At 34.5% G+C, this 57,671-nt stretch carries 47 protein-coding genes and 2 tRNA genes (2 of these 49 running past the window's edge); 26 read left to right on the top strand and 23 right to left on the bottom strand.

Annotation, left to right across the window (positions count from 1 at the left end):
* Positions 1-707, bottom strand: partial view of an Mrp/NBP35 family ATP-binding protein gene (locus FLACHUCJ7_RS03635; protein WP_180907946.1) — the 5' portion only. It extends 424 nt beyond the left edge of the window; 707 of the gene's 1,131 nt are visible here — the first part of the coding sequence; its start codon is at positions 705-707; its stop codon lies beyond the left edge, outside the window.
* Positions 708-1,382: 675 nt separating this feature from the next.
* Between FLACHUCJ7_RS03635 and FLACHUCJ7_RS03630 the strand changes: the two genes are divergently transcribed.
* Positions 1,383-2,645, top strand: a complete 1,263-nt coding sequence (locus FLACHUCJ7_RS03630; RefSeq protein ID WP_230408783.1) for a L,D-transpeptidase family protein — start codon at positions 1,383-1,385, stop codon at positions 2,643-2,645.
* Between the two features lie 14 nt (positions 2,646-2,659).
* Here FLACHUCJ7_RS03630 and FLACHUCJ7_RS03625 read toward each other — a convergent pair whose 3' ends face one another.
* From FLACHUCJ7_RS03625 to FLACHUCJ7_RS03605, 5 genes are all read right to left on the bottom strand, one after another.
* Complete coding sequence (locus FLACHUCJ7_RS03625; RefSeq protein ID WP_180907944.1) at positions 2,660-2,986, bottom strand: MGMT family protein; 327 nt, start codon at positions 2,984-2,986, stop codon at positions 2,660-2,662.
* Between the two features lie 141 nt (positions 2,987-3,127).
* Positions 3,128-3,763 carry a LysE family transporter gene (locus tag FLACHUCJ7_RS03620; RefSeq protein WP_078227009.1) on the bottom strand — a complete coding sequence of 212 codons (636 nt, stop codon included), beginning with the start codon at positions 3,761-3,763 and terminating at the stop codon, positions 3,128-3,130.
* Positions 3,764-3,802: 39 nt separating this feature from the next.
* The gene (trmB, locus tag FLACHUCJ7_RS03615) at positions 3,803-4,480 is read right to left on the bottom strand and encodes a tRNA (guanosine(46)-N7)-methyltransferase TrmB (RefSeq protein WP_078227010.1); all 678 of its coding nucleotides are present in this window, start codon (positions 4,478-4,480) and stop codon (positions 3,803-3,805) included.
* 123 nt (positions 4,481-4,603) lie between these two features.
* Entirely contained in the window at positions 4,604-5,983 is a 1,380-nt protein-coding gene (locus FLACHUCJ7_RS03610; protein ID WP_078227011.1) for an ammonium transporter, read from the bottom strand.
* A 262-nt stretch (positions 5,984-6,245) separates the two neighbouring features.
* Positions 6,246-6,737 carry a nuclear transport factor 2 family protein gene (locus FLACHUCJ7_RS03605; RefSeq protein ID WP_180907943.1) on the bottom strand — a complete coding sequence of 164 codons (492 nt, stop codon included), beginning with the start codon at positions 6,735-6,737 and terminating at the stop codon, positions 6,246-6,248.
* A 415-nt stretch (positions 6,738-7,152) separates the two neighbouring features.
* On the opposite strand from FLACHUCJ7_RS03605, the gene FLACHUCJ7_RS03600 reads away from it, so the two are divergent.
* Positions 7,153-7,836 (top strand): hypothetical protein, encoded by a 684-nt coding sequence (locus FLACHUCJ7_RS03600; RefSeq protein WP_180907942.1) that lies wholly within the window; start codon positions 7,153-7,155, stop codon positions 7,834-7,836.
* A gap of 134 nt (positions 7,837-7,970) precedes the next feature.
* On the opposite strand, the gene FLACHUCJ7_RS03595 is transcribed toward FLACHUCJ7_RS03600, so the two are convergent.
* The 8 genes from FLACHUCJ7_RS03595 to FLACHUCJ7_RS03560 form a co-directional block, all read right to left on the bottom strand.
* Positions 7,971-8,285 carry an HPF/RaiA family ribosome-associated protein gene (locus FLACHUCJ7_RS03595; protein WP_031454156.1) on the bottom strand — a complete coding sequence of 105 codons (315 nt, stop codon included), beginning with the start codon at positions 8,283-8,285 and terminating at the stop codon, positions 7,971-7,973.
* A gap of 114 nt (positions 8,286-8,399) precedes the next feature.
* Entirely contained in the window at positions 8,400-9,185 is a 786-nt protein-coding gene (locus tag FLACHUCJ7_RS03590; RefSeq protein WP_180907941.1) for an HNH endonuclease, read from the bottom strand.
* A 3-nt stretch (positions 9,186-9,188) separates the two neighbouring features.
* Positions 9,189-10,889: a response regulator receiver domain gene (locus tag FLACHUCJ7_RS03585; RefSeq protein WP_180907940.1), complete on the bottom strand. Its 1,701-nt coding sequence runs from the start codon at positions 10,887-10,889 to the stop codon at positions 9,189-9,191.
* A gap of 4 nt (positions 10,890-10,893) precedes the next feature.
* Entirely contained in the window at positions 10,894-13,770 is a 2,877-nt protein-coding gene (locus FLACHUCJ7_RS03580; RefSeq protein ID WP_180907939.1) for an ATP-binding protein, read from the bottom strand.
* A complete protein-coding gene (locus tag FLACHUCJ7_RS03575) occupies positions 13,763-14,830 on the bottom strand; it encodes a DNA cytosine methyltransferase (RefSeq protein ID WP_180907938.1) in 1,068 nt (355 codons plus the stop codon). Before FLACHUCJ7_RS03575 ends, FLACHUCJ7_RS03580 begins: the two co-directional genes overlap by 8 nt.
* Positions 14,820-15,032 (bottom strand): helix-turn-helix domain-containing protein, encoded by a 213-nt coding sequence (locus tag FLACHUCJ7_RS03570; RefSeq protein WP_180907937.1) that lies wholly within the window; start codon positions 15,030-15,032, stop codon positions 14,820-14,822. The genes FLACHUCJ7_RS03575 and FLACHUCJ7_RS03570 overlap by 11 nt, the downstream gene beginning before the upstream one ends.
* Before the next feature lie 327 nt (positions 15,033-15,359).
* A complete protein-coding gene (locus tag FLACHUCJ7_RS03565) occupies positions 15,360-15,758 on the bottom strand; it encodes a helix-turn-helix domain-containing protein (RefSeq protein ID WP_180907936.1) in 399 nt (132 codons plus the stop codon).
* Positions 15,759-16,553: 795 nt separating this feature from the next.
* Entirely contained in the window at positions 16,554-19,007 is a 2,454-nt protein-coding gene (locus tag FLACHUCJ7_RS03560; RefSeq protein ID WP_180907935.1) for an AsmA family protein, read from the bottom strand.
* 252 nt (positions 19,008-19,259) lie between these two features.
* Between FLACHUCJ7_RS03560 and trxA the strand changes: the two genes are divergently transcribed.
* Positions 19,260-19,583, top strand: a complete 324-nt coding sequence (trxA, locus tag FLACHUCJ7_RS03555) for a thioredoxin (protein ID WP_379780299.1) — start codon at positions 19,260-19,262, stop codon at positions 19,581-19,583.
* A 51-nt stretch (positions 19,584-19,634) separates the two neighbouring features.
* On the opposite strand, the gene FLACHUCJ7_RS03550 is transcribed toward trxA, so the two are convergent.
* On the bottom strand, positions 19,635-21,716 hold the full coding sequence (locus FLACHUCJ7_RS03550; RefSeq protein ID WP_180907934.1) for a tetratricopeptide repeat-containing sensor histidine kinase: 2,082 nt from the start codon (positions 21,714-21,716) through the stop codon (positions 19,635-19,637).
* Positions 21,717-22,421 carry a LytR/AlgR family response regulator transcription factor gene (locus tag FLACHUCJ7_RS03545; RefSeq protein WP_180907933.1) on the bottom strand — a complete coding sequence of 235 codons (705 nt, stop codon included), beginning with the start codon at positions 22,419-22,421 and terminating at the stop codon, positions 21,717-21,719.
* Between the two features lie 202 nt (positions 22,422-22,623).
* On the opposite strand from FLACHUCJ7_RS03545, the gene FLACHUCJ7_RS03540 reads away from it, so the two are divergent.
* The 6 genes from FLACHUCJ7_RS03540 (at position 22,624) to FLACHUCJ7_RS03515 (ending at position 28,371) form a co-directional block, all read left to right on the top strand.
* Complete coding sequence (locus tag FLACHUCJ7_RS03540; RefSeq protein WP_180907932.1) at positions 22,624-23,202, top strand: DUF4082 domain-containing protein; 579 nt, start codon at positions 22,624-22,626, stop codon at positions 23,200-23,202.
* Positions 23,203-23,371: 169 nt separating this feature from the next.
* Entirely contained in the window at positions 23,372-25,945 is a 2,574-nt protein-coding gene (locus FLACHUCJ7_RS03535; protein ID WP_180907931.1) for a M1 family aminopeptidase, read from the top strand.
* A complete protein-coding gene (locus FLACHUCJ7_RS03530; RefSeq protein WP_180907930.1) occupies positions 25,942-26,868 on the top strand; it encodes a DUF58 domain-containing protein in 927 nt (308 codons plus the stop codon). Before FLACHUCJ7_RS03535 ends, FLACHUCJ7_RS03530 begins: the two co-directional genes overlap by 4 nt.
* Before the next feature lie 86 nt (positions 26,869-26,954).
* Positions 26,955-27,028 (top strand) — tRNA-Asp (locus FLACHUCJ7_RS03525).
* A 292-nt stretch (positions 27,029-27,320) separates the two neighbouring features.
* A tRNA-Asp gene (locus FLACHUCJ7_RS03520) sits at positions 27,321-27,394 on the top strand.
* Positions 27,395-27,711: 317 nt separating this feature from the next.
* The gene (locus tag FLACHUCJ7_RS03515; RefSeq protein WP_180907929.1) at positions 27,712-28,371 is read left to right on the top strand and encodes an HAD family hydrolase; all 660 of its coding nucleotides are present in this window, start codon (positions 27,712-27,714) and stop codon (positions 28,369-28,371) included.
* A gap of 227 nt (positions 28,372-28,598) precedes the next feature.
* Here FLACHUCJ7_RS03515 and FLACHUCJ7_RS03510 read toward each other — a convergent pair whose 3' ends face one another.
* Positions 28,599-28,961: a YcxB family protein gene (locus FLACHUCJ7_RS03510; protein ID WP_180907928.1), complete on the bottom strand. Its 363-nt coding sequence runs from the start codon at positions 28,959-28,961 to the stop codon at positions 28,599-28,601.
* Positions 28,962-29,184: 223 nt separating this feature from the next.
* On the opposite strand from FLACHUCJ7_RS03510, the gene FLACHUCJ7_RS03505 reads away from it, so the two are divergent.
* From FLACHUCJ7_RS03505 to FLACHUCJ7_RS03480, 6 genes are all read left to right on the top strand, one after another.
* Positions 29,185-29,451: a hypothetical protein gene (locus FLACHUCJ7_RS03505; RefSeq protein WP_180907927.1), complete on the top strand. Its 267-nt coding sequence runs from the start codon at positions 29,185-29,187 to the stop codon at positions 29,449-29,451.
* Positions 29,452-29,607: 156 nt separating this feature from the next.
* Positions 29,608-30,444 (top strand): alpha/beta fold hydrolase, encoded by an 837-nt coding sequence (locus tag FLACHUCJ7_RS03500; protein WP_180907926.1) that lies wholly within the window; start codon positions 29,608-29,610, stop codon positions 30,442-30,444.
* 1 nt (position 30,445) lies between these two features.
* Complete coding sequence (locus FLACHUCJ7_RS03495) at positions 30,446-30,940, top strand: RNA polymerase sigma factor (protein ID WP_078227023.1); 495 nt, start codon at positions 30,446-30,448, stop codon at positions 30,938-30,940.
* A complete protein-coding gene (locus FLACHUCJ7_RS03490) occupies positions 30,927-31,496 on the top strand; it encodes a hypothetical protein (RefSeq protein WP_078227024.1) in 570 nt (189 codons plus the stop codon). The genes FLACHUCJ7_RS03495 and FLACHUCJ7_RS03490 overlap by 14 nt, the downstream gene beginning before the upstream one ends.
* A gap of 313 nt (positions 31,497-31,809) precedes the next feature.
* Entirely contained in the window at positions 31,810-33,306 is a 1,497-nt protein-coding gene (locus FLACHUCJ7_RS03485; protein WP_180907925.1) for an MFS transporter, read from the top strand.
* 11 nt (positions 33,307-33,317) lie between these two features.
* A complete protein-coding gene (locus FLACHUCJ7_RS03480) occupies positions 33,318-33,542 on the top strand; it encodes a DUF6814 family protein (protein WP_031454172.1) in 225 nt (74 codons plus the stop codon).
* A gap of 75 nt (positions 33,543-33,617) precedes the next feature.
* Here the strand turns inward: FLACHUCJ7_RS03480 and FLACHUCJ7_RS03475 are convergent, their stop codons facing one another.
* The 4 genes from FLACHUCJ7_RS03475 to FLACHUCJ7_RS03460 form a co-directional block, all read right to left on the bottom strand.
* Positions 33,618-36,491, bottom strand: coding sequence for an alpha-amylase family glycosyl hydrolase (locus tag FLACHUCJ7_RS03475; protein ID WP_180907924.1), 2,874 nt, complete (start codon positions 36,489-36,491; stop codon positions 33,618-33,620).
* A gap of 79 nt (positions 36,492-36,570) precedes the next feature.
* Complete coding sequence (locus FLACHUCJ7_RS03470) at positions 36,571-37,380, bottom strand: SusE domain-containing protein (protein ID WP_180907923.1); 810 nt, start codon at positions 37,378-37,380, stop codon at positions 36,571-36,573.
* Between the two features lie 11 nt (positions 37,381-37,391).
* Positions 37,392-38,960: a RagB/SusD family nutrient uptake outer membrane protein gene (locus FLACHUCJ7_RS03465; RefSeq protein WP_180907922.1), complete on the bottom strand. Its 1,569-nt coding sequence runs from the start codon at positions 38,958-38,960 to the stop codon at positions 37,392-37,394.
* Positions 38,961-38,975: 15 nt separating this feature from the next.
* Positions 38,976-42,038, bottom strand: a complete 3,063-nt coding sequence (locus FLACHUCJ7_RS03460) for a SusC/RagA family TonB-linked outer membrane protein (RefSeq protein WP_180907921.1) — start codon at positions 42,036-42,038, stop codon at positions 38,976-38,978.
* A 237-nt stretch (positions 42,039-42,275) separates the two neighbouring features.
* On the opposite strand from FLACHUCJ7_RS03460, the gene FLACHUCJ7_RS03455 reads away from it, so the two are divergent.
* The 11 genes from FLACHUCJ7_RS03455 to FLACHUCJ7_RS03405 all read left to right on the top strand — a co-directional run bounded on the left by FLACHUCJ7_RS03455 (position 42,276) and on the right by FLACHUCJ7_RS03405 (position 56,432).
* Complete coding sequence (locus tag FLACHUCJ7_RS03455; RefSeq protein WP_180907920.1) at positions 42,276-43,304, top strand: LacI family DNA-binding transcriptional regulator; 1,029 nt, start codon at positions 42,276-42,278, stop codon at positions 43,302-43,304.
* Between the two features lie 279 nt (positions 43,305-43,583).
* Positions 43,584-44,939: an MFS transporter gene (locus tag FLACHUCJ7_RS03450; protein ID WP_180907919.1), complete on the top strand. Its 1,356-nt coding sequence runs from the start codon at positions 43,584-43,586 to the stop codon at positions 44,937-44,939.
* Between the two features lie 18 nt (positions 44,940-44,957).
* Positions 44,958-45,623: a beta-phosphoglucomutase gene (gene pgmB, locus FLACHUCJ7_RS03445; RefSeq protein ID WP_078227032.1), complete on the top strand. Its 666-nt coding sequence runs from the start codon at positions 44,958-44,960 to the stop codon at positions 45,621-45,623.
* A gap of 77 nt (positions 45,624-45,700) precedes the next feature.
* Complete coding sequence (locus tag FLACHUCJ7_RS03440; protein WP_180907918.1) at positions 45,701-48,007, top strand: glycoside hydrolase family 65 protein; 2,307 nt, start codon at positions 45,701-45,703, stop codon at positions 48,005-48,007.
* A 115-nt stretch (positions 48,008-48,122) separates the two neighbouring features.
* Complete coding sequence (locus tag FLACHUCJ7_RS03435; RefSeq protein ID WP_180907917.1) at positions 48,123-50,237, top strand: glycoside hydrolase family 97 protein; 2,115 nt, start codon at positions 48,123-48,125, stop codon at positions 50,235-50,237.
* 74 nt (positions 50,238-50,311) lie between these two features.
* Positions 50,312-50,857 carry a hypothetical protein gene (locus FLACHUCJ7_RS03430; protein WP_078227035.1) on the top strand — a complete coding sequence of 182 codons (546 nt, stop codon included), beginning with the start codon at positions 50,312-50,314 and terminating at the stop codon, positions 50,855-50,857.
* A 28-nt stretch (positions 50,858-50,885) separates the two neighbouring features.
* Positions 50,886-52,763, top strand: coding sequence for a glycoside hydrolase family 13 protein (locus tag FLACHUCJ7_RS03425; RefSeq protein WP_180907916.1), 1,878 nt, complete (start codon positions 50,886-50,888; stop codon positions 52,761-52,763).
* A 271-nt stretch (positions 52,764-53,034) separates the two neighbouring features.
* Positions 53,035-53,718: a glycerophosphodiester phosphodiesterase gene (locus FLACHUCJ7_RS03420; protein WP_078227037.1), complete on the top strand. Its 684-nt coding sequence runs from the start codon at positions 53,035-53,037 to the stop codon at positions 53,716-53,718.
* Entirely contained in the window at positions 53,715-54,923 is a 1,209-nt protein-coding gene (locus FLACHUCJ7_RS03415) for a BaiN/RdsA family NAD(P)/FAD-dependent oxidoreductase (protein ID WP_180907915.1), read from the top strand. Before FLACHUCJ7_RS03420 ends, FLACHUCJ7_RS03415 begins: the two co-directional genes overlap by 4 nt.
* A gap of 6 nt (positions 54,924-54,929) precedes the next feature.
* On the top strand, positions 54,930-55,577 hold the full coding sequence (locus FLACHUCJ7_RS03410) for an HAD family hydrolase (protein WP_180907914.1): 648 nt from the start codon (positions 54,930-54,932) through the stop codon (positions 55,575-55,577).
* A gap of 123 nt (positions 55,578-55,700) precedes the next feature.
* Positions 55,701-56,432 carry a hypothetical protein gene (locus tag FLACHUCJ7_RS03405; RefSeq protein WP_078227040.1) on the top strand — a complete coding sequence of 244 codons (732 nt, stop codon included), beginning with the start codon at positions 55,701-55,703 and terminating at the stop codon, positions 56,430-56,432.
* Here the strand turns inward: FLACHUCJ7_RS03405 and FLACHUCJ7_RS03400 are convergent.
* Entirely contained in the window at positions 56,416-57,396 is a 981-nt protein-coding gene (locus tag FLACHUCJ7_RS03400) for a tetratricopeptide repeat protein (RefSeq protein WP_180907913.1), read from the bottom strand. The genes FLACHUCJ7_RS03405 and FLACHUCJ7_RS03400 overlap by 17 nt on opposite strands.
* Before the next feature lie 41 nt (positions 57,397-57,437).
* Positions 57,438-57,671 carry the 3' end of a TspO/MBR family protein gene (locus tag FLACHUCJ7_RS03395; protein ID WP_180907912.1) on the bottom strand. Its footprint extends 243 nt past the window's final position, so the window shows 234 of its 477 coding nt (coding positions 244-477); its start codon lies beyond the right edge, outside the window — the gene reads right to left on this strand; the stop codon is at positions 57,438-57,440.

The raw sequence follows: 57,671 nt of genomic DNA, 5'->3' as shown, positions 1-57,671 counted from the left end.
CCGGTGATTGGCAATGACTGCATAATTGAAAGGTGAATATCTCCCGTTCCAGGAGGCAGGTCAATAAGCATAAAGTCTAATTCACCCCAATCAGCGTCAAAAATCATTTGATTCAGGGCTTTTGCCGCCATTGGCCCTCTCCATATTACAGCCTGACTAGGTGCTGTAAAAAATCCTATAGAAAGTATTTTGATTTCATAACTTTCAACGGGCTTCATTTTAGATTTTCCGTCAACAGTAATCGAAATTGGTTTTTCATTTTCAACATCAAACATAATTGGCATTGATGGTCCATAAATATCGGCATCAAGAACACCAACTGCAAATCCCATCTTTGCCAGTGTTACAGCTAAATTTGCTGTCACTGTAGATTTTCCGACACCCCCTTTTCCTGAAGCAACAGCAATAATATTTTTGATTCCCGGAATGGCACGGCCTTTAATTTCGTTTTTCTCAGGAGTTTCTACCTTAATGTTTACTTTAACTTTTGCTTCTGGCGATACCAATTCATGAATTGTTTTTTTGATATCATCTTCAGCTCTTTTTTTAATATGCATGGCTGGCGTATTAAGCACTAGGTCAACTACCACTTCATCACCAAAGGTAATTACATTGGCAACAGCGCCGCTTTCGACCATATTTTTTCCTTCTCCGGCTATAGTTATCGTTTCTAAAGCTTTAAGAATTTCTTTTCTATCTAATTTCATTTTGATATTGTATTTTTCTAATGATTGAAACTAATTTAAAAGTGATATTTATTTAAACCAATTTCAGATTGCAAAGATAACGGATTATGTTCGGATTTTTGCTGTTTTGAATTGTATTTGTTGATGGTCTGATTGAGTAAATAAATCAAAACAGAAACCGAAAAAATAGTTTTAGGGGTTTCAAAAAGTGATTAGGGCTAATTATTGGTTTTTAAATACCAACTTTTTGAATCTGATATCTCTTTTAAAAAAATAGTAAGTCAAAAGCATGAAAAAAACTATGCTAAATATTGTTTACATAATTGTTGGTAATAAAGATACATTTTGGCGATAACGTTTTCCTAATAGTTATCAGAAACAGTATGATTCTTATAATGTATAAACTCAAATTGAAACAGATTTAACCAAACCAGAATCTCTCGTATTCTAGCTGTAATAAAATTCTGTATTCGTGCAATTTAATGGAAGTCAGTCACTTAATGTGAATTTTAATAAATGTATGTTTTATTCTATAAAACAATTTTTATCGCATTGAAGTAAATTTGAAGAACCCTAAATTTTTGATTTACAATATTTTAATAAATATGGTGAAGATTCATGTTGAAGGTTTCTGATTGTGTTTTTCGCTTTATTTTTTAAATAAGTTTAATGTTAAATATTTAAAAAATGAACATCATGCGACATTTAAATAAATTCCTCCTAATTATAACGATAGTTTTTTTGTTCTCTTCATTTGGCTTTAAGAATGAAAAAGAAAAATCTTTAAATGATAAATTATTTTTAAAAGAAAATAATTTTGAAAATTTTATTGACAGCACTTCAGTCTTGTCATCGGCCTTTAATTTTCAAAATAGAAATCGGGATTCTATCGCAAATATAACCAGAACTTCAGGTCAGGTTTACCTATTATCCAGACAGTATGACAGACTTGAAATAGCTTTGGAAAAATATCGAAAAATTGAAAGAAAAAAACTTTGGAAAAAAATTGATATTGACAGTGCAACTTTTAAAGATTTAAAACCTTTTGATAGCGGCGTTGCAGTAAAGCAAATTCGTGAGCGTTTATTTATAGATGGTGATTTAAAAAAAGATTCGAAAAGCACTATTTATAATGAAGAACTTATGGCCGGGGTTTTAAATTATAAAAAAAGATATGGTCTTGCTCTAAATTATAAATTGACGCTGGATCATATCAAACAAATGAACGAGCCAATATCAGAAAGAATCAAAACGATACAGCTAAACATGGAACGTTGTCGTTTAATTCCCGAAAATCTGATAAATGCAAGTGATTATATTATGGTAAACATTCCATCTTACCGATTGCTTTATGTTAAAAACGGACATAATGAATTTACATCTGATGTTTTTGTTGGGACTAAATGGTCTGAAACGGAAATTTTCAGCAGTACAATGGACAAAGTGGTATTTAGCCCATATTGGAATGTTCCGCAGAGTATCATTGATAACGAATTAAAGCTTAACATGGCTTCGAATAAAAAATATCTGGAAGAGCATAATATGGAATGGAATGGAGGGAAGGTAAGACAAAAACCGGGTCCTAAAAATTCTTTGGGACTGGTGAAATTTTTGTTTCCAAATCCATTTGATATTTACATGCACGATACTCCGGCCAAAAGTTTATTTCAGTTCGAACAGCGTACTTTTAGTCATGGATGTATCAATATTAAAGAAGCTAAGAAATTGGCGCATGTAATTTTAAAAGACGATGCCGACTGGCCATCAGAAAAAATAGATCTTGCGATGAATGGTGAAATTGAAACAACCTGTATATTGAAAAATAAAATTCCGATTTATATAGGTTATTTTACTGCATGGGTAAGTGAGGATACAGGTGAAGTCAATTTTTTTTCGGATGTGTATGAAAAAGACAAAGAAAAAGAAGTTGATGGATCCAAAAATGTGGTGATGGAGTAAGTGTCTGGAATTGGTTATAACGTCATTTCGGGCTGCCAAAAATGTTTTTCAAAATTTATAATTTGATTATTGACTACTTCAATGCCTTCGCTCTCTAGAAGCTGCTGCATTAAGTTGGTTCCGTCAAAATGATGTTTTCCTGTTAAGAGTCCTTTTCTGTTAACAACGCGATGTGCGGGAATATCTTCCATGTTATGGCAAGCATTCATTGCCCAGCCAACCATTCGGGCTGATCGTGCAGTTCCTAATGATTTTGCAATAGCACCATAGGAAGTTACTTTTCCGTACGGAATCTGTCGCGCGATTGTGTAGACTTTTTCAAAAAAATTATCTTCAGCCATAGAGTTTGAATTTTGCTACAGATTAGAAGATCAAAGAGATTAATTAATAATTCTCTGTTACTATGCGGAAACTGCGCAAATCACTTTTTTTGCCCCATTTCTCAAAATCAGTTTAATCTTCTAATCTGAGGTTTAATATTTTTAACTAAAGTAATAGTTCAAAATATTAAAAAGTGTCACAAGAGCAATTAAACCGGTGATGCTTCCAATAATCGTATTCATATTGCGCATCATATAATCTGTCTTCTTTTCTATTCTTCCAAAGAAAGCGATATAACTGTATAAAACGGCAAAAGAGCCTAAAACAGAACCTAATACAAAAGTAAAAATAATGTTGTTTTCGAACACAAAAAGATGGTAAGAAGCTAAAGTAACACTTACCAGTACATAATACGGAATTGGGAAAAAATTCAATCCGGAAAGGAGCATTCCTAAAAAGAAGCGGCTTTCTTTACTCTTCTTTTTGATTTTTGATTTTTTGGTTTTGGGTCCTTTTGCTATAAATAAAAAATAAATGGTTAAAACTGAAAAGATACCAAAACCAACTTCTCTCAGTAATGCCACGACATCCGGTCTGCTATTAATAACCTGAGCAAATAAAACCGCTACGGAAACCTGAAAAAAAATGACTAAAACGGCACCAATAACAAACCATAAGGCATTTTTTTTTCCTTCTTTCAAATTTATTTTAGCTGCAGTCATGTTGATTAGTCCCGGAGGAATAATCCCAATAAATGCGGCAATAAAACCTGAAATTAATGGAGTGAGTAATGCCATTCAGTTATTTAATGGTTGAAAAATGATTTTAAAATTAAATTAGTCTTTAATTTTAAAACGAATATACGTAATTGCCTTATTAATTTCTAAATATTGTTTTTCGTAAAAGGTCTGAATTGAAGTTACAACTTCAGGACTTCCTTCATTTTTATATACGTTATGATTGGCGTATAAAACTTCGTGTCCTTCTCCATGCAATAATCCTAAAGTATAACCATGCATGAATTCGCTGTCGGTTTTCAGGTTGACAACACCGTCTTTTTTAAGGATTTTTTTATACAATTTCAAAAACTCAGAATTGGTCATTCTGTGTTTGGTTCTTTTGTATTTGATCTGCGGATCCGGAAAAGTAATCCAGATTTCATCTACTTCATTTTCAGCAAAAATATGGTTGATTAACTCGATCTGAGTTCGTACAAAAGCCACATTATGAAGACCGTCGTCAACAGCAGTTTTGGCGCCTCTCCAGAAACGGGCACCTTTGATGTCAATTCCGATAAAATTTTTGTCCGGGTATTTTTCTGCCAGTCCAACAGAATATTCGCCTTTTCCACATCCTAATTCTAAAACTAATGGATTGTCATTTTTAAAGAAATCGGTATTCCATTTTCCTCTTAACGGAAATGAATCGCTTACAACTTCTTCTCTGGTTGGCTGGAAAACGTTTTCAAATGTTTCGTTTTCCCTGAATCTTTTTAGTTTATTTTTACTTCCCACTTTTTACAAAAATTTTCCGCAAAATTAAGGAATATAAACGAATGGACGAGGTGTAATTGAAGTTTAAATTTTAGCCGCAGTATTTTCAGGTTTTAATCTGAGAAAGCTGCGGCTTATTTTTGGTTAGTAATGTGGTTCGGTTATATGTGATGATTTTGGATCCAGTGTTTCATCGTGCTGAGACAAATCCAGACCAATGTGTTCTGACTCTTCTGAAACTCTTAACGGAATAATGAAATTTGTTACTTTGAATAAGAAATAAGCTCCGAAGAAAGTAAATATTGAAACCAATACTAACGCCATCATGTGATGTCCAAAAACGCTCCATCCACCGTGAAGCAAACTTGCATCTTCGCCATGAGCGAATATGGCAGTAAGGATCATTCCCATAATTCCGCCAACACCATGACAGGCAAAAACGTCCAAAGTATCGTCGAATCTTTTCGAAAAACTGCAGTTTACAGCTGTGTTTGAAACCAAGGCTGTAATGAATCCGAAAAACATACTTTCGGGAACCGAGACAAAACCTGCGGCAGGAGTAATGGCAACTAAGCCAACAACAGCTCCAATACAGGCACCGAGAGCAGAAACTTTTCTTCCGTTCATTCGGTCAAAGAAAATCCACGTTAACATGGCTGCAGCCGATGAGGTTGTGGTAGTAGCAAAAGCCATGGCAGCAGTTCCGTTCGCAGCAAGTGCAGAACCAGCGTTGAATCCGAACCATCCAAACCATAACATTCCGGTTCCTAATAATACAAACGGAATATTGGTTGGAATATGCTGACTATTTTTTCTTTTTCCTAAAACGATAACCCCGGCCAAAGCGGCAAATCCGGAACTCATGTGTACTACGGTTCCTCCGGCGAAATCTTTTACACCAAAATAGCTTCCTAAAACACCGGTTGGGTACCAAACGGCATGACATAAAGGAGCGTATATAAAAATGGTAAATAAGCTGATGAAAATTAAATAGGAGATAAAACGAACACGTTCTGCAAATGATCCTGTAATAATCGCAGGGCAGATAATTGCAAATTTCATCTGAAACAAAGCAAAAAGCATAAACGGAATCGTATTAGCCAATTGTTTGTGAGGCAAAACGCCCACATAATCCATAAAGGCAAAAGTAGTTGGATTTCCGAAAAAACTGTAAAAATGATCACCTGAACCAAAACCAACAGGCTCTCCAAACGCAAGGCTAAAAGCGACTACAGCCCATAAAAGCGTAACAACTCCTAAGCAAATAAAACTTTGTAACATCGTTGAAATCACGTTTTTCTTGCCCACCATTCCGCCGTAAAAGAAAGATAATCCCGGAGTCATGATTAAAACCAGACAAGAGGATGTGAGCATCCAGGCAACATCTGCCGGAACAATATGTTCAGTAGTACCAAACTCAGACAATACATAATCATTTTCTGTAACCGTTGGCCAAAATGCCCCCGTGATACAAACAATACTTATCATAATAAAGGAGATGATCCAGCGTTTTTCTATTTTCATTTTTCAAATACTTTATTTAACCCTATTTTTTTTGGGGGCAAAGTTAAAAAAAAATAAATATTTTAAATTTAAGGTCTGACAAAATAGAGGCTTGGTTTTTATTTTAGTAAATTTTATAAAATTCAGCTTCTTTTTTTGAGAGTATCTTATTTTGTGCTTCTAAATTTACGCTATTATTGTCAAATATATTATAATAGAATTGACATCCTGAGTTCTAAAGTGCCCGAAAGCTGATGATTGCAAACAGAATGACAGATATTGCTTATTTTTTTTGAAGTTTGGCAATCAAAATATCTTCGATGGGCCCTTTTATTTTTACTACTGAATCCACTTCATCATTCGGAATCGTCATGGATAAAACGTAATGTTGAATCTTCCATTCTTTTCCTACTTTGACCAAAACTCCTGAACCACGGCAAATTTTCATTTGTGTATTTAACAGCTCATCAAACCAGGCTATTTTTCCGCTTTTGTCAAAAAAGATATGACGTTCCAAAGCCTTAAAATTCCAGGTTGTTCCTTTATCGAAATAGGGTTTCGCCCAGGCTTTAAAATCAGGTTTAATCCAGTTTTCGGTAGCGTCTGTTCCAATGTAAATCGCGTCTTCGGTCATGGCATTAAAATAAGCGTCGAATTTTACATCGGCCGCTGCTTTGTGCCAGGCGTCAAGTGTTTGATTGATTTTGTCTTTTTCGGCATTTTGGGCATTTGCAAAAACAGTAATAAATAAAAGTAATAGGATGGTCTTTTTCATGTATAAAGTATTTAAGTTTAAAGGTATTATTTTTTACCATATAAGTGATATAAGTTCATTTTAGTATTGTGTCTAGTATTGTGAAATTTAAATTTTACTGCTTGTTATTGAGTTCATAAAAGTTTATTCTAACACATAGAAAAACATAGTTTTATGTAGTAAAAAGAGTTGAATAAAGAAATACATTTCTTTACACATAGCTATGTGTTTTCAAATTAGTGAAACGCCTTTTTTCAGCGCTCCGAGACTATGTTTCTATGTGTTAAATAATTACAAAGCGATGAGATTTGTTCATTTTGATTTTCTTATATGTCTTTCAAAGGCTATTAACAAAGTAACTCAAAACTTAAATTATCTTATATCACTTATATGGTGGAAAAAATTTATATTTGAGTGCTCTTAAAATACCTCAATCATGAATTCAAAAATCTACATAAGTTCGATCATTATTGCCTCTTTAGCTTTTATTTCCTGCAAAAAAGAATTAGAAGTTCAGGAAAACACTTCAACATCTGAACTGATCCGATTAGGACTTGCAAAAGACACTTCTAAAACAGCAGCTCCGGTGGCACAGGCTCCGGCTACAAACCCGAATACGGTTTTAGGAGAAACAAAAGGACTGAATCCTGCTCATGGACAGCCGGGACATCGTTGTGATATTGCCGTTGGAGCGCCATTGAATTCGGCACCAACGCAACAAGGACAAACTGTAACTACACAATCTGCACAAACGGTTCAGGTAAATCCGGGTCAGCCAAAAGTGGTAACTACGACAGCCGTTGCACAGCCTGTAAAAGTAGCCAAAGGAATGAATCCGTCACATGGACAGCCGGGGCATAGATGTGATATTCCGGTTGGATCACCTTTAAATTCTCCGGTTACAAAACCCGCTACTACAACCACTACAGCTGCTGCTCCACAAAGCGGAACAGTCGAAAAATCTTTTACGGTAACACCACCAGCAAACAATGCCGTTCCTGCTTTGTTAAGTACCGAAACTGCAAAACCCGTAGCGACAAAAGAAGGAACAAACCCGGTACACGGACAGCCGGGACACCGATGCGATATTGCCGTGGGAGCGCCATTGCCGAAATCTTAAATTAGTCGAAAGTCGAAGGTCAAAAGTCGAAAGCAAAAACCATATAAGTGATATAAGTTCAGATAAGCATTAAGAGCTTAAATTAAAATGAACTTATATCACTTATATGGTTTAAAAAAGTGGAATTCTATATTTTAATGTGCTTTCATTTTTTCGAAAGTAGTAGTCAGTGATTTTTTGGCTTTTGCCAAAGCACCGCTAAACGCTTTTTCAAGAGTGTCTGCGTGTTCTGTAACAGTAAGCGGCTGTAAATTGGCGATACGGACTTCAAGAACGCATTTTTTATCGTTTAAGCCGAATTTCTCTCCATTTTCATCTCCAAAATGTACTTCTATGCGGGTAATTTTATCTTCAAAACGTGCTAACCCTTTTTCTAATTCTTCAGAAAAATAGTTTTCTAATCTTGCGTGTCCTTCAATGTTTTTGTCGGTATTGATTTGAATTTTCATAACGGTTTGTATTAATGATTGTTTCTCAAAGCTATTTTTTTTTAGATGAAAAGGCAAGTGAGTTAAGGAAAGATTATGAAAAATTTTGAGGATTTTTAAAACAATAAATTCGTTCTAAAATATTATTTGCTTGTTAAAAATTGTATCTAAATGATATTCGAGAAATTCTTTTCGTGGTAAATATTTTTGGGCTACAATAATTTTTTGATTTTCAATTGGGGTAAAATATTTGCTGTAAAACTCGGTTTCCCTTTTGTTTCTAATTTTATCAGAAAATATTATTTCGTGATTTGTCTTGATTCCAATTATTCCTTTGTCAAAAGCTTTATCGTAAAGCGCAGAAAAACAAATTCCATTTTCAGGATTTAATCTATGTTCCTCATTTTTGGACCATGGCATTATATGACTTGCTAATAAAAGTTCAGGAATATTAATTCCTGTAATAGCACATTTTGTATCGTAGTTTGCCAGAACCATTTGCCTGAAGACTGATTGATTGACTCTGGTTTTTACTTCCCGAATGATATTTTCTCCTTTTAAATCTTTTAAATTGAAAAGAATATCTCTGTACTTGTTTTCTATTGTTGTATTTTCTTTTTCGGCTAATATTTGTTCACTTTGAAATACTAATTCTTCTTGATTGTTGAAGAATTCATCCCAAATGGGTTGAACAGTTTTTATACCGCCAATCATACCTTTGATTCCTCTTGCTTGCAAAGCAGGATCGACACTGGCAAAATTCACTAAACGTAAAGCAACGGAATTTGAACTTCTACCAATTAAATTGGCTAGATGAATGATGTCTTTATTTGTACTATGCATTTTCCCGAAAGGAACTTTTAAGTATAAATTAAAGGCAAGAATTAATTCTTCCTTTGTCCAGAGGTTACGAGTTGCCATAATTTACGAAATATGGGGTAAATCTACCCCAACTCTATAACCATAACCAAAAGAGTTGTTTGCAATTCTTTGAGTATAATTTTCCTTTAAAATTGTTAGATGTTCTAATTCATGCATATTGTTAGCGTATAATATTTTCAACGAATCAATATTGTTTTCATCAGTTGGAATATAAGATGTAAAAGGTTTACATTTCCACTCAATTGCAATGTTTTTACTATTACAATTAATAAAAGAATAAAATCCTTGTTCAGCTTTTTCTAATGAAGATTTATTACTAACTTCTGTTCCAACCGTAAAGTAAAATTGATTTTCAATTTTGTTTGTGTTTAAACAATCACAAAGTGGTGTTATGCATAAAAAGTAATTTTCTCCAGATTTAAAGATGTCTCCAAAAGTTATTTTTTTATTTTTTCTGTTTTCAATATTTACACAAGAAACCATATTAGCAAATTGGCTTAGTTTATCAGGTAAATCAACATCAACTTTAATTTCTTTTAATAATTCTTCTAATAGAAATGTTGATCTTAGATCCAAATCTAAATTATATTGAGTTAATTCATTCATCCAAGATTGAATTACAAAGTTCACAAACGATGATTTTTCAAAGACTTTATCTTTTCCATTAATTTTAACATAATTATTGGCATGATATAAAAATGCTCGTTCATCAATCATATTAAATTTTGTCCCAATTGAAGAGAAATCTTCCCTTAATTTATCCTTTAATTCTAATGTAATTAAGTTAATAATACTGTGTGGGTTTGTATATATTGCTTCGCTAAATACATTAAAAAGATTTTCTGGCTCAACTCCATCATTATTTCCGCTTTTATGTAAAACGAGGATTATCACCCCATTAATTAGGAAGCAATCTTTATCGATCCCAATTCTTTTATTGCTGATTTTTTTAGAATCATCTTTTAGATTTATAGAAAAAATTAGATTTGCTATAATAAGCATTGATTCAATTATATCTTCATTAGCAGAAAATTGTTCCTTAGTAGTTCGTATAATTTTATTTGATAGTTTTTTTAAGTCAGTTAATTCAAGAAACTCTGCTAAACGTTTAATTATTTCATTAGATATCTCTTCTCTTTTATTAAAAAATTTAAAAAACTCAAAAAATAATTGTTTGTTTTCTTCAAAGAAAATTTCAACTTCATCATATCTCTTAGATAACCTTGATATTTTATCTTTAAACAAACTTATAAAATCATCAAAATTAGTTGAATTATAAAAGTTATAATTTTCACACAAGACTTGAGATACAGAATTTAAATCTTCAGTGTTAGTATAAATAACTACAAACGGGATATTCTTTTTTGAAATTATATCATTTAAAATTAGAAGTGTGTTTTTATACTTTTCTGCACTATCATCTAATTCCCAATCCAATATCAATAAGTCCTTATTATGAATCATATAATCGTTTTGTCGCCACTCATCGAAATTTTTAAACTGGTAAATATCTAAATCACAATGACCCTCTTTACGAAAAGAGTAATATAATTTCTTTGGATCATTACTATTTACTCCTTCTACAAAATCTGAATAAGGAGCTAGATAGTTATCATCAATACATATAGCATTTCTTATAGAATCTTTTATTATTTCTTTTGCAACATCTTCAAACGACTTTTTTTCTTGAATTGGTTGATGTATTTCTAGAGTCGTCTCTATAGGTGTTTTTTGCTCATCCATTCTACTAGTTCTTTTTGATTTTAGATATGACAAAACATGCTCCTTTAAGCTTGTTATAATCTTTTTCATTAGTTGCTTTAATGTCATATCCTATTGCATTTAAATTTTTCTTCGCTAAATATAAACCTATACCTCTACCATCTCTTTTTCTAGTATAAAAGAGGTTAAAAATATCTTCAATCTGAGTCTCATCAATTCTTTCACCAGAATTCATTATTCTAATTTCATCATTAATTAAGTCAATTCTAATTTTTCTTTCACTTGATGGAATCAACCAATAATTAGCATTATTAATAATATTTAGAAAAGTTGGTTTAATAATTGAATCATAAGAGAAAAACTCATATTCTCTAAAAGCATCATTTACGTCAAAATCTATTTTATATTTTTTAAATTCATTTTCAAAAAAGTCGTCAATATATTTTTCAATTTGACTTCCTAGGATAACCTCTCTTGTTCTTCTTGACGTTTTATATAATGGTTTTAATAGTTTATAATTTCCTTCAAGATGTTGGAATGCATTTTTTAATTGATTAAAACTATATTCTATACCCTTATTTTTCTTCGAGTAGGCTTCTATTTCATTAACAGAATCTTGCATTTGAGAATACATAACATTAAATTGATGGTCAATAATTTCTATTGCCATTCCCAACTGTGCTAACTCTTCATAATCCTCTACTTTTTCTTCCAGTTTTTCATTTTGTTCCTGATACCAACCTCTTAAAAAATCATCGTCTACATCAATTTGTAAATTGGAAATATGTTTAGTAAAACCTTCAAATGAATTTTCAATATCTTTTTTATGCTCTTCAATAATATTCTCTAAAGCAATAATTTTTGTTGATATTTGGTTCTTTTCATCTGAATCTAATAGTTTATAAGATTCAGATTGCTTAATAAAAGATTCAACTTGAACTTTTTTCTCTTCGCCTAACTGTTTTTCAATTCTATTAAAGGAATCTTTTGATATATCTTTGAAACCAGAAAATTGCTTGTCTAAATATTTAATATGAGATCTATATTTTTCGTTATATTCTAATTTTAGATTTTCAACATTAATTCTTTCACGAGTTTTATCAATTATAGATTGACAATTTTGAACCTTACTATCAGCTGCGTAATATTTATTTTGATAATCTAAATATTCTTGTTCTTGTCTGGTTGTTATTTTTATTCCTTTTGGTTTTTGAATTTTAATTGCTCTTAATTCATTCTTTTTTGAGTCAAGATTTTCAAGTATTCTATTATAGTTGTTATAATTAATCTCTAATTGGTTAACTTCATTTGAGAGTTTGCCCTCAATTTCTTCAATTTCTTTTTCTAAAGCATCAACTTTACTACTATTATCTTTTAGGTTTTCTAGAAAAGCTTTTTTTGTTTTTGAATTTTTCTTTTTTGCTGCGTCTGCTTGTTTTTGATATTTAGCGTTTATCTCTCCAAGTTGATTTTCTCTGTAAGTGTCAAATTTATCGTCTTTACCAGAACGCATATATCGCTTTGCAATATCAATAAAGAATTCAATTAAATCATCCTTAAACTCTCTAAAAGCCTTGTTTTGTATAAATCCTTCTCTCCCTGCTTTATCAACAAGATTTGGGTTTTTTTCTCTAGTTAAATCTATATAGCCTATAAATCTTCTGTGACTAAAAAAATAGGTACCAGCATGTGCACTTCTTCTTTTCTCAAATTCTAAGAAATCATGTTCAGTTCTTCCATATGGTAATACTCTAAAATCATCTCGATAAATATATAAACCACCAAAAGCCTCGAGTTTACCATTAATAATTCCATACTGTTCCTGATTTAGAGTTGAACTCTTCAGCTCACCTTCTAATGAACCCCATTGAATTGAAAAAGGACCATAGGGAGTTTTTCCAGGTGGTCTATTGGGTTTAAAAGTATATTTCTCTCTTATATTAAAAACTTTAATTTCCCCAGAAAAGAAACCATTTTCATCAAATTCACCATTCAACCAATGGTCGGCATTTTGCATTTCTTCAGAAGTAAAGAAATCATCAATAATATTATACTTTCCTGAAGCGTCATAAATTAAAAAACTTGTTGTAAAATCTTTGCTTTTATTTTTCAAATCATTATGCAATCCACTCAATGAAGCTCTCAAATAATTAAAAGAATTGTCTTTTTTTAGAGAGACTCTATCTTTTTCTGAAAGTTCTAACAATTGTTCATGAGGAGTAAATATTATAAAGAAAGTTCCATGGTATTCACTTTTACAGAATTTTTCAATTATTTCTTCATCAATGAATTTTGGAATTTCAAATGATTTCCAATCTTGTAAAATTATGTTTCTATAATTTTGTTGTTCTTTCCATTTTTTTTCATCTAAATTCAATTCAAATTCTAAATTCGCACTTGTAATTTTGTTTTTGAAATCATTTTGTGATTCAAATGAAAACATTGGTATATTTAAATCTTCAAGAAAAAAGTCATAATTATCTAAAACTCTCCAATCCATCAATAACGCATTTGCCTTTTCTCCTTTTTTCTTTGAAATCATTAACATTTGAGAACCCAAATAAGATACAGAAAGGCGTCCTATTCCTTTTTCTCCCATTGGAGTCCTGCGATTTAAATCAAATACAGGTTGAATTTTTTCGTTTCTGGCTTTTGAATCAGTTCCTAAAACAAACCATTTATCTAGAATATCTTTTTCTGACATACCAAAACCATCATCACTTAAAACAAAAATTGGTTTTTTATTGTCTTTATATGAATCTAGATATAATTTACATTCTAAGTTTTTAGCATAGGCATCATATCCGTTTTTCCATAGTTCAGAAATAGCTGTAGGTAAATCAGCTATTTGACCTTTACCCAATAATTCTACCGCTCTAGCTTTAGCTCTGAAATTAGCCATTAATGTGATTTTTTATAATTGCTTCCCCAATGCATTTTGCATATTCAGGCGGAACGGCATTACCTATTAATCTAGCAATAGATGATGTACTTGTTCCGTGAAATTTATAATCTTTTGGAAATGATTGTAATGTTGCTCCCTCACGTAAAGATAAAGCTCTATCTTCTTCAGGATGTGCAAAACGTCCGTTAGATATACTTAAGAATTTTGTTGTTATAGTTGGAGAAGGTCTATCCCACCATAGACGACCGAAAGTATCTTTAAACCAATTATCTTTTCCCACAAAGCAAGGTAGCTGTAATTCTGAGTCATTAGCAAAACCTAGTCTGTTACCCCCATCTTTTTGAATTTTTTTTAATCTTCTTTTATTTATTTCAGAGATGGCAGGGACTGTATGGATGAATTCTGTGTTATCTTTGTTACCATCATTGATTTTAGGAAAACCATTAGGTTCTCCTATAACATCTCGAACAGTAACTTTTTTTCCTTCTTTTTTAATTGGATTTAACTTTTCTGAAGTAACTCTATTGGCTATTAAAGTGAATCTTTTTCGACTTTGAGGAACGCCATAATCAGCAACATTATGAACTTCAAAATGAACTTTATAATGATTTTCTTCTAGCCATACTATAAAATCTTCAAGGCCACTTTCTTTTTTCTTTCTTAAAACTCCTGGAACATTTTCTACAACTACATAACCTGGATTTAAATGTTTTACAAATCTTGCAAATTCAATTAATAGATTTGCCGACTTTGTTGATTTATCTCTGTTAGTATTAATTATACTCCAAAATTGACATGGACTACATCCAATTAATATTAAATCGTCGTCGTTTTTATTAAGATTTAATTTGATTTCAAGTTCTTCTTCCTTTAAATCAAAAACGTCTGCTTGAATAAACTGTGCGCCAGTTATATTGTCTTCATAGGTTTTTTTACAATTGGGTTCGAAGTCAATTCCTGCTAAAACATTTATACCTGCTTCAAGCATTCCATAGCTCATTCCCCCACCGCCACAAAAAAAGTCTACAGCTTTTAAAGTGTTAGTTTTATTCTCCATAATTAAATAATTCTTGAATATTTACTTCGAGTGCTTTTGAAAGTTTTTCGATAATTAGTAGTGAAACATTTCTTTTACCTTTTTCGATGTCAGAAATGTATGTTCTGTCGATGTTGGCAATATTTGCCAGATACTCAATTGAGTATTCTCTTTTTTCTCTTAAGGCTTTAATTTTATTGCCAAATTTTTCTTTCAATTCCATCAATGGATAAATATAAGTATGTGAGGACGATTGTCCTGTTGACAATTGTCCTCATGAAATAATAGTTTTCAACTTGATATTAACTACTGTTTCGAGTTTATTCCATAAAAAAACGCCAATCATTTCTGACTGGCGTTAAATATTATTTTTAGATCTTTTTATTTAAAACAAAATCCCTAGCCCTTTGGTACCCTTCACAAAGGAGCACCTACTTAAATTAGAATTCAAATCTAAAGGCAACACTTTTAAAAAAGAAAAGCCACTTCATGAGTGGCTTTTCTATAAATGATTATCTCGCATTTAGAAAATTTTCTAAATATGAATTATTTATTGATTAATTTTTTCAAGTTTTTGCATCATCTCATCCTTCTCTTTCAACATACGCTCGTACAATGCAATTTTTTCATCATATAATTGTACAATTTTATCAATTGGATTAAATGAACAGTTGTAATTTAACGAAGAAGCATTGTCATGATAGGTGTTTCCAATAATATTGAACACAGTTTCATCACTATAGTTCTTAATAGCTTCAGAAGTAACACCCAAAGCTTCCGCAATAGCATTCAGTTTTTCTTCATCAACAATCTCACTTCCTTCAATATTAGAAACAGACTGCTGGCTAACACCAATAGCAGCTGCAAGTGCTTCTTGTTTCATTCCTCTAAGCTCTCTGATGCGGCTTATATTTCTTCCAATATGTTTGGGTTTTGTGGCTGTGCTCATAGCTCAAAGGTATTTAAAATTCTTTATTTTTTTCTGTTTAGGTAAAGAACAAGTTTACTTTTATGAGATACAATTCCCGTTAGTTCGGGATGGTACAATCTATTGCTTACTTGCTGGTATATGAATCAAAAATACAATTTTTAGGATAAATACTAACTAAAAAAGTAAAATTATGAAAACTTCAACCGGCAAACTTCTGTAGGATAAAAATATCCAGACTTAAAAAAAAACAGCTGTATAGTAAGTTTAGGATTAAAAATTATATTTGTATAGCTATAACAGGATTTATTTAATAACCTGTATAGTTATTTTAGGACGACACATAGTTATTTTAGGACGACACATATAGTTATTTTAGGACGACACACATGTATAGATAGAGCATAGATAAAGCATGGATAAAGCATGGATAGTGCATGAAACTGGTTTCTTAAAAATGCGAGTAAAAGGTAGTTTGCTAACAAACAATTTTTTTAGTCAAAATTGTGTACGATTTAATAATTCCGGCTCCGCAAAAGAGTACTTTAGGAAATAAATTTCTAAAATTCCCTTATAAAAACAAGCGCCCTAGCCCTGATCGAAGCGGCATCCTTTTGTGGCGGTGTTCGCCATAAAAGATACATCGGAGAGCAGGAAATAGCTCCTTAAAATTGAAATTCCAAAATATAAACTCCAAATTCCAATCTCTTCTATAAACTATTGTGCAAATCTTTGTCGAGTTTCTTGCGGGGATTCCTCGTTCCTCGGAATGACAAACTGGGCTTTTTCTAAATGACAAGATTGTGTGTGAAATTATTATTTATCCTTCTTCCTCCATTTAATTTTCATTTTTCCGGCATCGTCTACAGCGAGTAAATGCAGGACGATTCCGCGTTGGCGAACGGCATCACGCTCGGCTTTGGTGGCGAGTTTGGCATCGTCTTTTGAGTTTCGGAGTGGGACGGTGAGGGCCAAATTGGTGCCGCGGCCAAAGGAATAAACGCCCTGGGCATCGAGGTTGAGAACGCTGGAACTAATGGTGAGTTTATTGACGTCGACCTGCTCGCCACGAAGTTTGAAATTGCCGGACAAATCGCTGAAGGTGATGTTCTCGACATCGCGAAACGGAAAGGCAAATTTCCCGATTTTCATAATAGGCTCAAAGTTTCGTAAAGCGCCCTGACTGACCTTGAAAACCAGATTTCCGTGTGCCGAATTGGGAATCAATTCGCCGTTGCTGTTGATTAAACCGGTTACATTGGCGTTGCTGGTGAGTTTTCCGCGGATGTTATTTGGCGTAAAAGACTTGATTCCGAAGTTGCTGAACGACTTTAAAAAGCTCGTGATATCAACCTGATTGACCTGCGCGTTTGAAGCGAAATTGTAGTTTTTGCCATTTGGAGAAACGGTGGAGCTAAAATTGATGCTTCCGCCACAAGTCTGCAGTGAACCGTTTTTGATGACAAGCCGGGAATCGATCATCTGAATTCGGGCTTTGGTGTTGGTTGCGGTCAGTTTGTTATAGGTGATTTTATCGGCTTTGATGCTGATGTCTACAATGCATTTTTCGATCGCAGTCCGCAACTGATTTGACATGGAACGTTTTTTGGCAGTGACTTTCTTTTTTTGGGAAGAGGCCAGAACGCCCAGAAATTGCCTGATGTCCAGACTTGGGCAATAAATGTTCCAGTTTACGACCATTTTTTCTGGTGCGTCATAATATAAATTCAGGAAATTATCGATTCTTCCGTCGATAAAAATCGTGTTTTTTTGGTGTTTGTAGGCGATTTTTTTAATGAGCAGTGCTTCTTGTGTAAACTCAAGCTGTACGTTGATTTTTTCGGTATGAACGTTTTTCGGAATAAAATGAAAAGAGGCATTCTGGACGTTTACGTTTCCAATAAAACGAGGTTTGGTGATGTACAAATCGACAATATCAAACTGAAATCTTAGGTTGGCGGAGGCGTGACCATCGGTAAAATTAATCCATTTTTCGGTGTTTTCTTCGTTAAGGTTTTCGATGTCAAAATCAGATTTTACGATTCCGGTTGCCAGTGGTTTGTCCAGATTATTAATCGATAATTGCGGAATTGTGAGCGGAACGTTTTTGTATTTTCCTGAAAAGCGCGTTAAAATGATGGCCGAATTGGCATCGCTAAAACCTGCTGCTGGTTTAAAATTATTGGTAAAAATGCCTTTAAAACCGCAATCGGTAATTAAGCCGTCGGGAATGCTGAGTTCGTTGTTTTTGACTTCGGCCTGAACAACAATTTTCGGATCGCCTTCGGCATTAAAATCGCCTTTGATGTCGCAATTCACGTCGATTTCCTTTTTTAAATTAAATCGGTTGAGCTTGGAACTGATGTTTGCCGAAAGTACATTGGAAGCATTTTTCCATAAAATACTAGTGTTGATATTGATTCCGAAAAGCGCATTGCCTTTGGCTAAATTGAAAAAAGCAACAATGTCAAAAGCATCTTTTCCGATTTTGAGATTCTCGGTTTTCACATCTATTTTTTCTTTTTCGGCAGCATAGGAAACGGCAAAAGTGCCCTGAAGCAATTTTTGTTTGGCGAAACTTCCGTGAACGGTATTAAAAGCGAGACTTTTGATATTGGTTTTCAGGAAAACACGGGTTTGCCAGTCTGCGTCATCGTATTTTACTTTCGATTTTAAACTGGCGATATCGAAATCAAATAATTTATGTCCGATGCGATTGTCCAATACAAAATGAACGTCGTTGAGGTCGACCTGATCGATTGTGGTTCCGGTTTCTGATGTCGCTTCGGGTGTTTTTTTCTTTTTGGGTTTAAAAATATTGGCGTTCGAATAGCCGTTTTCGGCTTTATAGACATAAATCTGTGCGTCGTTGATCAGGATTTTATGAATGTTGATTTCTTTCTGAAGCAAACTCCAAACGTTCAAACGGACTTCGATTTCGTTGGCTTTTAGTAACGTATGTTTATGGGTATTCCATTGATTGTCTTTTAATTCGACATCTTTTAGGGCGAGAGTGAAATTCGGGAAACCGGTTAAAAACTTATATTGAAAATCGCCAATATGAAATTTTCCGTTGATGTTCTCATTGATTTTAGTGTTGATTTTGGCTATGATTTCAGCTTTATTCCGATTGAAATAAAAGGATAATGCTCCGGATGCAATTACAACAAGCGCAATACATCCTAAAATAAAGAAGCCAAAACGTTTGGCGTACTTTTTAAAACGGACCGACTGCAAAAAGGTTTTTATTTGATGTAACGTTTTTTTCATCAGAAACGGTTTTGGAATATTAAAGATACGTTAAATAAAAGAGGTTATTTACAATTAAATTTGATGTTTTCTAGAAAATACTATGCTTTAAATAAGAGGTTTACTGTTAATATAAATATTGACAATACATTTATAATCAAAACTAATTTGCGAATGACGTTGGAATGATATAAAATTTCTAAATTTGTAGTAAGTTTTAAACCCATTAAAAATTGTTACCTTTAATATAGTTGAAGAAGTAACTTAAATAAAATTATTATGGCATTAGCAATAACAGATGCTACTTTTGACGAAGTAGTTTTGAAATCAGATAAACCTGTAATGGTAGATTTTTGGGCAGCATGGTGTGGTCCTTGTAGAATGGTTGGTCCAATCATTGATGAATTAAGCAACGAATACGAAGGTAAAGTTGTTGTTGGAAAAGTTGATGTTGATGCAAACCAGGAATTCGCTGCAAAATATGGGGTGCGTAACATTCCAACCGTTTTGGTTTTTCACAACGGTGAAGTAGTAGGAAAACAAGTAGGAGTTGCTCCGAAACAAACCTACGCAGATAGTTTAGATGCTTTGTTGTAATCGTAAGATTATGATTTATATAAAGAAGGTCTGACGAAAGTCGGGCCTTTTTTATTGGAATAAAATCGTAAAAGTAGTTCCGAATCCCGGTTTAGAGCTGACTTCGATTTTACAGTTAATAGCTGTTCCCAGATCTCTGATTAAATGTAATCCCAGACCAGACTTGATTCCGATGACTTCTGAATCATCATAAAGAGCTTTGAATTTTTCCAGATTTTCTCCCGGGCCGTTATCTGTTATCGAAAGATACGTTTGATTGTTTTCCTGCCAGGCTTTCCAGATTATTTTTCCGTTTTTGTTTTTATCCAGTGCTTTTACAGCATTTCCGGTGAGATTTCGGATAATGGCTTTCAGATAATTTTCATCGGTATTTAAAATAATGTTTTCGGAATTTTCAAATGAAATTTCGATATTTTCTATGGCTGAAAAATGCTTCTTTGTATCTTCGAATATAAGTTCGACTGGAATATTTTTAAAATGCGGTTTAAAATTTTCCATCTGGCCTTTGCTCCAAAGCAAAATATCTTCCATGGAGGATAGTAAATTTTCGGCTCCGGAAATTATTTTCGCCTGCATTCGTAAAGCAGTTTCTTCGTCAATGAGTTCCGGATTTTCTTTTTGAAGATGTAAAAAGTGAATCAGATTTGAAATCGGGCTTCGTAAATCATGGTTTAGAATTCCGAAGAATCTCGCTTTGATTTTATTGGCTTCATCGAGTTCCTGATTTAGGAGCTGTAATTTTTGATTTGTTTTTTTACGGTTTTGATTTTGTCTGAACAATAGTATTCCGATTATAAAAACCAATACAAGTCCCGAAATCAAATAGAAACGCTGTTTTCTGGCATCGTTAATCTGAATGTTTTTGATGGTATTCTGAGCCGAAAGGTTTTTTATTTCCTGCCCCTTAGTTTTATTCTGATATCGTGCTTCGGCATTGGCAATATTTTGTTTAGCCGACTCTCGCATCATCTCGTCATTGTATTTGGAGTAGATTTCTTTATAATAAAAAGCCTCTTTCCAAAGTCCGAGAGCTGCATAGCTTTGAGACAGTTTCTGATTGATGATAACAAAGAATTCCTTGTCGTAGTTTAATGCATCCTTTGATGCTTCCTTAAGTGTTTTAATAGCATTTTTATAATCTCCCTTTTCATATAAAACCCTGCCCATTATGGTGTTTGCCTCCATAAGAATTTCTTCGTCTGTTGACTTTTGTCCAAATAAAACAGCTTTTTTGGCATAATAATGAGCTTTGTAAATCTGTCCTTCATCTGCGTAATATTTAGACATGCTTTGGTTTGCAAAACTTAAGTTAAGAAACAGGGAATCTTTTGCTGAGGGGTAGGTGTAAATTAATTTATAATATTTTTTAATGCTGTCCGGCTGTTTTTTGGCAGCGTAACACTGTAATAAATAATTGCACGAAAAAGCACTTACGTAGGGAGATGTTTTAATGTAAGGTTTTGATTCGTTTAAATACTCAATGGCTTTATCAAATTGTTTCATTTTAACATAAGCACTCGCTATTTGGCAATAGGAGACACCTATGTTTTCTGTATTTGGGATGTTTTTATCCAGCCGTTTTTTATAGTTTATGGCTTTTAGTTGATAGCCTATGAAATTTTCATATTCAGAAGTATTCAAATAGTATTCGCCCAGACTTCCGTAAAGAACCGCGCGTACATAATTACTTTTCGTGGTGTCAAGTACTTTTTTAATGGTTTCAATTAATGCTTTGCCTTTTCTGTTTTCGTTTAAAGAGTAATAGATATAATTAAGCCGCATTAAAGAAGAAGTCTGATTTTCGATATGACGGACTTTTTGGGCATATTTCAGAGCATTTTCATAATTGACCAACGCTTTTTTATATTGGTTGTTACTGAATTCATAAGCAATTCCCTGATGCAGATAAAATGTGCTTAAATACTTGTGATAATTTTTTGAAAGTGCAATACCTTTTTGTGAAGCGATGATAAGTTTGGAATATTCTTCTTTGTCTAAAAGAGCCTGAGAATATTTAAGCCAGGCTTTTAGTTTCTGTTCCGTAGTTTTATATTTTGCTAAATTTGGTTCCTGCTGTGCAAAAACAGAAACAATTATAAAAAAAGACAAAATCAAAAAACCGGCTTTCTTCATCTAAATCAGGTTTAAGTTGTCTTTGTAGCTTCTGCCAACCGGAATGGAGATGTTATTGTTTAAAATAATTTCGGTCGAATTCATTTTCTGAATAAATTGTTTTTGCACAGCAAAACTTCTGTGAATACGAATAAAGGACTGAAAATGAGGTTCTTTCAGCAGGTTTCCTATACTAGATAAAACACAATGCCTTTTTCTTTCTGTAACAACTAAGGTATAATCTTTTAAAGCTTCGAGATAGAGAATTTCATGCAGTTTTACTTTGGTCTGCTCGTGACCTTCTTTGATATAAATGGTATCTCCGCCGATGCTGGCCTCAAAAAGAGAAGCTTTGAGTTTGATTTCCATAAATTCCTCAATGCGCTTCATCGTTTGCGTAAAACGATCGAGTTTTAATGGCTTTACTATAAAATCTAAGGTTTCGATCTGAAAACTTTCTACAGCATGTTCCGGATGTGCGGTTATAAAAATGCAAACGGGAATTTCGAGGGCATCTTTTCTGAATTCGATTCCGTTTAAACCCGGCATATCAATGTCCAGAAATAAGATATCTACTTTTTGTTTTTGTATAAACGGAAGTGCTTCTTCAGCAGATTCGAAAACACCTAGAATATCCAAAACCGGAAATTTTTTGGCAAAAGATAGTACCGTAAGTCTGTCAATTTCATCATCATCAACGATAATACAAGAGTATTTCTTCATCATTACAGCCTGTTTGGTGTTGTCTGTCTATTTAAAACGTTGTTTGTCTATTGGGTGTTTTTAACGAGATTTTATTGATTCAAATTTGTCCCGTAATTCAGTTGAAAGCAAAAATAAATCATTTTTTCCGACTTTGAACTTTACAAAAATAAATGTTATTGAATTAAAAAAGAACCATTTGAACCATTTTAAAATTAAAATTATTATGAAAACGCTTAAAACTATTTTTGCCATTTTATCAATTGCAGTATTTACTGTTTCATGCAGTAGTGATGATGATAATTCACCAAAATTTCAGACAGAAAATCCGTTAGCCGCTTATTATACGCAAACCGGTTTTACAACTTCAACCAATTTTATCAATTCGGGGGATTACGAATTCGGATTGGTATTTACACCAACAGTTAAAGGAAAAATAAAAGCGATTACGTTAAAACTTCCGGCTACAAATCCTTCTTTGCGTGTTACCATTTGGGATTATACAACAAAAACAGTATTGCGTTCCGAAACTTTAAATGTTGCGACTGCGGATGTTGAGGTTAAAAAAGTAATCAGTGAACTTGACTTGGAGAAAGACAAAAAATACCTGATCTCTATGAATTCTAATGACTGGTATAAAAAGAATAAAGCCGATAATTCTGCTGCTACATATCCTATTGTCGCCGGAAATATCACTTTTAATGAGTACAGATGGCTTTCGGGCACAGCGCAGACTTTTCCAACGACCATTGCCACTACGTATAATGCCGGAGATTTAAGTTTTGATTTTCAGCAGACAGAATAATTTTGGATAGTTTGAATTAGTATGTTTAAAAGGCCTGGCGAAAGTTGGGCCCTTTTTATGTTTTTTTGCCACGAATTCACGCATTGTTTAATAAGTAAAAATAGCAAAGCAAAAATTCGTGAATTTGTCGAGGATTTTTTATTTTTACTAATCTTATATTCCTCCAAAAATGAAAATTTTCTACAGCTTTCTCTGCCTTTTTACAATTCTTACATCCGGTTTTTGCCAATCAAAACAAAAAGAAAGTGTTTTTTTAGAAAATGGCGTTTCTGAGCAGATGGCTATTTTTCGAAAACAGAAGATTTCAAATGTTTCTTACGGTTTGTCTTTTGAAATTCCGCATCAGAAAAGTGAAAATATCAATTCTGAATTGAGTTTAAATTTGAATTTGGCAGATTTAAGTCAGCCTTTATATTTAGATTTTAAGGAGAAAACCCAAAACATAAAATCAGTTGCTGCAAACGGAAAAAATATAGCGATTGTTCATGAAAAAGGGCATATTGTAATTCCGGTTGAAAGTTTGACTTTAGGAAAAAATACAATTAATGTTTCATTCACCGCCGGAAATCTATCTTTAAACCGAAACGATGATTTTCTGTACACTTTGTTAGTTCCGGATCGGGCGAGTACATTGTTTCCGTGTTTTGATCAGCCGGACATCAAAGCAACTTATAAATTGAGTCTTTCGGTTCCAAAAGACTGGAAGGTTTTGGCTGGAGCCGATGTAAAAGAGACTGTTGAAAAAGGCGATTTTACTTTGTACACTTTTGGTGAATCAGACAAAATGAGTACGTATTTGTTTTCGTTTGTAGCCGGAAAATTCAATACCGTGACGCAGAAACCTGGTCTGGAAATGACTTTTTTATACCGCGAAAATGACCGAGGTAAACTGGAAAGCAGTACCGATACGATTTTTAATCTGCATCAGCAGTCTTTGGATTTTTTAGAAAAGTATACTAATTATAAATTTCCGTTTCAGAAACTGGATTTTGCTGCTATTCCGGTTTTTCAATATGGCGGAATGGAACACGTTGGTGCAATTCAATACAGAGAATCGACTTTGTTTCTGGATAACAGCGCAACTGACAGCGAAAAATTAAACCGTGCAAAATTGATCGCACACGAAACCTCGCACATGTGGTTTGGCGATTTGGTAACAATGAAATGGTTTGATGATGTCTGGATGAAAGAAGTTTTTGCCAACTTTATGGCAGACAAAATTATGAATCCGATTTTTCCGAAAGTCAATCATAATCTGCAGTTTTTGACGGCGCATTATGGAAGCGCTTACGCAGAAGACCGATCGTTGGGAACGCATCCGATAAAGCAGCATCTGGAGAATTTAAAAAATGCAGGATCTCTTTATGGTGCCATAATTTACAACAAAGCGCCAATTATGATGCGTCAGTTAGAGGCCTCAATGGGGGCAGCCGCTTTTCAGAAAGGAATCCAAAAATACATTCAGAAATACGCCAACGACAATGCCGACTGGAATAATCTCGTAGCAATCCTTGATGACGAATCACCACTGGATATGAAGAAATGGAGCGAAGTCTGGGTTAACAAATCCGGAAGAGCCATTTTTACAGATAAAATAGAATACGACGATCAAAACCGAATCAGGAAGTTTGAAATTATACAGCAAGCAGAAGATAAATCCAGCAATATCTGGCCACAGGTTTTTCAGATTGGTTTCGTTTATTCGAATGATGTAAAAGTGGTAACCGCAAATATTACAGCTAAAAGTCTGATCGTAAAAGAAGCTGCCGGACTTGAAAAACCGTTTGCCATTATTTACAATTATAATGGTTTTGGATACGGCGTTTTTCCGCTTGACGGGACTCATTTAAATTATATTTCGACATTGAAAGATGAGGTTGCAAGAGCTTCAGCGTACAGCAATCTTTATGAAAATACTTTGGTGGGGAACATTTCTCCAGACAGAGCTTTTGATTGTTTTGTAAAAGGAATTCAGTCCGAAGAAAATGAATTGGTGTTGCGAATTGCATCAGGGAATTTAAATACGATTTACTGGAGGTTTTTTACCGGAAAACAGCAAAAGAAAGTTCAGAATCAGCTAGTGGGTATTTTAGATGAACGTTTACAGGCTAATTTATCTTCGAACATTAAAAAAACGCTGTTCGGATTGTTTAGTTCGATTGCTTATTCAGATTCGGCGAAAGCCAGATTATATAAGATTTGGAATAAAGAAGTTGTAATTTCGGGATTGAAATTAAACGAAGATGATTATAGCAATATGGCAATGAATCTGGCAATTTTTAAGCATAAAAAAGCGGATGAAATTTTGGAGAAAACGAGAACTTCAATCACAAATCCGGATAAAAAGAAACGCTTTGAATTTCTGCTTCCGTCCTTGTCAAAAGACGAATCGGTTCGAAATGCTTTTATGGAATCGTTAAAAGACGATGCAAATCGCGAGAAAGAATCCTGGGTTTCTGTTGGTTTGGCAAACATAAATCATCCACTTCGTCAGGAAAGTGCTCGAAAATACATCAGATTTTCATTAGATTTGACAGAAGAAATCCAGCGCACGGGAGATATTTTCTTTCCGAAAGACTGGCTGGACAATACCGTTGGAAGATATTCATCGAAATATGCTTTTGATGAAATACAGCGATTCTTAAAAGAAAACCCTAATTTTAGTCCGATTCTGAAACGTAAATTGTTTATGGCGACAGATTTGCTTTATAAAGCACAAAATATTAAAAAAGAAACCGAATGAAAATTGAATCGGAAATAGAGAAAGTCTCCAGTTTTCAGCACCTTGAAATGCTGGCAAATCAGGTTGTGGAAGGTTTTATATCCGGAATGCACAAGAGTCCGTTTCATGGATTTTCGGCTGAATTCGCCGAGCATAAAGTGTATAATGCAGGCGAAAGCACCAAGCACATCGACTGGAAATTATTTGCCAAAACAGATCGTTTATATACGAAGCGTTTTGAAGAAGAAACCAATTTGCGCTGTCATATTATTGTCGATAATTCGTCTTCGATGCATTATCCTGAACTGAAATCGAATCAGTCTTTTTACGAAAAAAAGATTGGTTTTGCGGTTTTGGCTTCAGCAGTTTTGATGAATATTTTAAAGAAACAGCGTGATGCCGTTGGTTTAAGCGTTTTCTCCAATAGTTACGAATATTACGCCCCTGAAAAAGGAAGCGATCGTCACCACAGAATGTTATTAAACAAACTGGAACAATTATTAGAACATCCAAAAGTAAAAAAAAGCACAGATACTATTACGTATCTGCATCAAATCGCAGAGAAAATGCATCGTCGTTCGATGATTATTCTTTTTACGGATATGTTTCAGTCTGAAGATGATGAAAAACTCTTTAATGCCTTACAGCACTTAAAACACAACAAACATAAAGTCGTTTTGTTTCACGTTGTCGATCACGAAACCGAGCTGAAATTTGACTTCGATAACACGCCAAGAAAGTTTATCGACTTAGAATCAGGCGAAGAAGTTTCGATTTTTGCCGATAATGTAAAGCTGGAATATGAAAACAGGGCAGCAGCTTACTTTAAAAAACTGGCGTTAACCTGTGCCAAGAACCAAATTAAGTATGTTCCGGTCAATGTAGGCGATAATTTCGAAAAAATTCTGACGACATATTTGGTTGAAAAACAAAACTTTGGATGATATTTTTAAATTAAATTCAAATTTTTTTATCAAAACGCTTGCAGAAACGAAATTCTGTACTATCTTTGCAACCGCAATAACGCAGAGGTTTGGTAGTTCAGTTGGTTAGAATACATGCCTGTCACGCATGGGGTCGCGGGTTCGAGTCCCGTCCAGACCGCAATATTGGGAGAAGCCTTTCTTAACGGAAAGGCTTTTTTGCCCAAATACGGTATCTAAGATTAGTTGTGTTGTTTTGCTGAGAATTTGTAACTCTCAGCTCGGTTTAGTAGTTAGACCAATGAAAAGCTTTCCACTTTGTGGATGGCTTTTTTGATTTAGGGCATTTTGAAGTTTCTATTTTAATAGAAATCAGTGCATTAAAAAATTAACGTTTTTATTTGTTTAAAAAACGCAAAAAACCTTGCAGAATCAAAGTTCTATTGTATTTTTGCAGTCACAATAAAGCAGTGGGTTTGGTAGTTCAGTTGGTTAGAATACATGCCTGTCACGCATGGGGTCGCGGGTTCGAGTCCCGTCCAGACCGCTTTTAAAAAGAAGCCTTTCTTAACTGAAAGGCTTTTTTGTTTTTAGTTTGATTCCGGGATGTCGTTTTTTCTAAATCCTGTAAGTAGATAAAAATATTTTCACGCAGATTCTGCGGATTTTAGCAGATTTGCTTTTTAAAATTTTAGAAATAAATAATCTGTTTTGATCTATTTAAATCTTTTTTAAATCTGCGTGAAAAAACTGTGCAACTTTGCATGATTCAAAAAAACTTAGCGAATCTCTGCGAAAAACCTCTGTGAATCTCCGGGGAAAAACCGCTATCTTGCAATCGTTAAAAAAAAACATAATAAATATATGAGCCAGCAATGTGTAATTTTTGATATGGACGGGGTAATTTGTCACACCAATCCACATCATGTCGTCGCTTTTGAAACCTTTTTTGATAAATATAAAATTCCGTATACCAATGAAGAATTTGAAGAACATATGTACGGGAAACATAACGGATATATCATGACACATTTCTTCAAACGTCCAATTACGGGAGAAGAATTGGCTAAACTGGAATATGAAAAAGAAGCGATGTTTCGTGAGATTTATAAAGATAAAGTAGAAACGATTCCGCATTATTTTGAATTTTTAAGCGAACTAAAATCCCGCGGATTTAAAACAGCAGTTGCAACCTCTGCACCTCGGGCCAATTTAGATTTGATTGCCAATTTCCTGGAACTTGATAAAAAAATGGATTCGATGATGTCAAGCGAAGATGTTACGTTTCATAAACCAAATCCTGAGGTTTATCTGAAATCGGCAGAGCGTGTAGGCGTTTCTCCGTCTGATTGTGTGGTTTTCGAAGATTCGTTTTCGGGTGTTACAGCAGGATTAAATGCCGGAATGAAAGTTGTGGGCGTTTTGAGTACGCATACAAAAGAACAGCTTCCAGTATGTGATTTTTATATTAATGATTATAGTGAAGTGAATGTGGATAAGATTTTAGAATTGTTGGAGAAATAAATTCCAATTTTTTAAAGTACCAAATTCCAAACGATATGAGAGACCTTTATCAAAGTTTAAAACTTTGCCAAAGGTTTTTTTTCGCAATTCTTTAACCACAAACTTGTCATTTCTCGTTCTTCGAAATGAACAAACTAGATGAATTTCTTCATTTTAAAGAATAATATAACTCCATCAATAGCTGGAGAATTTTTTATATTTGAAAGAAAAAAACTTCTGCCAAAATTTCATCTGTTTTTGATCTTCAAAAACACTTCATTTCTAAACCAATTTTCATCTTCTGGAGTTTCAAAAATTCGTTTTGGAAAAAATAATGTCTGACCTTTTGATAGATATAAAAGATAAAGATCTTTTAATTCAAAAACTTTTATAAAGTTGTTTATATCAATTGTACTCTCAGATATTTCTCCCATATGAGAAACAATTTTATCAGGAAAGATTTCATGTTGTCTTTCGTTAAAAATAATCTTGTTTTCCTTTGAATTTGCAAATCTCCAAAATTGAAATAATGTAATTAGCGGATAGGCAAAACCAAATACGATTATGAAATTATCTGATGTGTCTTTATTATCCCTAAAAAGAAGTGCCACAGCAAGAAATAATATAAAAGCATATAGCCACCATCGTCTTTTTAATACAAGTTTGATAAGAAATAAAAAGTATTCGTTTTTTGTGAGTTGCTATTTTTTGGTTTTAATCATTTGTAGCTTTTGGATTTGCTATAAAATTAAAAAAATAATAAGGCTTGACCACAAAATGAGTTCAAATTAAATAAAGTTCTGATGATTTTTACAATATTTAAATTCTAAAATTATGAGTATAAATAATCTTTCAGAAGAAACAGAAATCAGACTAATCGATTTTTTCAAAAATAACATTAATCCCGGAGACATGGCTAAGGTAATACGGCAAGTAAATTATATATTGGCTTTAAGTGTATTGAGAGAATTCGAAACCTTGCAAGCTGAAATTAACAATCTTCAAAACAGTTTTTATTGCATGAATAAATTAGCCGAAGCTTTAGATCCCTATTTGGATTTAAAATTAGAGAAGCCAATTATAAGTCGTAAAATTTGTTAAGAAATGAGGCAAAAATTATAATCTGAATAAATTTTTATTATTCGTATAGCCACTAAAATCAGGTATTGAAAGTTTTTTTTAAAAAAAGTAGATTTTTTGATGTAACAAATAATATAGTGCTGCATCAAAAGGTAAATTTTTTTAAAAACAAACATCATGAAAACAAAATCAATCTTAATTATCGTATTTATGCTTATCGTTTCAAGACCTGTTTTTTCTCAAACTGCCTTTAAGTTAGAGGTGAAAGGAAAAGGTAATCCTGTTTTATTATTCCCTGGCTTTGGCTGTACAGGAGAAGTATGGAATGAAGCGGTAGCCGAATTGTCTAAAAACTACGAATGCCACGTTTTTACTTTTGCAGGATTTGGGAATGTTCCTCCGATTGAAGGCCCTTGGTTGTCTACTATAAAGGATCAGGTTATTGCTTATGTAAAAACTAAAAAATTAAAGAAAGCCATATTAATTGGTCATAGTTTGGGAGGAACTTTGAGTTTGTGGTTAGCGTCTCAGGAAACAAATCTGTTCAAAAAAGCAATTATTGTTGATGCATTACCTGCAAATGCAGCTTTAATGATTCCTAATTACAAAGGAGATATTATTCCTTATGACAATCCGCAGAGCAAGATGATGCTTGCTATGGATACAAATGCGTTCAATGCTATGAATACCCAGTCGGTTTCTTACATGTGCTTTAATAAAGAAAAGCAAAAAACAATTGCAGAATGGATGAAAACTGCGGATAGAAAAACCTATGTTTATGGTTATATTGACATGCTTAATTTAGATTTACGAAAAGAAATTGCTAAAATTAAAATTCCGGTAGTGATTCTCGCAGCGACAAATCCAGATATTAATACCGTACAAAATACATATAACAGTCAATACGAAAATTTACCGTCTGCTAAAATTTATTACGCAGAAAAAGCGGCTCATTTTGTAATGTATGATCAGCCGGAGTGGTTTATGGAAAAAGTAAAATCAGAAATAAAATAAGGTGAGTATCAAAGAACAATTTAACAACATATACAACAGCCATTATCCTAAGGTGTTTCGTTTATGTAAAGGTTATTTTTGTGGAGATGTAGCATTGGCTTCGGATGCGACTCAGGAAATCTTCATTAAGATATGGGAGAAATTAGACACTTTCCGTAATGAATCAAGTGTTAGTACATGGATTTACAGAATCACTGTAAATACCTGTCTCCTTTACTTGCGAAAATCATCTTCTAAAAAAGAAATAAGGACTCACATTCAGCCTCAGGTTGTTTCAGAATCGTATTCGGATGAAAAAGAAGAACAACTTCAACAAATGTATCAGTGCATACAAAAACTTGAAGAAATAAATAAAATGATAATTCTAATGACTTTAGATAGCGTAGAATATTCTGAAATAGCAGAAGTAATTGGTATAACCGAGGAAGCTCTTCGCGTTAGAATTCATCGAATTAAAAAAAGTTTAACTCAATGCGTACAAAATGAAAACATTTGAAGACTTACAAACTATTTGGAACCAGCAAATCGATCCAGATTCAAAACCAGTGGTCGCTGATATTGTTAAAAAAGCAGAGGAATATACCAAAAAAATTAAACGCAATCATTTTTGGACCAGAGTAATTTTAAGCGTAACCGCTGTGATATTAATCTTTTATTATGTTTGGGCAGGTGCTTATAAACAAACGTTATTTAGTTTAGGATTAAGCATTATGATTACGATGCTTATATTTCGTATTGTTTTAGAGTGGGTTAGTATGGAAAAATTAAAGAACCTGAAATCAGATGTTTCTTTGATTGAATACAGTAAGCTGGCACAACATTTTTATCAATGGAGAAAAAAAATTCATTACGTTTTTACACCGGTAGTTTATCTGATATATATTGCAGGTTTTACGCTCCTCTTACCTGTTTTTAAAGAAAGTTTTTCAAATGGGTTTTATCTTTACATACTAGTGAGTGGGTTTGGTTTTTTGCTGCTTTTCGGATTGCTTTTGATTAAAATGATTAAAAAAGAGATAGGGCTTTTAAGTTTTTTAAAAAATATCTCCTAAAATAAGGTAATTAAACATACAGAGTAAGAAAAAATTCCATGTTTCTTGCCCTCTGATTAATTCTAAAACCGCACAGCGCATTAAAGGTTTATAATGCTTATTACAACTTTTGTGAACCTTTAATGTTCTTTGCGTCATTTGCTGTCAACATTTTCTTTTCATTTACCACAGCTTTCTCATTGCTTAAAAATGTAAAATACACAATTAATCTGCTTTTGTTAAAAAAGTATCAGTCAAATAAATAAATATCTTTTATATTCGTAAAAAAATATTTTAATTAATTATTTATTATCAATTACATTATTTGCATTTTATGAGTAATACATCTACAAAGGGCATTTGGAAAGTGATTTCAGCTTCTTCAATGGGAACCATGATTGAATGGTATGATTTCTATATTTTTGGAAGTTTAGCCGTTGTAATTTCAACAAAGTTTTTTCCCAGCGACAACCCTACAGCAGCATTTTTATCGACATTGGCGACTTTTGCCGCAGGATTTGTAGTTCGTCCTTTTGGTGCTTTATTTTTTGGAAGACTGGGAGATATTATTGGTCGTAAATATACTTTTATGGCAACCTTGTTATTAATGGGTGGTTCTACTTTTTTGATAGGCTGTATTCCGAGTTATGAAACTATTGGATTTTTTGCACCTTTATTGGTACTTATTTTACGCTTGTTACAAGGACTTGCATTAGGCGGAGAATATGGTGGAGCAGCCACATATGTTGCAGAGCATGCGCCGAAGGGACAGCGAGGCTATTGGACCTCATGGATTCAGACCACAGCAACAGTTGGTTTGTTTATTTCACTGATGGTAATCCTGGCAACAAAAACGGTTCTTTCTGCTGAGGATTTTGACACTTGGGGATGGCGTGTTCCGTTTTGGGTTTCGATAGTAATGGTTGGCGTTTCTTACCTCATCCGAAAAAATATGGATGAGTCTCCTGAATTCGCAAAAGCAAAAAAAGAAGGAACTACAAGTGCCAGTCCGTTAAAGGAAAGTTTTGGAAACCGTTACAATTTAAAATTTGTATTGCTGGCTTTATTTGGAGCTACAATGGGGCAGGGAGTTGTTTGGTATACCGGACAATTTTACGCTATGAGTTTTATGAAAACTGTAATGAACATAGATTCTTCACAGGTTGATACTTTATTAGGAATTGCACTTTTATTAGGTACTCCGTTTTTTATTGTATTTGGATGGCTGAGTGATAAATTAGGCCGTAAATATATTATGATGGGAGGAATGCTGCTGGCCATTTTCCTGTACAGACCAATTTATAAGGCAATGTACACCACAACAGATACTACGCTTAAAACAGAAATTACAGAAAAAACAAAAACTACCGTTGAACTAACTCTTGCTAAAGATTCCGTTTACACGACTCATAAAGAATTTACTGACGGAACCGTTTCTATTGAAAAAAAGACGCATTTTGCTGCTAAAAAAGACGCTCAGGTTACTACCTCTGTTACTATTAATTCGAGTGACGAATGGAGTCTGATTTTCTTAGTATTTATTCAGGTATTATTTGTAACGATGGTGTATGGGCCAATCGCGGCCTTTTTGGTTGAAATGTTTCCGGTTAAAATTCGATATACATCCATGTCGCTGCCTTACCATGTTGGAAACGGAATTTTCGGTGGTTTGCTTCCTGCGATTTCGACTTATTTTGTGACTCATTCAAAAGCAGCAGGAAAACAGGACTTTTATCTGGATGGACTCTGGTATCCTATTGTAATTGCCTCTGTTTGTTTTGTAATTGGAATGATTTATATCGATAATAAAAATAAAAACTCTCACCTTTAATCTGCTGAAAAATGAATTTTATAAAAAGAGCCTTGGGAATTCTGTGGATCGTATTAGCAATTGCTGCTGCCTATTTTTGTGTTTTTGAATTTGGTCTGCCAAAATTTTTATCTGACCAGCAAGAGGATTTAGTATTTGGGATTATCATCCTGTTTATTCTGACTCCCTTAATTGTTTTGGGACTTGGAGTTTTTGGTTACTTTTCTTTAACAGGAGAATATGATAAAGAAAACTAACCTCTAAGAGTAATAAAAAACAAAAGGCTGTCCATACGCGGACAGCCTTTTTGCATTACTAAACTAACCAAAAGTTTATTTTTTAATAAACTTCATTACTTGTACTTCATTATTTTCATTAAGTGCTTTTACAATATATAAGCCCGGTTTTAAATCGCTTACGCCAAATTGAAAATCAGGATTTCCATTGGTTACAAAACTTTTTACCAATTGACCGGTGACTGCATAAATTTCAACTTTTACAGCAGTAGAATTCAATGTAAAATAATTTGAAACCGGATTTGGATACAAACTCACTGAATTTCTTTTTTCAAAATCTTCAATAGCCAGACTGGCTTGTTTATTTCCGTAAATTCTGAATTCACCTGCCGGAATACTTATTACAGCATTCACATCGGCAACACTTATTGTGCTATTGTCCATTAAATTATACCAGGTTCCAGAATACGAAAAACCAGTGGCAACGTTTTGTGTTGTTACATTAAAATTGGCTATAATCAATACATCTTTAAGCTGAGTAGAATTTAAAGCTGCATTGGTAATTTTAATGTTTGGATACAAAGAACTTGTATTTGCCATTGTAGCTGTTCCTGAAAATACCGGTTCTTTGGTTTTGAGCGTAATCATTTTGGCCCAGTCGTTGTAAATTTTATTTCGGGCAGTATTTCCGAGCCAGTTTCCTGTCCATTGTGGCTGAGGTTTGGTATCTAATTTACAGTCTCCTGAAATCGTCGCCGAAGCATCGTTTACGGTTCCGTTATTACAAGTGAAGATTGAAGAATCCCAGCCTAATTCGCCAAAGTGCCAGATCATTTTTGGTCCCGGAACCAGTAATGAAACTGCTCCAATAGCTGACATTCTTGACAAAGCCGTGCTTAATGATTTTACATTGTGTGCTGAATTTGTTGAATTCCCGTATTGAATGTTTTTATACATCAGACGCTCTTCATCATGGCTTTCGGTATAACCTATTAAACGATTTGAAGTAAAACCTCGGCTTGAACTTGTCATTCTGGAAATATTACCTGTGTATCCCATAGATAATTCATTATAAGCACCATTCAGATTACCCCACATCATGATTCCTTTGCTTGGCGATTCTGCAATTTTATAATTTGCCCATTGCTGTTCTTCCAAATCAGTTCCTAAATGCTCGAAAATAGTATAATGTGTAGGATTCAGACTCCATGAATAATCTGCGTATGATTTTAGAACATCAACTCTGTCCTGCTGATAAGCATTTGTACAAGTTTCATCTGAAGCCGTACAATTTTGCGTAAACCCTTTGGTTAAGTCCCAACGTAAACCGTCAATTTTATATTCTTCAACCCATTGTTTGATAACACGTTTTACATAATTCTGAGTTCTGATGGACTGGTGGTTAAAATCTTCTCCAACACTGTAACTGTGTTTGGCAGCAGTATTAAAATAAGGGTTTTCTGCGGTTGGTGATCCGAAACCGTCTCCGTCAGGATCATTCATCCACATTCTGACCATCGGATTTCTTCCGAAAGCGTGATTTAAAGCCACATCCAGAATAACTGCAATTCCGTTTTGATGGCATAGATCGATTAATTCTTTTAATTTATCCGAAGTTCCGTAGAATTTATCTAAAGCCATGTGGAAAGAAGTATTATAACCCCAGCTTTCGTTGCCCTCAAATTCCATTACCGGCATTAATTCGATAGCGTTTATTTTCAGGTTTTTAAAATAATCTATACGGTCAATGAGGCTTTGATAATTTCTGTTGGCATCAAAATCACGAACCAAAACTTCATACACTACCAGTTTATCTTTTTCAGGTTTTGTAAAATTGGTCACCTGCCAGTTGTATGGTGTTTGTCCGGTTTTTAAAACGGTTACTTCAAATTGCTGTCCTGATGGGTAAGCAGGAATATTTGGATAATTGGCGGCAGGAATGGAAGCATCATCATAAGGAGACAGAACCAAAGTAGAATACGGATCTGCCACTTTAACTAATGAAGGAGAATTGGCCAATGGTGTAGCATCTCCTACCCAATATTGAAACGTATTATTCGCTCCCGAAACCAGCCCTGATAATTCAAGCCAAAATTTCCCTGAAGTCGGGTCTTTTTTCATGGCATACATCGATGAAGGCTGCCAGTTATTAAAACTTCCGGCCACGTAAACAAAATCTTTTAAGGGCGCATCCAGAACTAAAGTTGCTTTTGTAGCATCGGCTGTGTTGTAATTGATTCCATCAGCCAAACCGGTAGGCATAGCTTCTGAAACCGTATTAGGATTTACAATAACCGAAAACTTTTTTGAAATGGTTATTTCGCCCTGCGTTACCAATAATTCATAACTCTGATTCGCTGTAATGTTAGTGTGGCTAAAGGAATAACTCGCCGTACTTGCATTTGTATTAATAGTGTTTCCGTTTGATTTTAATACATAGCTCGCAAAACCATTGGTATTTGTCGCAGCAATGTTAAAATTAGCCCCTGATACTAAAATAGCTGAGCTGTTTTCTGCAGGAGAAGTAAGTGTAACCTGAAAAGTACCTACTTCGACTAAAATATCCTGTGATTTTTTATCTCCGGTTCCGTCTTTGGCTTTGACCAAAAAACCGATTCTGCCAATTCCGGTTGCATTGTAATAGTTAACAGGAGTAATAGTTTTGGTGTAAGTGTCTGTTCCTGCATTATACGTAAACATACTCGCTGCGCTTGAAGCGGTCCATGAGCCGTTATTTGGTGTTCCTTTTGTAGTGGTGTCATTAATATCGAAACCCCATGCCCATAAATACAATTCGTGAGTTGCGGCAATGCCCCAGGTCGTTTCATTGATACTGCTTCCGTTTATGGTTATGGTAATCGTATTTGTTTCTTCAAAAGTAGTAGGGCTTACAGTATAGGTCACATTTTGCTGTTGAGCAAAGACACTTATTGTTAGTAAAAGAACTAATGTGAGTATAATTTTTTTCATAATAAGAGTGACTGGTTTAGTTAGTATTATAAAAAAAGGCTACCATTATAGATAGCCTTTTCAATATTGAGACTAAAAATTAGTCCAATGTTATTGTTTTTGCAGCGTTGTCAATTGTTAAAACTCTGGATCCGGTTGGTCCGGTATATTTAAAATTGGCATCTCCATCACCTGCATTTACTAATTCTGAATCAATAGTAAAGCCTAATCCGCTGTAGTAAGTGTAGTTATGGCTAGAATCCCAGTTGCCGTCATTTGTAAAGTTATTTCCTAAAAATTCTCTAAAAGCTTCTCCGCTTTTAAGAACAACGGTAACCTTGTAAATATTGGTTTTTCCGATAACTAATGGAAATTCAGTTTCGGCATCACCTTCCCATGACCAGCCGCCCGGAGTAGCCGCACCAACCAGCCAGTGAGACGAAGCCAAAGGCACGCGATATGGAGTGGCTTTAAATATGTTAACATTAGAGTATTGAGGGATTCCTGATATTCCCAGAACAGATTTTATACGAATTTCTACATCATTTACCTGTTTTTCAATAAAACCTCCATTCACGAGAGCCTGATTTAATTCAGATACTTTTAAACTTTTAGAAAGTTCTGTTGTACTTGCTGCAGAAATTGGGTTGGCAAAATTAGTTCCTGCTTTTGCAATTTCAATCGTATAGTTTATTACAGTTTGAGAACCGGTGTATTTTGCAGCGTCCCACTTTACTACTGTCGCAACATTATTCTCAGTTTCTTTTGACAAAATAATGCTAAAACCTGTTGCGGGTGTCACTAATTTTGGTGCCTCAGAAGCAGTTGCAACTATATAATCATCCGGATTACAAGACAGTATTGTGGTAAACAACACCAGAAATATGCTTCGTTTTAATATATTTTTCATGTTTCTGTAAATTAAGATTGAGGATACCCCGGATTCTGGGTTAAATTTGAATTTGACTGTAAAGCGCTTGTTGGAATCGGATACAGATTGTAATTATCCGGAATAGAAGTTCCGTCTTTTACACCGCCTTTCCACGGCCATAAATAGGATCCTCCGGTAAATTTTCCAAAACGAATTAAGTCTTGTCTTCTGTGTCCTTCAAGGTTCAATTCTCTTGCCCTTTCTTTTAAAAGGAAATCTAAATTTAGTTCTCCGGCCGAAATCGCTCCGGCGTTTGATCGGTTTCTTACGGCATTAACATAATCCAATGCTGTTTGGGCAGATCCGCCGGCAGCTCCTCTTACAACGCACTCAGCATACATTAAGTAAGCGTCTGCGAGTCTGAATAATGGAAAATCTGTATTGGAGAAACTGGTCGCATTGGAAGGTCCTGAAAAGTTAGAATTTCTAAATTTCACACTTGGATAACCGTCTGTCCATGTTTTATAGTTGTTCATTTCGTAGGAATGTCCCGTTGTCCAGAACAATTTTGCCCTGTCATCTGTTGAGCCTGCTAAATCACCGTTATTAAACAATCCGTACCAGGCTTTGGTAGCTCTGTGGCCTCCCCAGTTATCAGTTGCTCCAAAATCATTTGGATTCATTGTTTCGGTACTTAAATTTCCATTTACAATGTAAGTTGTATTACCATAACCCTGACTTACAACAGCATCGGCAATTAATGTGTAAATAATTTCAGGTGACGTATTATTGTCTCCGGAAAAGATACTTACGAATTTTGGCGCAATTGTGTAACCTCCTTCGTCAATGACTTTTTTCGTATATAACAATGCATCATCATATCTTTGAGTGCCTGTATATACTTCAGCATTTAAATATAATTTGGCCAATAACATTCTTACTACGTTTTTATCGGCTTTGCCATACGATTTTGTCGCTGTGATGGTTCCTTCGATATCTTTCAGTTCCGATTCAACAAATTCAAAAAGTTCTTTTCTTGTTGATTCTTTTTTAGGTGTCGAGGTGTTAATGTCATCTTCGGTAGTGATAACTCCTTTACCAAAACAGTCAATCACATAATAGTAAGCTAACGCTCTTAAAAAACGAAGTTCTGCTATATGGTTTTCTTTTTCAGGAATTGCAACAGAAGTTGTTTTTAAAATCTTAATCAGATTACTGGCCTGAGGAATTGTATAATAAGCTCTGTCATACAAATACCTGAAAAACTTATTATTTGGATTCCATCCGGTTGTGGTGGTTAGCTGGTCTAAACCATCATCACCCCAACGATTTTTCATGCCATCTGCAGAGAATTCCTGCAGGTTGATGATACTTCTTAAAAAAGCCGCTTCACCCGCATCTTTTGTAACAACATCCGTAGATGCCGGTCCGTCTGGTCCGGAAAGTGCAAAGGTTCCGTAAATTTTAGATACCAAACCGTCTACCGCTTTTGGATCCTGCTGTAAAAGCTTATCTAAAGTCAATTCTACTTTTGGTTCTGTATTCAGATCATCCACACAGGAAGTGAATAAGAAAAGAACAAAAGCTGCTCCTATTATTTTAAATTTAAATTGATTCATTTGTACATTTTTTTATTAGAAGTCTAAATTCAGACCCAAACTGAAAGTTCTGGATCTTGGATAGAAATTATTATCAATTCCGTTGAAGTTTTCCGGATCTACACCAGTATAATCTGTCACAATAAATAAGTTATTTGCAGCAGCATATAATCTTAAAACCGCACCTTTTAATATATTGTCAAAATTATACCCAAGCGTAATATTCTGGCAGCGCAGGAAGCTCGCATCTTCTAAATAATAATTAGAAAAAGGAATGTTTCCGTTTACATTCTGAAAGACATAATCAGTATCTAAAACGTTAGTTAAATTGGTAGAGTTAAGCGGAATAGCCTTGTCTAAATATCCTGATTGCAGTTTTCTTGCATTGTATACTTTTCCGCCAATCTGACCGTTGAAGGTTGTAGTTAAGTCGAATTTTTTATAATTAGCTGTTAAACCAAAACCGTAGGTCCAGTTAGGTCTTAGTGCTACATAAATTCGGTCATTATCATCAATAGTTCCGTCTCCGTTTTTATCAACAAAAGCATTTTCAACTGGTCTTCTGTCTGAATCATAAATTTGTTCAAAAACCCATGCAGAATACGGCTGTTCACCCACAGTATTATACGCAATTTTCTGACCTGTTCCATTTGGAATCGTTGAAGTGTTGTCTACATTGGTAAGTCTGTTATTCAGATCGGTAATTTTGCCAATGTTGTACGCAATGTTACCATTTACAGATAAATTGAAATCAGTACTGCTTACCACTTTCACATTCACGTTTCCTTCGATACCTTTATTTTCCATTTCTCCAACATTCGAAATAAATTCGTTTGTTAATGCCTGTCCTGGAGGAGCCGAAACGACAGAAAGTAAATCTTTCGTGTATTTTTGATATGCGTCAATACTACCGGTAACGATACTGTTCTCAAATAATTCAAAATCAACCCCTACGTTGTAAGTTGTTGTTTTTTCCCAGGTCAAATCTTCGTTGTAAGGCTTTGCAAAGTATCCGTTTACACCCGGAATATAAGTACTTGAAGCACTGGTTGAACCAAACAAAGCACTATATGGATAAGAACCTGCAGCACTTGTAATATCCTGCTGACCTGTTATACCATAGCCTAATCTTAATTTTAATTCTTTAAAAGTCCCTGAATCCTTTAAGAACGTTTCATCCTTAATTCTCCACGCAAAACCTGCTGCCGGGAAATACCCCCATCTGCTGTCTTCTTTAAATAAAGAGGAACCGTCTGCTCTTAAAGTCAATGTAAACAAATATTTATTTACCAGATCAAAATTTGTTCTTCCAAAAAACGATTGCAGATTTCGTTCGTTGTAATATCGGTTGTTTGGGTTTGCCGGATTTGGAGTTAACTCTCTTAATCCGTTAACGGTGCTATATCTGTAAATTTCTTTGTTACCGTCTGTTACAAAGTTTTGATACGAATATCCTGCCTGAGCATCTATTCTTGATACAAATCCGTTTAAATTTTTAGTATAAGCCAGATAAGTATCTAATGTTTTGTTGGTTACTGTTTGATTTTCTGCATAATGTAACCCCGGATTAAACACATACGTTGGAGGTGTAGTTGCAGCAGAATTATCTAATTGATAGGTCTGAATAGAATTATCCGTGTAAACTTCTTCAATTTTGGTTTTAGAAGCTTCAATACCTGCATTTGCAACAGCTCTCAGTTCTTTTAGAAAAGGCATTTTATAATCTAATTCAATGTTTCCTAATAACTTCTGAACCTCTTCCGGACGTGATCTCTGATTTAAAACCGCCAAAGGATTCAACTGTCCGCTTAGGGAGTTGTTTGTGTTGAGCAACTGGTAATATCCGCCAAATCTGTTGCTTGCACTATTGTCATAAGCTGGCTTAGTTGGATCCATTCCTAAGGCATTTCCAATTACGGCATCAACATCTATTGCGTTCTTTTTTACAGAAAGACCTTTGGCATTAAAATCAATTTTTAAAGTGTTGTCCAGCAGAACTGGTGAAAGTTTAATAGAAGCAGAATATCTGTCTAAATCATTTGTTCTTACTACACCTTCATTTTTGGCATATCCGACAGAAGCTCTAAATGGAATCTTACCAAACAAGTTAGCCCTTGCGCTAAAGTTGTTATCTGTAGAAACAGATTCTCTGTAAATTAAGTCCTGCCAGTTCGTATTAGCTACAATTCTTCCTTCTATTTGAGGAGTTCCTGGAATATCAGTTGCGCCTGTTCCGTCTGGAATACCAAGTAAATTGGTATAGGTTGGATGGTATTTTTGCATGAAAGAAGTAAATTCAGTTCCACTTAGCATATCAACAGGATTGTTAACTTTTCCAATTGTTACATTAGATGAAAAGTTGAATTTAGGAGTTCCGGAAACCCCTTTTTTAGTAGTAATGATAATCACCCCGTTTGATGCTCTGGAACCATAAATTGCGGTTGCAGATGCATCTTTCAAAATGGCAAATGTATCTACGTCATTAGGATTTATTAAGGTTAGCGGATTAGAGATTCCTGCAGGATTGGTGTTGTCAATTGGCACGCCATCAATAATTATAAGAGGACTGTTGTTTCCTGATAAAGAACTTCCTCCTCTAATTCTGATGTTTGGATTAGAATCGGGTGCACCGCCATCAGAAGTGATTCTGACACCTGCTGCTCTACCAACCAAAAGCTGATCTGCAGATCCAACCGGCCCTTTGTTAAGCTGTGCAGCAGATAATACCGTTACGGCACCTGTTGCATCTTTTTTCTTAACGGTTCCGTAACCTACCTGTACTACAACCTCCTTAAGCTGATTGGTATCTTCTTCTAATAGGATATTTACTGTTTTTTGTCCGGTATAATCAACAATAACCGTTTTGTATCCAATAAATGAAACTACGATTTTATTGCCGCTTTTTGCATTCGATAACTGAAAATTACCGTCAAAACCGGTCGATGTTCCTCCCGGAGCACCTTGTACACTTACATTTACTCCCGGGATTGGCTGTCCCGTCGCTTTATCGGCAACTGAACCGTTTATAGTGCTCTGAGCAAGCATCAAAAACGGAAACAGCAGGAATAAAAATAACAACTTTTGAGAAATTGTTTTCATACTTTTTGTTTAATTTAGTTTGAGTTTTAGATTGTTAGTTAAGCTTTTAATTTTACTTCGAATTTCAAAATTAGGAATTAATTAACATGCTCAACACCAAGTCATTTTTATAGGCCTACGCAAACGTGGTAGTGTTGAAAACTTTATATATTACGTCGTTTTTTTAAGAGTAAAATTATGATTTATGAAAATTAAACATACCTTTATTATCAATAACATTTTTTTTAAATTAGCATCATGAAACGAAAAGTGACCCTAAAACAGATTGCTAAAGAGCTCGATGTATCTATTTCAACGGTCTCAAAATCATTGCGAAACAGCTCTGAAATTGGTGAAGAAACACGATTAAAAGTGCAGGCTTTTGCAAAGTTTTACAACTATAAACCCAACAACATTGCCCTTAGTTTAAAAAACCGAAAAACCAAAAGTATTGGTATTATCATTCCTGAAATTGTACATTATTTTTTCTCTACCGTAATCAACGGAATTGAACAGGTTGCTAATGAAAATGGATATAGTGTAGTAATCTGTTTATCGGATGATTCTTTTGATAAAGAAGTATTAAATATGGAAATGCTGGCCAACGGAAGCATCGACGGTTTTATCATGTCGCTTTCAAAAGAAACACAATTCAAAGGGGATTTTCATCATATCACAGAAGTAATCAATCAGGGAATGCCTGTAGTAATGTTTGATCGCGTTACCAATGATATCTTATGTGATAAGGTAATTATTGACGACAAATCTGCTGCATACGAAGCGGTTCAGAGTCTTATTGATAGCGGAAGAAAAAAAATAGCCCTTGTCACGACTGTTGATTATGTAAGTGTTGGAAAACTCAGAACTGATGGTTACGAAAAAGCACTTTTAGACAACGGATTACCATTCAATGAAGATTTAATTATAAAAATTGAAGATGTAGATACCTGCGAAATTACAATCAGCCAGCTTTTACATGACAGGGCTTTTGATGCCGTTTTTGCCGTAAATGAGCTTTTTGCCGTAACCATTATAAAAACAGCAAGCAAAATGGGACTTAAAGTTCCTGATGACCTGGCTGTAATTGCTTTTACCGACGGAATTATTTCAAAATACTCTACGCCAAGTATAACAACAGTAAGCCAGAGCGGAGAAAAAATGGGCAACAAAGCGGCTAAAATGCTTATTGAAAGACTGGAAGCCGAACATGACGATGAAGAAGAAAATGAAAATTATACTACCGAAGTGATTGAAACGCATCTTGTAAAAAGAGAGTCTACAGATTAATTCTTAAAGTATTAAAATAGAAAGTGATATAAGCTGTCTAAACCTGAATTTTGTTTTATCGTTTATCACTTTTCATTTTAGTAGTACTTTTTTCTTATTTAATTCATTACTACAACCTTGTAGTAAAAAATGTTCGTTCTTATTTGCCATTATAAAACAAAAAACGTAAATATATTTATATATTTACAGCCCAGTTCAAAGCTTTTACTTTTACTTCGAAATAAATAGTAAGTTTTGATAAGCAAAGCGCTTATCGTATAATTTTTACAAATTGCGATAATGGAAAAGCGTAAATTAAGTTTCTGGGAAATTTGGAACATGAGTTTCGGATTCCTGGGAATACAAATGGGGTTTGCACTTCAGAATGCAAATGCCAGCAGAATTCTACAAATTTTTGGTGCAGACGTACACGAACTTTCATGGTTCTGGATTATTGCTCCCCTGATGGGATTAATAGTACAGCCAATTATCGGTCATTACAGTGACAGAACCTGGGGAAGATTCGGCAGACGAAAACCTTTCTTTTTAGTTGGGGCAATTCTAGCTTCGGTTGGATTAATTTTAATGCCACAAGCTAATATTTTTACTGCAGTACTCCCGGCTTTATGGGTAGGAGCAGGAATGCTGATGATTATGGATGCTTCTTTCAACATTGCCATGGAGCCTTTCCGTGCTCTTGTTGGGGATAATTTAAGAACAGATCAGCGTACAGCTGGTTTTAGTATTCAGACATCCCTAATTGGTTTTGGAGCGGTTATTGGTTCAGCATTGCCCTATGTTTTAACGAAATGGTTTCACGTTTCAAACAATACTGTTGCAGGAAGTGTACCTCTGAATCTTACATTGTCTTTTATTATCGGAGCAGCAATATTAATTGGATCTATATTGGTTACGCTGTTTACCACAAAAGAATATTCACCGGAAGAGTTGGCAAATTTTGAAGAACCGCAAAATGACGTGATTTCTGATACAGAGGAGAAATCAAAAATCACCGACATTTTCACTGATTTTGCAAAAATGCCTGTAACAATGCGTCAGCTCAGCTGGGTGCAGTTTTTCTCCTGGTTTGGATTATTCGGTATGTGGGTTTTTACAACTCCTGCTATTGCCCACCACATTTACAAATTACCGCTTAGCGACACTTCTAGCCAGCAATATCAAAACGCCGGTGACTGGGTCGGAATTTTGTTTGGTGTTTACAACTTTGTTTCTGCCATTGTAGCTTTGTTTTTCCTGCCGTATATCGCAAAAAAAATCGGACGAAAAGCAACACATTCATTTTCTTTAATTATAGGAGGAATCGGTTTAATCTCCATTTATTTCATGCCTGATGAAAACTGGGTAGTTTTACCTATGGTTTTAATTGGAATCGGCTGGGCAAGTATTCTGGCTATGCCTTATGCCATTCTTGCCGGTTCGATTACACCTAAAAAAATGGGTGTTTACATGGGAATCTTTAATTTCTTTATTGTTATTCCGCAAATTGTAAATGCATTGATCGGAGGGCCTATAGTAAAATATCTTTATCATGGTGATGCTATTTACGCCTTGATTACCAGTGGAGTAAGTTTCTTAATCGCGGCTGCATTAGTCTGCAAGGTAAAAGATGCAGATGACACTATCCTAAAATCATAAAGAAGATCCCTTTTTACAATGAGCAAAAAAGCATTCATTTTCGACCTTGACGGAGTCATTGTCGATACCGCCAAATATCACTTTTTGGCATGGCAAAAAATCGCGCAGGCATTACATATAAATTTTACCCATGAGCACAACGAACTTTTAAAAGGGGTAAGTCGCGTTCGTTCGTTAGATATCATTCTTGAATTAGGGAATGTTGAAGCTTCTCAGGAAGACAAAGACAAATGGCTGATTCAAAAAAATGAGGAATATTTATCGTATTTGGTTGATATGAATGAAAGCGAAATTCTTCCGGGAGTTTTAAATATTCTAAAACTATTAAAAGATAAAAATCAGGGAATTGCACTGGGATCTGCCAGCAAAAATGCAAGACCTATTCTGGAAAAAACAGGAATTCTGTTTTACTTCGATGCTATTGTTGACGGAAATGATGTTACAAATGCAAAACCAGACCCCGAAGTTTTCCTGAAAGCGGCTCAATTACTAAATATTGATCCAAAAAATGCAATCGTGTTTGAAGATTCTGTTGCAGGAATTCAGGCAGCAAATATCGCAGAAATGGCAAGTGTAGGAATTGGTGAGGAAACAATACTGCATGAAGCTGATTATATTTTTAAGGATTTTACCCAAATCTCCACAACCTTTATAGAAACTTTAATTGAAGAATTAAAAGATTGAAAGATTTAAAAATTAAGATTTTGAACTATTCGAAAATCTTTAAATCTTTAAATTTTTAAATCATTAAATTGAAAAAAATGAACCAAGATTATATAAAACCAGACAACTGGTCCATCATAGAAGAAGGATTTGACGCAGAAAGTGTCAAATCTTCTGAAAGTCTTTTCAGCCTTGGTAACGGGGCTATGGGACAGCGGGCCAATTTTGAAGAAACGTACTCTGGCGAGACTTTTCAGGGAAGCTACATTGCAGGAATTTATTATCCGGATAAAACCAAAGTAGGCTGGTGGAAAAACGGTTACCCGAAATATTTTGCCAAAGTATTAAACGCGCCTAACTGGATTGGAATTAACATTGAAATCAATGAAGAAAACCTGGATTTAAACACATGTGATGAGGTTCGGAATTTCCGCAGGGAACTGAATATGAAAGAAGGATGGTACAACCGTTCTTTTGAAGCGGTTTTAAAAAACGGAACCGAAATCTCCGTTAATGTCCGTCGTTTTCTTTCTTTGGATTTAGATGAAGCAGGAATCATCAAATACGATATTACCCCTTTAAACAAAGATGCTAAAATTGTATACAAACCGTATATTGATGCAGGTGTAACAAATGAAGATGCCAATTGGGATGAAAAATTCTGGAAGCCATTAGAGGTAAAAAAATCGAATAGTGAAGCTTTTGTAACAGCAAAAACGTTTAAAACGCATTTTAAAGTAACTACTTTTATGCACAATACGATTTTGGCCAATGGTGAAAACGTTTATATTTCGCCTTCTGCAATTGATTCTACTATCGATAAAGTGCAATATACGTATGGAACCATCATTGCAAAAGGGCAAACCTCATCGATTCAGAAAATTGGAGGTTATACCGTTTCCTTAAATCATGAAAACACTTTGGCTGCAGCCGAAAAAGTAATCAAATCGGCCGTTTCCTTAGGATATGATACTTTGCTTCAAAACCAAATTGATGCCTGGGCAAAAATCTGGGAAATGTCAGATATTACGATTGAAGGTGATGTTAAGGCTCAACAGGGAATCCGTTTTAATATTTTTCAGTTGAACCAAACCTATTCCGGAAAGGACAGCCGATTAAACATTGGACCAAAAGGATTTACCGGAGAAAAATACGGCGGATCAACGTATTGGGATACTGAAGCCTATTGTATTCCGTTTTATATGGCTACAAAAGATCAGGAAGTTGCCCGAAATTTATTGACCTATCGTTACAACCAACTGGATAAAGCGATTGAGAATGCAAAAGATAATTTAGGTTTCAAAAACGGTGCAGCTTTGTACCCAATGGTGACCATGAATGGCGAAGAATGCCATAACGAATGGGAAATCACCCACGAAGAAATCCACAGAAACGGAGCGATTGCTTTTGCGATTTACAACTACTACCGTTACACCGGAGATTACTCCTATATTCCTGAAAAAGGTTTGGAAGTTTTAATCGGAATTGCACGTTTCTGGCACCAGAGAGCTTCTTTTTCTAATGACAAAAATCAATATGTTATTTTGGGAGTTACAGGCCCAAACGAATACGAAAACAACATCAACAATAACTTCTATACCAATTATATTGCAAAATGGTGTATTGATTTTGCTTCGGAACAAATTGAAAAAGTAGCTTCAGAATATCCGGAAGATCATAAAAGGATATTTGAAAAAGTAAAACTGTCTGCCGAAGAAATTCAGGAATGGAAAAAAGTAGCTGATAACATTTATTTCCCGAAATCGGAGGAATTAGGGATTTATTTGCAGCAGGACGGTTTTCTGGACAAAGAATTAGTTCCGGTAAAAGAGTTAGATCGTTCACAGCGTCCAATTAATCAAAAATGGTCCTGGGATCGAGTGTTACGTTCACCATACATCAAACAGGCTGACATTTTACAATGCTTCTATTTCTTCGAAGATCATTTTTCGAGAGAAGAATTAAAACGCAATTTCGAATTTTATGAGTCGTTTACAGTGCATGAAAGTTCGCTTTCACCTTGTGTACACTCAATTCAGGCTGCAGCATTAGATAAAATGGATATGGCATACACATTTTATTTGCGGACATCCCGTCTGGATTTGGACGATTATAATAAAGAAGTTAAAGAAGGCTGTCATATCACGTCAATGGCGGGAACATGGATGAGCATCGTAGAAGGTTTTGGCGGAATGCGTGTTAAAAATGACCAGCTTCATTTTTCTCCAAAAATTCCAAAAGAATGGAAAGGATATTCTTTTAAAATTAATTTCAGGCATCAAATTTTAAAAGTTACAGTAAGTCATACTGAAACAACTTTTATGGTTGATGGTGATCAGGATTTAACTATTATCGTAAATGGAAAACCTGTAATCGCAAGCAAGCAACTCGCTAAAATTCATTAAATTACAATACTTTAAAACTAGAAATATGAAATGAGCATGACCGGAAATTGGTCGAATATACCAATTAGGATATGCGAATTACATATGACCTTTAAAAATCAATAAATATCATCATATGAAAAACTTATTTTTCGCAAGTTTAATCTTGTTTGCATTCAGCTCAATTGCAAATGCACAGCAATTAAAATCACCGGAAGGGAAGTTCGTAATGGAATTTTCTCTTCAAAATGACGGAACTCCAGCTTACAATTTGAAATACAAAAACAAGGAGGTAGTAAAAACCAGTAAATTAGGGCTTGAACTTAAAAACGATACCAAATCGTTACTGAATGATTTTACGGTTGTGGATACTAAAACCAGCACTTTTGATGAAACCTGGAAACCGGTTTGGGGAGAAGTTGACAACATCAGAAATCATTATAACGAACTGGCGGTAACTTTAAATCAAAAAAGTACTGACAGACAAATCATAATCCGTTTCCGTTTGTTTAATGACGGACTTGGATTTAGATATGAATTCCCAGCTCAAAAAAACCTGACTTATTTTATTATTAAGGAAGAAAGAACTCAGTTTTCAATGGCGGGAGACCACACGGCTTTCTGGATTCCGGGAGATTATGATACTCAGGAATACGATTATACCAAATCAAAATTATCAGAGATCAGAGGTTTGTCTGAAAAAGCCTATACGGCAAACGTTTCGCAGAAAAACTTTTCACCAACAGGAGTTCAGACTTCTTTGATGTTAAAAACAAATGACGGGATTTATATCAATCTGCACGAAGCAGCTTTGATCAACTATTCTTGTATGCACCTGAATTTAGACGATAAAAACATGATTTTTGAATCATGGTTAACACCGGATGCAAAAGGTGATAAAGGGTATTTGCAGGCACCAAGCCACTCACCTTGGAGAACGATTATGGTAAGCGATGACGCGAGAGAAATCTTAGCTTCAAAAATGACTTTAAACTTAAACGATCCATCAAAAATTGATGATACTTCATGGATTAAACCTGTAAAATATGTGGGTGTCTGGTGGGAAATGATTACAGGAAAAAGCTCATGGTCCTACACAAACGATTTTCCAACGGTTCAATTAGGCGTTTCTGATTTCTCAAAAGCTAAACCAAACGGAACACACGGAGCGAATAATGCTAACGTAAAAAAATACATTGACTTTGCGGCACAGCAAGGCTTTGACGCTGTTTTAGTCGAAGGCTGGAACGAAGGCTGGGAAGACTGGTTCGGACATTCTAAAGATTATGTTTTTGATTTCCTGACGCCTTACCCTGATTTTGATGTGAAAGGTCTGCATGAATATGCCAAATCTAAAGGCGTAAAAATCATTATGCACCACGAAACTTCAGGATCTGTTCGTAACTACGAACGCCACATGGACGCAGCTTACAAATTCATGAACGATAACGGATACAATGCTGTAAAAAGTGGTTACGTAGGTGATATTTTGCCTCGCGGTGAAAACCACTACAGCCAATGGATTGTAAATCACTACCAATATGCAGTCGAAAAAGCGGCTGATTATAAAATTATGGTCAATGCGCATGAAGCCATTCGTCCAACGGGAATCTGCAGAACTTATCCAAATTTAATCGGAAACGAAGCAGCTAGAGGAACAGAATACCAGGCTTTTGGAGGTTCAAAACCAAATCACGTTACCGTTTTACCATTTACACGTTTAATCGGTGGTCCAATGGATTATACGCCTGGAATCTTCGAAATGGATATCAGCAAAATGAATCCCGGAAACACATCGCATGTAAACAGTACTTTGGCAAATCAATTGGCATTATACGTTACGATGTACAGTCCGTTGCAAATGGCGGCTGATACACCTGAGAATTACAACCGTTTTCCGGATGCTTTTCAATTCATAAAAGATGTAGCGGTAGACTGGTCAGAAAGCAAATATATCGAGGCTGAGCCGGGCGATTTTGTTACGGTTGCCCGTAAAGCCAAAGGAACAAACAACTGGTTCGTTGGAAACGTAAACGGAGAAACGCCGCGTACTTCAAACATCGATTTCAGTTTCCTTGAAAAAGGTAAAAAATACACCGCAACCATTTATGCTGATGCAAAAGAGGCGCATTACAAAACAAATCCGCAGGCTTATACCATCAAGAAAATTGCTGTAACCAGTAAATCAAAATTATCGCAGTTATCTGCTCCGGGTGGAGGTTATGCAATCAGCATAATTGAAGCTAAATAATTCTTTCAAAGGCAAGTAATTTCCCCCAGAATTGCTTGTCTTTTTTTTATAATTTCATTTAAAAATTCTATGCTATGAAATATCCGTCAATAATCATTTTCACAAGCTTATTACTTTTAGGTTGCAACAAAAAAGAAAAAGCATTTGATTCATTAGAATATTCTTATGCAGATACATTTAGTGAACTCTTTTCTCTTAGATTCACAGATAGTGATACTGTTTATGTATATCAAGAATGGATTGGACGAAACATTGACGATAGCACTTCTGTTATAAAAGAAAAAACTCAATATTATGGAATTTTAAATCCGCATGAAAAATCAGACTTATTCAATTACATTGAGAAAATTAATTTATTTAAATACAAATCAGAATATCATGAAAGCTATTTAGATGGCGATGCTTATGCCATAGCAATCAAAAAGGATAAAAATAGCAAAATGATAGTTGTTCATAGCTATAATGTACCGAAAGAAATCGATTCTATTTCGAGATGGATTTATAAGATAAAAAAACAGCTTATTTTAAAAGAAATCAATAAACAGGTGAATTATAAAACTTCAGACTCCATTTTCCCTCCGCCTCCGCCGCCACCTCCAATAGAAAATACCAATAATTAATTACGTTCATTAATTTAAAATTCAAATTATGAATATCCAAAAAACATATTTTAATACAAACCATATATTCTACAAATTAATCCTATTGATCTTGCTGTTTCCCGCTTCCGCGAAAGCGCAAATACAAAAAACAGAACCGCCTTTCTGGTACGCCGGAATGAAAAATCCGGAACTGCAGATTATGTTCTACGGAAAAAACATTTCGCAGTATGAAACTTCGGTATCAAATAATGTTGCGATTAAAAATGTTGAACAAACTGAAAACCCAAATTATCTTTTTGTAACCATAGATACAAAAGATGTAAAAGCTTCAGAATTAATTTTTTCCTTTAAATTGAAAAACAAAGTAGCTTTTACCCAAAAATATTCCCTTAAAGAAAGAAGAGCCAATTCAGCAGACCGAAAAAGTTATGACTCGTCAGACCTGATTTACCTGATTATGCCGGATCGTTTTGCTAACGGAAATCCGAAAAACGACAGCAATGCTTCTTTAGCAGAAAAAGGAAATCGTGCTTTGCCGGGCGGACGTCACGGTGGAGATATCGAAGGAATCATCAAGAATCTGGATTATATTTCTTCTCTTGGCGCAACGACTATTTGGAGCACGCCTTTATGCGAAGATAACGACAAGGAATATTCCTATCATACTTACGCACAGTCAGATGTGTACAAAATAGATCCGCGTTATGGAACAAATGACGATTACGCTCGTTTATCGGCAGAAATGCACAAAAAGAATATGAAATTAGTGATGGATTATGTAACCAATCACTGGGGAATAACCCATTGGATGATCAAAGATTTGCCAACAAAATCATGGATAAACCAATTTGAGAATTACACACAAACCAATCACAGACGTGAAGTAATTCCGGATACACATGCCTCAAAAACAGATCAGGAAATTTGTATTGATGGCTGGTTCGTACCTTCAATGCCGGATTTAAATTTAAGAAATCCATTAGTTGCAAAATATTTAACTCAAAACGCTATTTGGTGGATTGAATTCGCCAATCTTGACGGATTTAGAGTAGACACTTATAATTATTCGGATGCAAACGCAATGACCAATTGGGCGAAAGCGGTTACTACAGAATATCCGAACTTTAATATCGTAGGCGAAATCTGGATGCACAATCAGGCGAGTCTGGCCTATTGGCAGAAAGACAGTAAAATTGGAGCGATTAAGAACTACAATTCGAATTTACCTAGCGTAATGGACTTTACGCTTCAAAGCCAGATTGGTTCTGTTTTCAATGATGATACACCTAATTGGGATGGTGGTCTGATTAAATTTTACAATAATTTTGCGATGGATTATTTATATCCAAACACAAATAATTTATTAGTCTTTGCCGAAAATCATGACACAGATCGTATGAATCATACTTTTAAATATGATTTAGCGAAATACAAACTGGCTATGACTTTACTAGCCACAGTTCGTGGAATCCCACAGATTTATTACGGTTCCGAAATTGGAATGGGCGGTGATAAAGCTAAAGGCGGTGATGCCGATATTCGTCAGGATTTCCCGGGCGGATGGGCAGGCGATAAAAATAATGCTTTCTCTTCAGCGGGAAGAACAGCAGAACAGGCAAAATACTTTGATTTTACGTCAAAATTATTCAACTGGAGAAAATCAAATGAAGCTCTTCATTTCGGAAAAATGACGCATTACATTCCTGAGAATAATACCTATGTTTATTTCAGATATACAGATGCTAAAACGGTAATGGTAGTTTTCAATAACAATGCAAAAGAGCAAGTTGTAAAAACCAATCGTTTCAAAGAAAACATCAAAAATTATACATCAGGAAAAGATGTTCTTACCGGCAAAACATTTGATTTAGTTTCTGAAATTATGCTGGAACCAAAATCAGCCGTAGTTTTAGAATTGGAATAAAAAATTATTTTAAACACATAGAAACATAGTTTTCTAATTCAATAAAGGCGTTTCACTTGTTTTAAAAAACATAGTTTTAGTGCTTAAAACTATGTGTAAATGATGAATCATTTATTTGGATCTTTTTAGACAAAAAAATCTATGATTCTATGTGTTTAAAAATTATATAGCCATGGACTCACAAATTTATTATGTCAAAAATAATTCGTGAATTCGGGGCTATTATTTTTCCTCTGCAACTTTGTACCTTTGCAACTCTGAACCTATAAAAATGAATATTCTAAAAATAGCTCACAGAGGTGCCAAAGCATACGAACCCGAAAATACGCTTCAGGCTTTTCAAAAAGCTTTAGACTTACATTCAGACGGAATCGAACTCGACGTTCACCTCAGCGCTGACGGACATATCATCGTCATGCACGATGAAACCATCGATAAAATGACCAATGGGAAAGGTGATATTAATACGTACACTTTAGCCGAGTTAAAGTCATTTTTGGTTGTCGAAAAGCATGAAATCCCAACTTTAGAGGAAGTTTTTGATTTAGTTGACAAAAAATGTTTCATCAATGTCGAGTTAAAAAATGCTGATACTTCAAAACAAGTTGTTTCTTTAATTGAAGAATACATCAATGAAAAAGGCTGGAACTACGAACATTTTATCATTTCAAGTTTTGACTGGAATGCTTTAAAAGAAGTTCAGAACCTAAATCCAAATATTCCGATTGGTGTTTTAACAGAGGAAGATCTTGATATAGCTTTGGCTTTCGCCGAAACCATAAAAGCAAAAGCCATTCATCCTGATTTTCAGTTACTCAATAAAGAAAAAGTCCTGCAAATTCAGGAAAAAGGATTTCTGGTTTTCCCCTGGACAGTAAACTCCGAAGAAGATATTCAAAAAGTAAAAAGTTATCACGTAAACGGAATAATCTCTGATTTTCCAGATAAAATATGATCAAAAATTTCGACGTTATTATTGTTGGCGGTGGCGCTGCAGGATTTTTTACCGCAATAAATATTGCTGAGAAAAACCCAAAACTTAAAATCGCCATTTTAGAAAGAGGAAAAGAAGTGCTTTCCAAAGTTCGTGTTTCCGGTGGTGGAAGGTGCAACGTAACACATGCTTGTTTTGAACCGAATGAACTGGTCAAATTTTATCCAAGAGGCGAAAAAGAACTTCGCGGCCCGTTTCATCAATTCTGTTCAGGAGATACAATCGAATGGTTCGAAAAACACGGTGTTGAATTAAAAATCGAAGAAGACGGAAGAATGTTTCCGGTTTCTAATTCCTCGCAAACGATAATTGATTGTTTTCTAAAAGCAACTGAAAAATTAGGTATAAAAGTGTTGACTGGACAAAGTGTACAATCAATTTACAAAGCCGAAAATCATTGGAAAATCGATACACAATCTGATAATTTTGCAACAGAAAAATTAGTAATGGCAACCGGGAGCAATCCAAAAATATGGGAAATGCTTCAGGGACACGGGCATGCTGTTGTAAGTCCGGTTCCTTCGTTGTTTACTTTCAATATCAAAGATTCCCGAATTAAAGAATTGCCTGGTGTCGCGGCTCAGGTTACCGTAAATGTAAAAGATACCAAACTCGAATCGACAGGACCGTTATTAATCACACATTGGGGAATGAGCGGTCCTGCGATCCTGAAACTTTCTGCCTGGGGGGCGCGTACTTTATTTGATAAAAATTACCAATTCACAATTTTTGTCAATTGGTTAAACGATGTTGAATACGGAGATGCCGAAAAAATCCTGAAAGATTTAAAGCAGGAACACGCAAAAAAAGCAGTTTCTAAAAAATCCCCATTTGACTTTCCAAACCGTTTATGGGAAAGTTTAGTTTTGGCATCAGGAATTGAAACCGAAACGAAATGGGCAGATTTATCTAAAAACCAATTACAAAACCTAACATCACAATTAACCCAATGCGAATTTAAAGTCAACGGAAAAAGCACTTTTAAGGAGGAATTTGTAACGGCTGGCGGAATCGATTTAAAAGAAATCAATTTCAAAACAATGCAAAGCAAGATTCACGAAAACATTTATTTTGCTGGTGAAATTGTAAACATTGATGCCATAACCGGAGGATTTAATTTTCAGAATGCCTGGACAAGCGGGTTTATTCTGGCACAAAATATTTAATGCAACATGAAATTTAAAGGAATTATTTTTGATTTAGACGGCACATTAGTCAATTCATTAGAAGACATTTCAGATGCGATGAATTCAGTACTTACGAGTCTGAATTATCCAACACATACTTACGATACGTATCAATATTTTATCGGCAGCGGTTTACGAAATTTAGTCAGCAAAGCATTGCCTGCATCAAACAATTCAGACGATCAGATCGAAATTTGTTTTGCAAGTATGGTTAACGAATATCGTGAAGTTTGTACGTTGAAAACAAAACCATATGAAGGTATTGTCGAATTACTGGATAATTTGGCTTTGCAAAATATCAAAATGGCGGTTTTCTCCAACAAAGCCGATGAATTGACCAAGAAAATAGCTTCTGAAATATTCCCAAATCACTTTGATGCTGCAGTTGGTTTAAGTACAGAAGCGCTTAAAAAACCAAATCCGTTTGAAGCGGTCGAAATCAGCAAAAAATGGAACTTAAAACCCGAAGAAATCCTTTTTGTAGGCGATTCCGATATCGATATGCAGACAGCAGTAAACGCAAATATGTTTCCTGTTGGCGTTACCTGGGGTTACAGAACTCAGGAAGAATTGAAAAACAGCGGTGCAAAATTGGTTATAAATTCGGCTTCAGAATTGATTGATATTTTATAAAACATTTGATTTAATATTCACTCCATTTCGATATCCTAATGTAATTATTAACAAGAATTTACACAATTCATAAGTTTTTATTAAGACGATTCTAATAATTTTACTCTCAGCTAATTAATCTGTATGAGAGTAAAATTACTTACCACAATTTCTTTTTTTACCTATCAGTTATCTGTTTCACAAACTGAAAAATTGCTTCATGGTAAAGTAGTTGCTCAGGATCTTCCGCTTAAAAATATAGAAGTAATCAACAAAACTGCTAAAATCAGCACCAGAACAAATGAATCGGGCGAATTTTCAATTGCTGTAAAGATAAAAGACAGTCTGCTTTTCTTCTCAAAAGATTTTTTATTTACAAGATTAAAAGTCTCAGCAGAAAACATTCAGTCCAATGATTTTACAGTCAATATGATTGCCAAACCGGAAGAGCTGAAAGAAGTTGTCGTTTTGAATAAGGAATCAAAAACAGTCTGGCTGACTAAAGAAGAAATAGAACAGATTAAGCTAAACTCTCACAAATCAAAAGAAGGATTAAAAATTGCTGGTTATAAAGAAGCAGTTATGCCCCTCGGAACAGATTTTATTTACCTTGGAAAACAAATTCGGAATTTATTCAAAAAAGAAGAAACTCCTAAAAAGGAAAGCCCAAAAATTGGTTTAAACCAGCTTGTAAAAAGCACATTGCCTCTTGATTTTTTGACAAAAGAGCTGAAATTAAAGCCCGAAGAAACAGCGCTTTTTATTGAATTCTGCGATGCCGATCCAAAATCTAAAACCCTATTAGAAAATCCGAATATTTTGGCTACAATGGATTTTTTGTATACTAAAAACGAAGAGTTTAAGAAGTTGAGGTAGATTTTTTAAGTTTTTTCCATTTTAAGAGAAGTACAACAAAAGCAATCGATAAAATTATTGTTATTACTGAAAGAATAATCAAACTTGTTTCAATTTGGTATATATAATCTGAATTTATATCCTTTTTGCTTTCTCTTAAAGTACGAAGTTGTGAACCATAACTAACAGCTCTTTCACTATAATAGTCAATTTCGCCCTGGGCGCTATTAATCATTCTTTCTACAATCAAATCTCCATAATAACCATATTCTCTGGCAGTTCTGTAAGTATCAAGTGCGCTATTATGTTTTCCCAGCAATTCTGCAAGGTTGCCAAGTTCAAAAAGTAGAATTGAAATGATTTTGTCTTTTGGCTCTATAAATGACATTCGTTCATTTACCTGAAAATAAATCGATTTTACCAATTCATCAATTTCTTTTGTAGATAATTTTGTCTTAGGTTCACGCGAAGTTCCAAAATTAGTATTTATTAAAAACTGACCGGAAACAGTATTTATATTCTTGATCTTAGCTTCTAATATTTTCAAATGAAGCCATTCAGATCCTTCATGAGATTTGGGATTAATTGCAATAGATTTTTTGATCCAGTTATAGGCTTTCTGATTTTCGCCCATTAATTCGTAAAGTGTTCCCAAATTAGATGCCGTGCTATATCTATTGGGCTTAAGTTTTTCAATGCTCAGATATAATTTTAAAGCTTCGTCATATTTTCCCAGAACAATTAAAAGATATCCTTTGTCAGATAAATAATCGAGATTTTTTGTTTTTTTATACAAACTGTCAAGTTCAATTATCAATCTTGGAAAATCTCCCTTGAAAAAATAATGTCCTTTAGGATTAATTCCATCATAGTCCTGATAAGCATAAGCTCCATTTTTTAAAATTTTAGTTTCACCATTCAAACAGGCAAAACTTTTAAATGAAATTAAAACCAAAACGAGAACAAAGACCTTAAATCTATTCATAAAATGAATGTATTAATTAAACCTGAAACAAAAAACGTGAATTATCTATTCAACCACCAGATACTCGCATTCAAAATCGCTGCAAATCCAACCCAGGCCAAATACGGGATTAATAAATACCCAGCCGTTTTATTGATTTTAGTAAATTTTAAATACGTTTCATAAATCATCAGCCATAAAAGAACGATTTCTATTAAAGCCAGCATCGGATTTTTTAATCCGAAGAATAAGTAGGACCAGACAGCATTAAGCGTTAACTGGATAATGAAAAACCC

This window comes from Flavobacterium salmonis (genome assembly GCF_903819435.1).
Classification (GTDB): Bacteria; Bacteroidota; Bacteroidia; order Flavobacteriales; family Flavobacteriaceae; genus Flavobacterium; species Flavobacterium chungangense.
Note: the sequence above shows the minus strand (reverse complement) of the source record. Positions and strands in the feature narration are given on the sequence as shown.

Bases quoted from the DNA above. Each gene is read 5' to 3' on its own strand.
- FLACHUCJ7_RS03475 (WP_180907924.1), bottom strand. From the start codon at position 36,491: ATGAAAAAAATTATACTCACATTAGTTCTTTTACTAACAATAAGTGTC.
- FLACHUCJ7_RS03405 (WP_078227040.1), top strand. From the start codon at position 55,701: ATGAGAGTAAAATTACTTACCACAATTTCTTTTTTTACCTATCAGTTA.
- FLACHUCJ7_RS03440 (WP_180907918.1), top strand. From the start codon at position 45,701: ATGAACCAAGATTATATAAAACCAGACAACTGGTCCATCATAGAAGAA.
- FLACHUCJ7_RS03630 (WP_230408783.1), top strand. From the start codon at position 1,383: ATGCGACATTTAAATAAATTCCTCCTAATTATAACGATAGTTTTTTTG.
- FLACHUCJ7_RS03400 (WP_180907913.1), bottom strand. From the start codon at position 57,396: ATGAATAGATTTAAGGTCTTTGTTCTCGTTTTGGTTTTAATTTCATTT.
- FLACHUCJ7_RS03465 (WP_180907922.1), bottom strand. From the start codon at position 38,960: ATGAATCAATTTAAATTTAAAATAATAGGAGCAGCTTTTGTTCTTTTC.
- FLACHUCJ7_RS03515 (WP_180907929.1), top strand. From the start codon at position 27,712: ATGAGCCAGCAATGTGTAATTTTTGATATGGACGGGGTAATTTGTCAC.
- FLACHUCJ7_RS03605 (WP_180907943.1), bottom strand. From the start codon at position 6,737: ATGAAAAAGACCATCCTATTACTTTTATTTATTACTGTTTTTGCAAAT.
- pgmB (WP_078227032.1), top strand. From the start codon at position 44,958: ATGAGCAAAAAAGCATTCATTTTCGACCTTGACGGAGTCATTGTCGAT.
- FLACHUCJ7_RS03455 (WP_180907920.1), top strand. From the start codon at position 42,276: ATGAAACGAAAAGTGACCCTAAAACAGATTGCTAAAGAGCTCGATGTA.
- FLACHUCJ7_RS03450 (WP_180907919.1), top strand. From the start codon at position 43,584: ATGGAAAAGCGTAAATTAAGTTTCTGGGAAATTTGGAACATGAGTTTC.
- FLACHUCJ7_RS03480 (WP_031454172.1), top strand. From the start codon at position 33,318: ATGAATTTTATAAAAAGAGCCTTGGGAATTCTGTGGATCGTATTAGCA.
- FLACHUCJ7_RS03575 (WP_180907938.1), bottom strand. From the start codon at position 14,830: ATGGAGAATAAAACTAACACTTTAAAAGCTGTAGACTTTTTTTGTGGC.
- FLACHUCJ7_RS03500 (WP_180907926.1), top strand. From the start codon at position 29,608: ATGAAAACAAAATCAATCTTAATTATCGTATTTATGCTTATCGTTTCA.
- FLACHUCJ7_RS03625 (WP_180907944.1), bottom strand. From the start codon at position 2,986: ATGGCTGAAGATAATTTTTTTGAAAAAGTCTACACAATCGCGCGACAG.
- FLACHUCJ7_RS03580 (WP_180907939.1), bottom strand. From the start codon at position 13,770: ATGGCTAATTTCAGAGCTAAAGCTAGAGCGGTAGAATTATTGGGTAAA.
- FLACHUCJ7_RS03505 (WP_180907927.1), top strand. From the start codon at position 29,185: ATGAGTATAAATAATCTTTCAGAAGAAACAGAAATCAGACTAATCGAT.
- FLACHUCJ7_RS03550 (WP_180907934.1), bottom strand. From the start codon at position 21,716: ATGAAGAAAGCCGGTTTTTTGATTTTGTCTTTTTTTATAATTGTTTCT.
- FLACHUCJ7_RS03620 (WP_078227009.1), bottom strand. From the start codon at position 3,763: ATGGCATTACTCACTCCATTAATTTCAGGTTTTATTGCCGCATTTATT.
- FLACHUCJ7_RS03610 (WP_078227011.1), bottom strand. From the start codon at position 5,983: ATGAAAATAGAAAAACGCTGGATCATCTCCTTTATTATGATAAGTATT.
- FLACHUCJ7_RS03570 (WP_180907937.1), bottom strand. From the start codon at position 15,032: ATGGAATTGAAAGAAAAATTTGGCAATAAAATTAAAGCCTTAAGAGAA.
- FLACHUCJ7_RS03430 (WP_078227035.1), top strand. From the start codon at position 50,312: ATGAAATATCCGTCAATAATCATTTTCACAAGCTTATTACTTTTAGGT.
- FLACHUCJ7_RS03420 (WP_078227037.1), top strand. From the start codon at position 53,035: ATGAATATTCTAAAAATAGCTCACAGAGGTGCCAAAGCATACGAACCC.
- FLACHUCJ7_RS03470 (WP_180907923.1), bottom strand. From the start codon at position 37,380: ATGAAAAATATATTAAAACGAAGCATATTTCTGGTGTTGTTTACCACA.
- FLACHUCJ7_RS03410 (WP_180907914.1), top strand. From the start codon at position 54,930: ATGAAATTTAAAGGAATTATTTTTGATTTAGACGGCACATTAGTCAAT.
- FLACHUCJ7_RS03600 (WP_180907942.1), top strand. From the start codon at position 7,153: ATGAATTCAAAAATCTACATAAGTTCGATCATTATTGCCTCTTTAGCT.
- FLACHUCJ7_RS03415 (WP_180907915.1), top strand. From the start codon at position 53,715: ATGATCAAAAATTTCGACGTTATTATTGTTGGCGGTGGCGCTGCAGGA.
- FLACHUCJ7_RS03595 (WP_031454156.1), bottom strand. From the start codon at position 8,285: ATGAAAATTCAAATCAATACCGACAAAAACATTGAAGGACACGCAAGA.
- FLACHUCJ7_RS03560 (WP_180907935.1), bottom strand. From the start codon at position 19,007: ATGAAAAAAACGTTACATCAAATAAAAACCTTTTTGCAGTCGGTCCGT.
- FLACHUCJ7_RS03460 (WP_180907921.1), bottom strand. From the start codon at position 42,038: ATGAAAACAATTTCTCAAAAGTTGTTATTTTTATTCCTGCTGTTTCCG.
- FLACHUCJ7_RS03590 (WP_180907941.1), bottom strand. From the start codon at position 9,185: ATGGCAACTCGTAACCTCTGGACAAAGGAAGAATTAATTCTTGCCTTT.
- FLACHUCJ7_RS03490 (WP_078227024.1), top strand. From the start codon at position 30,927: ATGAAAACATTTGAAGACTTACAAACTATTTGGAACCAGCAAATCGAT.
- FLACHUCJ7_RS03565 (WP_180907936.1), bottom strand. From the start codon at position 15,758: ATGAGCACAGCCACAAAACCCAAACATATTGGAAGAAATATAAGCCGC.
- FLACHUCJ7_RS03425 (WP_180907916.1), top strand. From the start codon at position 50,886: ATGAATATCCAAAAAACATATTTTAATACAAACCATATATTCTACAAA.
- FLACHUCJ7_RS03435 (WP_180907917.1), top strand. From the start codon at position 48,123: ATGAAAAACTTATTTTTCGCAAGTTTAATCTTGTTTGCATTCAGCTCA.
- FLACHUCJ7_RS03545 (WP_180907933.1), bottom strand. From the start codon at position 22,421: ATGATGAAGAAATACTCTTGTATTATCGTTGATGATGATGAAATTGAC.
- FLACHUCJ7_RS03530 (WP_180907930.1), top strand. From the start codon at position 25,942: ATGAAAATTGAATCGGAAATAGAGAAAGTCTCCAGTTTTCAGCACCTT.
- FLACHUCJ7_RS03535 (WP_180907931.1), top strand. From the start codon at position 23,372: ATGAAAATTTTCTACAGCTTTCTCTGCCTTTTTACAATTCTTACATCC.
- FLACHUCJ7_RS03540 (WP_180907932.1), top strand. From the start codon at position 22,624: ATGAAAACGCTTAAAACTATTTTTGCCATTTTATCAATTGCAGTATTT.
- FLACHUCJ7_RS03485 (WP_180907925.1), top strand. From the start codon at position 31,810: ATGAGTAATACATCTACAAAGGGCATTTGGAAAGTGATTTCAGCTTCT.
- FLACHUCJ7_RS03585 (WP_180907940.1), bottom strand. From the start codon at position 10,889: ATGGATGAGCAAAAAACACCTATAGAGACGACTCTAGAAATACATCAA.